Source organism: Nocardioides ungokensis, assembly GCF_013466985.1.
Lineage (GTDB): Bacteria > Actinomycetota > Actinomycetes > Propionibacteriales > Nocardioidaceae > Nocardioides > Nocardioides ungokensis.
The window spans coordinates 2,832,898-2,889,115 of the sequence record NZ_CP059164.1 but is presented as its reverse complement, the minus strand read 5'-3'; the positions used below and the strand labels follow the sequence as shown (position 1 = coordinate 2,889,115).

The 56,218-nt window shown below is 72.0% G+C and carries 48 protein-coding genes and 9 pseudogenes (2 of these 57 running past the window's edge); 31 read left to right on the top strand and 26 right to left on the bottom strand.

The window, feature by feature from the left end:
• Nucleotides 1-32, top strand: a pseudogene (locus H0S67_RS25425) (helix-turn-helix domain-containing protein); its annotated part reaches 154 nt to the left of the window's first position; the annotation flags it as partial.
• 16 nt (nt 33-48) lie between these two features.
• Complete coding sequence (locus H0S67_RS14260) at nt 49-1,089, top strand: SGNH/GDSL hydrolase family protein (RefSeq protein ID WP_180933585.1); 1,041 nt, start codon at nt 49-51, stop codon at nt 1,087-1,089.
• Here H0S67_RS14260 and H0S67_RS27450 read toward each other — a convergent pair.
• Together H0S67_RS27450 and H0S67_RS27445 are read right to left on the bottom strand one after the other, a co-directional pair.
• On the bottom strand, nt 1,061-1,522 hold the full coding sequence (locus tag H0S67_RS27450; RefSeq protein ID WP_343050097.1) for a class I adenylate-forming enzyme family protein: 462 nt from the start codon (nt 1,520-1,522) through the stop codon (nt 1,061-1,063). The genes H0S67_RS14260 and H0S67_RS27450 overlap by 29 nt on opposite strands.
• Nucleotides 1,449-2,351: an AMP-binding protein gene (locus H0S67_RS27445; protein ID WP_343050096.1), complete on the bottom strand. Its 903-nt coding sequence runs from the start codon at nt 2,349-2,351 to the stop codon at nt 1,449-1,451. Before H0S67_RS27445 ends, H0S67_RS27450 begins: the two co-directional genes overlap by 74 nt.
• A 62-nt stretch (nt 2,352-2,413) precedes the next feature.
• Here H0S67_RS27445 and coaE point away from each other — a divergent pair, with 62 nt between their 5' ends.
• Nucleotides 2,414-3,007 carry a dephospho-CoA kinase gene (coaE, locus tag H0S67_RS14250; RefSeq protein WP_180933584.1) on the top strand — a complete coding sequence of 198 codons (594 nt, stop codon included), beginning with the start codon at nt 2,414-2,416 and terminating at the stop codon, nt 3,005-3,007.
• A 75-nt stretch (nt 3,008-3,082) separates the two neighbouring features.
• On the opposite strand, the gene H0S67_RS14245 is transcribed toward coaE, so the two are convergent.
• From H0S67_RS14245 to H0S67_RS14240, 3 genes and pseudogenes are all read right to left on the bottom strand, one after another.
• Nucleotides 3,083-4,051 (bottom strand): sigma-70 family RNA polymerase sigma factor, encoded by a 969-nt coding sequence (locus tag H0S67_RS14245; protein WP_180933583.1) that lies wholly within the window; start codon nt 4,049-4,051, stop codon nt 3,083-3,085.
• 176 nt (nt 4,052-4,227) lie between these two features.
• The gene (locus H0S67_RS26770; protein WP_281368859.1) at nt 4,228-4,758 is read right to left on the bottom strand and encodes a prolyl oligopeptidase family serine peptidase; all 531 of its coding nucleotides are present in this window, start codon (nt 4,756-4,758) and stop codon (nt 4,228-4,230) included.
• 112 nt (nt 4,759-4,870) lie between these two features.
• Nucleotides 4,871-6,472: pseudogene (locus H0S67_RS14240) on the bottom strand (S9 family peptidase); the annotation flags it as partial.
• Nucleotides 6,473-6,523: 51 nt separating this feature from the next.
• On the opposite strand from H0S67_RS14240, the gene pxpA reads away from it, so the two are divergent.
• Nucleotides 6,524-7,222, top strand: a complete 699-nt coding sequence (pxpA, locus tag H0S67_RS14235; protein WP_180936935.1) for a 5-oxoprolinase subunit PxpA — start codon at nt 6,524-6,526, stop codon at nt 7,220-7,222.
• 28 nt (nt 7,223-7,250) lie between these two features.
• Here pxpA and H0S67_RS14230 read toward each other — a convergent pair whose 3' ends face one another.
• Together H0S67_RS14230 and H0S67_RS14225 are read right to left on the bottom strand one after the other, a co-directional pair.
• Nucleotides 7,251-7,832, bottom strand: coding sequence for a hypothetical protein (locus tag H0S67_RS14230; protein ID WP_180933582.1), 582 nt, complete (start codon nt 7,830-7,832; stop codon nt 7,251-7,253).
• Nucleotides 7,833-7,924: 92 nt separating this feature from the next.
• Entirely contained in the window at nt 7,925-8,674 is a 750-nt protein-coding gene (locus H0S67_RS14225; protein ID WP_180933581.1) for a hypothetical protein, read from the bottom strand.
• Between the two features lie 543 nt (nt 8,675-9,217).
• Between H0S67_RS14225 and H0S67_RS14220 the strand changes: the two genes are divergently transcribed.
• Nucleotides 9,218-9,817 (top strand): 5-oxoprolinase subunit B family protein, encoded by a 600-nt coding sequence (locus H0S67_RS14220; RefSeq protein ID WP_180933580.1) that lies wholly within the window; start codon nt 9,218-9,220, stop codon nt 9,815-9,817.
• Nucleotides 9,814-10,693: pseudogene (locus tag H0S67_RS28245) on the top strand (5-oxoprolinase subunit C family protein). Before H0S67_RS14220 ends, H0S67_RS28245 begins: the two are co-directional and overlap by 4 nt.
• On the opposite strand, the gene H0S67_RS14210 reads toward H0S67_RS28245, so the two are convergent.
• The gene (locus H0S67_RS14210; RefSeq protein ID WP_180933579.1) at nt 10,647-11,972 is read right to left on the bottom strand and encodes a DNA polymerase IV; all 1,326 of its coding nucleotides are present in this window, start codon (nt 11,970-11,972) and stop codon (nt 10,647-10,649) included. The pseudogene H0S67_RS28245 and the gene H0S67_RS14210 overlap by 47 nt on opposite strands.
• A 208-nt stretch (nt 11,973-12,180) precedes the next feature.
• Between H0S67_RS14210 and H0S67_RS14205 the strand changes: the two genes are divergently transcribed.
• The 4 genes from H0S67_RS14205 to H0S67_RS14190 all read left to right on the top strand — a co-directional run bounded on the left by H0S67_RS14205 (nt 12,181) and on the right by H0S67_RS14190 (nt 15,856).
• Nucleotides 12,181-13,155, top strand: a complete 975-nt coding sequence (locus tag H0S67_RS14205; RefSeq protein WP_180933578.1) for a DUF4192 domain-containing protein — start codon at nt 12,181-12,183, stop codon at nt 13,153-13,155.
• 72 nt (nt 13,156-13,227) lie between these two features.
• Entirely contained in the window at nt 13,228-14,235 is a 1,008-nt protein-coding gene (locus H0S67_RS14200) for a carboxylate-amine ligase (protein ID WP_180933577.1), read from the top strand.
• Nucleotides 14,219-14,383: a hypothetical protein gene (locus tag H0S67_RS14195; protein ID WP_180933576.1), complete on the top strand. Its 165-nt coding sequence runs from the start codon at nt 14,219-14,221 to the stop codon at nt 14,381-14,383. The genes H0S67_RS14200 and H0S67_RS14195 overlap by 17 nt, the downstream gene beginning before the upstream one ends.
• 9 nt (nt 14,384-14,392) lie before the next feature.
• Complete coding sequence (locus H0S67_RS14190) at nt 14,393-15,856, top strand: glutamate-cysteine ligase family protein (RefSeq protein ID WP_180933575.1); 1,464 nt, start codon at nt 14,393-14,395, stop codon at nt 15,854-15,856.
• 12 nt (nt 15,857-15,868) lie between these two features.
• Here the strand turns inward: H0S67_RS14190 and H0S67_RS14185 are convergent, their stop codons facing one another.
• Nucleotides 15,869-16,324, bottom strand: coding sequence for a hypothetical protein (locus tag H0S67_RS14185; protein WP_180933574.1), 456 nt, complete (start codon nt 16,322-16,324; stop codon nt 15,869-15,871).
• Nucleotides 16,325-16,471: 147 nt separating this feature from the next.
• Between H0S67_RS14185 and H0S67_RS14180 the strand changes: the two genes are divergently transcribed.
• Nucleotides 16,472-16,876: a universal stress protein gene (locus H0S67_RS14180; RefSeq protein WP_180933573.1), complete on the top strand. Its 405-nt coding sequence runs from the start codon at nt 16,472-16,474 to the stop codon at nt 16,874-16,876.
• Here the strand turns inward: H0S67_RS14180 and H0S67_RS14175 are convergent.
• On the bottom strand, nt 16,860-18,134 hold the full coding sequence (locus tag H0S67_RS14175) for a patatin-like phospholipase family protein (RefSeq protein ID WP_180933572.1): 1,275 nt from the start codon (nt 18,132-18,134) through the stop codon (nt 16,860-16,862). The two genes, H0S67_RS14180 and H0S67_RS14175, sit on opposite strands and share 17 nt — an antisense overlap.
• Nucleotides 18,135-18,195: 61 nt before the next feature.
• On the opposite strand from H0S67_RS14175, the pseudogene H0S67_RS14170 reads away from it, so the two are divergent.
• The 3 genes and pseudogenes from H0S67_RS14170 (at nt 18,196) to H0S67_RS14160 (ending at nt 21,417) form a co-directional block, all read left to right on the top strand.
• Nucleotides 18,196-18,760: pseudogene (locus tag H0S67_RS14170) on the top strand (HhH-GPD-type base excision DNA repair protein).
• A gap of 651 nt (nt 18,761-19,411) precedes the next feature.
• Nucleotides 19,412-20,380: pseudogene (locus H0S67_RS14165) on the top strand (RNA polymerase sigma factor); the annotation flags it as partial.
• Between the two features lie 182 nt (nt 20,381-20,562).
• A complete protein-coding gene (locus tag H0S67_RS14160) occupies nt 20,563-21,417 on the top strand; it encodes a tyrosine-type recombinase/integrase (RefSeq protein WP_246354742.1) in 855 nt (284 codons plus the stop codon).
• Between the two features lie 545 nt (nt 21,418-21,962).
• On the opposite strand, the gene H0S67_RS14155 is transcribed toward H0S67_RS14160, so the two are convergent.
• Nucleotides 21,963-22,454, bottom strand: coding sequence for a hypothetical protein (locus H0S67_RS14155; protein WP_180933569.1), 492 nt, complete (start codon nt 22,452-22,454; stop codon nt 21,963-21,965).
• A gap of 477 nt (nt 22,455-22,931) precedes the next feature.
• Between H0S67_RS14155 and H0S67_RS14150 the strand changes: the two genes are divergently transcribed.
• Together H0S67_RS14150 and H0S67_RS14145 are read left to right on the top strand one after the other, a co-directional pair.
• Nucleotides 22,932-23,480: a hypothetical protein gene (locus tag H0S67_RS14150; protein WP_180933568.1), complete on the top strand. Its 549-nt coding sequence runs from the start codon at nt 22,932-22,934 to the stop codon at nt 23,478-23,480.
• On the top strand, nt 23,468-24,118 hold the full coding sequence (locus H0S67_RS14145) for a phage major capsid protein (protein ID WP_180933567.1): 651 nt from the start codon (nt 23,468-23,470) through the stop codon (nt 24,116-24,118). The genes H0S67_RS14150 and H0S67_RS14145 overlap by 13 nt, the downstream gene beginning before the upstream one ends.
• Before the next feature lie 334 nt (nt 24,119-24,452).
• Here H0S67_RS14145 and H0S67_RS14140 read toward each other — a convergent pair whose 3' ends face one another.
• Complete coding sequence (locus H0S67_RS14140) at nt 24,453-25,103, bottom strand: potassium channel family protein (RefSeq protein ID WP_180933566.1); 651 nt, start codon at nt 25,101-25,103, stop codon at nt 24,453-24,455.
• A 155-nt stretch (nt 25,104-25,258) separates the two neighbouring features.
• Here H0S67_RS14140 and H0S67_RS14135 point away from each other — a divergent pair, with 155 nt between their 5' ends.
• The 7 genes from H0S67_RS14135 to egtD all read left to right on the top strand — a co-directional run bounded on the left by H0S67_RS14135 (nt 25,259) and on the right by egtD (nt 31,404).
• Complete coding sequence (locus H0S67_RS14135) at nt 25,259-25,624, top strand: DUF2511 domain-containing protein (protein WP_281368858.1); 366 nt, start codon at nt 25,259-25,261, stop codon at nt 25,622-25,624.
• Nucleotides 25,625-25,751: 127 nt separating this feature from the next.
• Nucleotides 25,752-26,288 (top strand): hypothetical protein, encoded by a 537-nt coding sequence (locus tag H0S67_RS14130; protein ID WP_180933564.1) that lies wholly within the window; start codon nt 25,752-25,754, stop codon nt 26,286-26,288.
• A gap of 377 nt (nt 26,289-26,665) precedes the next feature.
• Nucleotides 26,666-26,980, top strand: coding sequence for a hypothetical protein (locus H0S67_RS14125; RefSeq protein WP_180933563.1), 315 nt, complete (start codon nt 26,666-26,668; stop codon nt 26,978-26,980).
• 247 nt (nt 26,981-27,227) lie between these two features.
• Nucleotides 27,228-28,490 carry an ergothioneine biosynthesis glutamate--cysteine ligase EgtA gene (gene egtA, locus H0S67_RS14120; protein WP_180933562.1) on the top strand — a complete coding sequence of 421 codons (1,263 nt, stop codon included), beginning with the start codon at nt 27,228-27,230 and terminating at the stop codon, nt 28,488-28,490.
• A complete protein-coding gene (gene egtB / locus H0S67_RS14115; RefSeq protein ID WP_180933561.1) occupies nt 28,483-29,748 on the top strand; it encodes an ergothioneine biosynthesis protein EgtB in 1,266 nt (421 codons plus the stop codon). The genes egtA and egtB overlap by 8 nt, the downstream gene beginning before the upstream one ends.
• 279 nt (nt 29,749-30,027) lie before the next feature.
• Nucleotides 30,028-30,432, top strand: a complete 405-nt coding sequence (locus H0S67_RS23700; RefSeq protein WP_219635277.1) for a class II glutamine amidotransferase domain-containing protein — start codon at nt 30,028-30,030, stop codon at nt 30,430-30,432.
• Nucleotides 30,433-31,404 (top strand): L-histidine N(alpha)-methyltransferase, encoded by a 972-nt coding sequence (gene egtD / locus H0S67_RS14105; RefSeq protein ID WP_180933560.1) that lies wholly within the window; start codon nt 30,433-30,435, stop codon nt 31,402-31,404.
• 45 nt (nt 31,405-31,449) lie between these two features.
• On the opposite strand, the gene H0S67_RS14100 is transcribed toward egtD, so the two are convergent.
• The 3 genes from H0S67_RS14100 to H0S67_RS14085 all read right to left on the bottom strand — a co-directional run bounded on the left by H0S67_RS14100 (nt 31,450) and on the right by H0S67_RS14085 (nt 33,640).
• Complete coding sequence (locus H0S67_RS14100; RefSeq protein WP_180933559.1) at nt 31,450-31,839, bottom strand: LapA family protein; 390 nt, start codon at nt 31,837-31,839, stop codon at nt 31,450-31,452.
• Between the two features lie 66 nt (nt 31,840-31,905).
• The gene (locus H0S67_RS25395) at nt 31,906-33,255 is read right to left on the bottom strand and encodes a DUF456 domain-containing protein (protein WP_246354741.1); all 1,350 of its coding nucleotides are present in this window, start codon (nt 33,253-33,255) and stop codon (nt 31,906-31,908) included.
• Nucleotides 33,256-33,385: 130 nt separating this feature from the next.
• A complete protein-coding gene (locus H0S67_RS14085) occupies nt 33,386-33,640 on the bottom strand; it encodes a DUF7455 domain-containing protein (protein WP_219635276.1) in 255 nt (84 codons plus the stop codon).
• 353 nt (nt 33,641-33,993) lie between these two features.
• Between H0S67_RS14085 and H0S67_RS14080 the strand changes: the two are divergent.
• A pseudogene (locus H0S67_RS14080) lies at nt 33,994-36,077 on the top strand (DNA gyrase/topoisomerase IV subunit B).
• Nucleotides 36,078-36,529: 452 nt separating this feature from the next.
• Here the strand turns inward: H0S67_RS14080 and H0S67_RS14075 are convergent.
• Nucleotides 36,530-37,357: a COG4705 family protein gene (locus tag H0S67_RS14075; RefSeq protein ID WP_219635275.1), complete on the bottom strand. Its 828-nt coding sequence runs from the start codon at nt 37,355-37,357 to the stop codon at nt 36,530-36,532.
• Nucleotides 37,358-37,462: 105 nt separating this feature from the next.
• Here H0S67_RS14075 and H0S67_RS14070 point away from each other — a divergent pair, with 105 nt between their 5' ends.
• Complete coding sequence (locus tag H0S67_RS14070; RefSeq protein WP_180933558.1) at nt 37,463-37,894, top strand: VOC family protein; 432 nt, start codon at nt 37,463-37,465, stop codon at nt 37,892-37,894.
• Nucleotides 37,895-37,906: 12 nt separating this feature from the next.
• Here H0S67_RS14070 and H0S67_RS14065 read toward each other — a convergent pair whose 3' ends face one another.
• The 4 genes and pseudogenes from H0S67_RS14065 to H0S67_RS14050 form a co-directional block, all read right to left on the bottom strand.
• Nucleotides 37,907-38,401 carry a beta-class carbonic anhydrase gene (locus H0S67_RS14065; protein WP_180933557.1) on the bottom strand — a complete coding sequence of 165 codons (495 nt, stop codon included), beginning with the start codon at nt 38,399-38,401 and terminating at the stop codon, nt 37,907-37,909.
• 21 nt (nt 38,402-38,422) lie between these two features.
• Nucleotides 38,423-40,249, bottom strand: a complete 1,827-nt coding sequence (locus tag H0S67_RS14060; RefSeq protein WP_180933556.1) for an MFS transporter — start codon at nt 40,247-40,249, stop codon at nt 38,423-38,425.
• Nucleotides 40,250-40,256: 7 nt separating this feature from the next.
• The gene (locus H0S67_RS14055; RefSeq protein ID WP_180933555.1) at nt 40,257-40,961 is read right to left on the bottom strand and encodes an LppX_LprAFG lipoprotein; all 705 of its coding nucleotides are present in this window, start codon (nt 40,959-40,961) and stop codon (nt 40,257-40,259) included.
• Nucleotides 40,962-40,965: 4 nt separating this feature from the next.
• Nucleotides 40,966-43,437, bottom strand: a pseudogene (locus H0S67_RS14050) (DNA gyrase/topoisomerase IV subunit A).
• Between the two features lie 124 nt (nt 43,438-43,561).
• Between H0S67_RS14050 and H0S67_RS14045 the strand changes: the two are divergent.
• The 4 genes and pseudogenes from H0S67_RS14045 (at nt 43,562) to H0S67_RS28240 (ending at nt 48,063) form a co-directional block, all read left to right on the top strand.
• On the top strand, nt 43,562-46,276 hold the full coding sequence (locus H0S67_RS14045; protein ID WP_246354740.1) for a bifunctional acetate--CoA ligase family protein/GNAT family N-acetyltransferase: 2,715 nt from the start codon (nt 43,562-43,564) through the stop codon (nt 46,274-46,276).
• An 81-nt stretch (nt 46,277-46,357) separates the two neighbouring features.
• The gene (locus H0S67_RS27435) at nt 46,358-46,735 is read left to right on the top strand and encodes a DUF5998 family protein (RefSeq protein ID WP_343050091.1); all 378 of its coding nucleotides are present in this window, start codon (nt 46,358-46,360) and stop codon (nt 46,733-46,735) included.
• On the top strand, nt 46,735-46,989 hold the full coding sequence (locus tag H0S67_RS27430) for a DUF5998 family protein (RefSeq protein WP_343050090.1): 255 nt from the start codon (nt 46,735-46,737) through the stop codon (nt 46,987-46,989). The genes H0S67_RS27435 and H0S67_RS27430 overlap by 1 nt, the downstream gene beginning before the upstream one ends.
• A pseudogene (locus tag H0S67_RS28240) lies at nt 46,986-48,063 on the top strand (alkaline phosphatase family protein). The gene H0S67_RS27430 and the pseudogene H0S67_RS28240 overlap by 4 nt, the downstream one beginning before the upstream one ends.
• A gap of 126 nt (nt 48,064-48,189) precedes the next feature.
• On the opposite strand, the pseudogene H0S67_RS14030 reads toward H0S67_RS28240, so the two are convergent.
• A pseudogene (locus H0S67_RS14030) lies at nt 48,190-48,852 on the bottom strand (thymidine kinase); the annotation flags it as partial.
• Nucleotides 48,853-48,896: 44 nt separating this feature from the next.
• Between H0S67_RS14030 and H0S67_RS14025 the strand changes: the two are divergent.
• Nucleotides 48,897-49,739, top strand: coding sequence for a sulfurtransferase (locus tag H0S67_RS14025; RefSeq protein ID WP_180933553.1), 843 nt, complete (start codon nt 48,897-48,899; stop codon nt 49,737-49,739).
• A gap of 482 nt (nt 49,740-50,221) precedes the next feature.
• On the opposite strand, the gene H0S67_RS14020 is transcribed toward H0S67_RS14025, so the two are convergent.
• Together H0S67_RS14020 and sepH are read right to left on the bottom strand one after the other, a co-directional pair.
• Nucleotides 50,222-52,228: an SDR family oxidoreductase gene (locus H0S67_RS14020; RefSeq protein ID WP_180933552.1), complete on the bottom strand. Its 2,007-nt coding sequence runs from the start codon at nt 52,226-52,228 to the stop codon at nt 50,222-50,224.
• A gap of 70 nt (nt 52,229-52,298) precedes the next feature.
• Nucleotides 52,299-53,303, bottom strand: a complete 1,005-nt coding sequence (gene sepH, locus H0S67_RS14015; protein ID WP_180933551.1) for a septation protein SepH — start codon at nt 53,301-53,303, stop codon at nt 52,299-52,301.
• Between the two features lie 117 nt (nt 53,304-53,420).
• Here sepH and H0S67_RS14010 point away from each other — a divergent pair, with 117 nt between their 5' ends.
• A complete protein-coding gene (locus H0S67_RS14010; RefSeq protein ID WP_180933550.1) occupies nt 53,421-54,068 on the top strand; it encodes a trimeric intracellular cation channel family protein in 648 nt (215 codons plus the stop codon).
• A gap of 21 nt (nt 54,069-54,089) precedes the next feature.
• Here H0S67_RS14010 and H0S67_RS14005 read toward each other — a convergent pair whose 3' ends face one another.
• The 3 genes from H0S67_RS14005 to H0S67_RS13995 form a co-directional block, all read right to left on the bottom strand.
• Nucleotides 54,090-55,205, bottom strand: coding sequence for a hypothetical protein (locus H0S67_RS14005; RefSeq protein WP_180937065.1), 1,116 nt, complete (start codon nt 55,203-55,205; stop codon nt 54,090-54,092).
• Nucleotides 55,206-55,209: 4 nt separating this feature from the next.
• Nucleotides 55,210-55,773 (bottom strand): SigE family RNA polymerase sigma factor, encoded by a 564-nt coding sequence (locus H0S67_RS14000; RefSeq protein WP_180933549.1) that lies wholly within the window; start codon nt 55,771-55,773, stop codon nt 55,210-55,212.
• Nucleotides 55,774-55,868: 95 nt separating this feature from the next.
• Nucleotides 55,869-56,218: the 3' end of a D-arabinono-1,4-lactone oxidase gene (locus tag H0S67_RS13995; RefSeq protein ID WP_219635274.1), read on the bottom strand. It continues 955 nt past the right edge of the window; the window shows 350 of its 1,305 coding nt (coding positions 956-1,305); its start codon lies off the right edge, out of view — the gene reads right to left on this strand; it ends in the stop codon at nt 55,869-55,871.

Below are 56,218 nucleotides of genomic sequence, written 5' to 3'. Positions count from 1 at the left end.
CGTTCTCCGGGGCCGCGGCACGCAGCGCCTGACCAGCCCCGTGATGACGTGGGGACGTCGCGCAGGACTCGGCTTCGTCTCGCTCGCGCTGCTGGGCGCCACCCTGGCCTCCTCCGACCCGGAGGCGGCGAAGCCGGCCGTCCGCATCCTGCTGGTCGGCGACTCGGTGACCCGGGGTCGTCGGGCGACTGGACCTGGCGCTACCGGCTCTGGCAGCACCTGGTCTCCTCCGGCGTCCGCGTCGACCTGGTCGGTCCGTACGAGGACCTGTTCGACAACGTCACGTCGACCCAGGGGTCGGACGCCTACCTCGACCCCGTCTTCGACCGGGACCACGCGGCCCGGTGGGGGATGGCCTTCGGTGACGAGTCGCCGCCGGTCGGTGACCTCGTCCGGCGCTACCACCCCGACGTCGTGGTCGAGATGCTCGGCGTGAACGACCTGGGCTGGCGGCACGCGCCGCCTGCGGCCGTCGACGAGCTGGCCCGGCGGTTCGTCGCGGACGCGCGGGCGGGGGATCCCGGCGTCGACGTGGTCCTCGGCGAGGTGGCGCAGACCTGGGTCCCCGGCGCCCCCGAGTACGACGCGAGCCTGCCCGCCCTGGCGGCGGACCTGACCACCGGCGCCTCACGCGTCGTGGCCGCAGCCCCGGCAGCCCCGCTCGTGCAGGGCGTCGACACCTACGACGCCGCCCACCCGACCGCCACCGGTGAGGTCAAGCTCGCGGCCGGGGTGGGCGACGCGCTGTCGGTGCTCGGCATCGGCCCGCACTCGCCGTGGCCGCTGCCGGTCGTGCCCAACGGCCCCCGGGTGCCCGCCACGCTGACCGCCAGCCCCGGTGACGGAGAGGTCATGCTGTCCTGGCAGTCGCCACCGGGCGCCACCGCGGAGTACGTCTGGATCCGCGACGCCACGACGGGCGAGGCGTGGACTCGGCTTCCGGACCCGGTGACCGGGACCTCGTGGACCTCGGGCGGGCTCACGAACGGCGACAGCTACGAGTTCCGGCTGCAGGCGGAGAAGGGGTCCGTCGCGGCCGAGGACCTCTACTCCGACGTCGTCACGGCGACGCCGACCCCGGCTCCCTGACCTCGACGAGCAGGTCGCGGCGAACCTTGCCGGTCAGGGTGCGCGGCAGCTCGTCGAGGAAGGTCCAGGTCTTCGGGCGCTTGGGCGGCGCGAGCCGCTCCCGGGCGTGCGCGACGAGCTCCTCCTCGGTCGCGCTCCCGACGACGGCTGCGCAGACCCGTTGCCCCCACTGCTCGTCCGGCACCCCGTGGACGGCGACGTCCTCGACGCCGGGGTGCTCCAGCAGCGCCTGCTCGACCTCGAGCGGGTAGACGTTCACGCCGCCGGAGATGATCAGGTCCTCGCGACGGCCGTCGAGGTGGAGGTAGCCCTCGTCGTCGAGCCGGCCGAGGTCGCCGACGGTGAAGGCCTGGCGCCCGTCAGCGGCGTCCCGCCAGGCCGCGGCCGTCTTCTCGGGGTCGCCGAGGTAGCTGAAGCGGGCGTGCTCGGGCACGCTGCACCAGATGGTCCCGTCCTCGTCCAGCTCCAGCGCCCGCCCCGGGCGGGCGCGGCCCACGGTGCCCGGGCGCTCGAGCCACTCCTCGCTGCGGCACGCAGTGAACTGGCCCTCGGTCGAGCCGTAGAACTCCCAGGTCGACCCCGCCGGGAACTCCGCGATGAGCCGGCGCTTGACGTCGACCGGGCAGGGCGCGCCCGCGTGGGGCGACCAGCCGGAACGACGACAGGTCCGGCACGCCGACCGCGTCCCAGTGCGCAAACAGTCGCTGCAGGTGGGTCGGCACGCAGAACATCGAGGTCGGGCGCTCGCGCTCGATGGCGTCGGTCACCGTGGCCGGGTCGAACGGGCCGGGCACCACGATCCGGCCGCCGGCGAGGATCGTGCCGGTCGCGAAGCGCAGTGGGGCCGAGTGGTGGAGCGGGCTGAGCACGAGGTTCACGTCGGTGTCCGTGAAGCCCCACAGCTCGCGCTCCTCGGCGACGAGCGCGGCCGCCTGCTCGGGGTCCAGGAGGCCGCTGAAGACCCCCTTGGGAGTCCCCGTCGTGCCGCTGGTGCAGTGGATCGGGCGCCCGCGCGGCACCCCGCGCCGGTACCTCTCCGGAGTGTGCTCGACCATCGACGCCAGCAGGTCCTCGGTCTCGACGACCAGGTCCGGGCGCAGCGGCGCCAGGATCCGCTCGCGCTCGTACGACGTCAGCCGCGGGTCGAGGGGGATCGGGAACATCCCGGCCGCGAGCAGCGACATCACGAGGTCGACGTACGCCGCCGATCCGGGCACGAGCAGGGCGACACGCGATCCCTCGCGCAGCTCCACGTGGTTCACGTCCGCAACCCTAGGGCGTGTCCTGGGACCCGGCCCTGCCGGCGGGATGGGAGCATCTGGGGATGCGCGTGGGACTGACGGGTGGCGTGGCGTCCGGGAAGAGCACGGTCTCGGCCATGCTCGCCGAGCTCGGGGCGGTGGTCATCGACGCCGACCTGCTGGCCCGGGAGGCGGTGGCGCCCGGCAGCGACGGGCTCGCCGAGGTGGTGGCCGCCTTCGGCCCGGAGGTGCTGACGCCCGAGGGAGAGCTCGACCGGCCGGCCGTGGGTGCCGTCATCTTCGCCGACCCCGAGCGCCGACGGGTGCTGGAGTCGATCCTGCATCCCCGGGTGCGGGCACGCGCGGCCCAGATCGAGTCGGCGGTCCCGCCGGAGGCCGTGGTGGTCCACGACATCCCGCTGCTCGCGGAGACCGGCCAGGCGGCCGGCTTCGACGCGGTGGTCGTCGTCGACGTCCCCGCCGAGGTCCAGGTCGAGCGGATGACGAGCCTGCGGGGGATGGCACGCGAGGACGCCGAGGCGCGGATCGCGGCCCAGGCGAGCCGGGAGCAGCGGCGCGCGATCGCGACGCACGTCATCGACAACACCGGGTCGATCGAGGACCTGCGGGCCGAGGTCGCGCGGGTCTTCGGCGAGCTGCAGTCCGCCGGCGCCTGACCCTTCGCGGACAGGACGAGGGCCTCGTCACCGGGGGAAGTGACGAGGCCCTCGCGTCTGTGGTGACCGCCCGGGTCAGGCGGCCAGGTCGGGGTCGCCGAGGCGGCGCAGCTTCTGCAGAGCCTCGCGCTCGAGCTGACGCACCCGCTCGGCCGAGATGCCGTGCTTGGCACCGATGTCGGCGAGCTTGTGCTGCCGGCCGTCCACGAGGCCGTAGCGCGAGCGGATGATGTCGGCGGCCCGGTCGTCGAGCCGGCCGACGAGGCGGTTGAGGCGCTCGCGGGACTCCACGTCGAGGACCGTCAGGTCCGGGCTGGGAGAGGTCTCCTGGGCCATCAGGTCGCCCAGCGAGGTGTCGCCGTCCTCGTCGACGGGGGAGTCGAGGCTGACGTGCTCGCGTCCCCACGCGATCAGGTCGAGGACCCGGTCGACGTCCATGCCGAGCTCGGTGGCGATCTCCTGGGGCTCCGGCTCACGGCCGAGCTGGCGCTCGAGCGTGCGGCGGGCGCCGCCGACCTGGTTGAGCTCCTCGACCACGTGCACCGGGAGGCGTACGACGCGGGCCTGCTGCGCGATGCCGCGGGTGATGGCCTGGCGGACCCACCAGGTGGCGTAGGTCGAGAACTTGTAGCCCTTGGTGTAGTCGAACTTCTCGACCGCCCGGATCAGGCCGGTGTTGCCCTCCTGGATGAGGTCCAGCATCGGCATCTGCGCCCGGCCGTACTTGCGGGCGATCGAGACGACCAGCCGCAGGTTGGCGGTGATGAAGGTGTCGACGGCCTTGCGGCCCTCCTCGGCGAGCCACTCGAGCTCCTCCTGGGTGGCCGACATCGGGGCGCCGCCCTTCTTGCGCCCGACGCGGCCCTCGGCAAGCAGGGCCTCGGCCATCAGGCCGGCCTCGATCGTCTTGGAGAGCTCGACTTCGCTGGCGGCATCGAGCAGGGGGTTGCGCGCGATCTCGTCGAGGTACAGCCCGACACTGTCGCGCCCCTCGATCTCGCGTGCTCCGACCCGCGCGCCGATCGTTGCGGTGCGTGTAGCCATGGACGCCCTCCTCTGCTCATGGACCCAGCTCGCCGGCCGGGTCACACGTCCTGTCCAACGTCCCGACGTACCCGGAGATTCCCGGATGTATCCCGTCGAGGCGTATGAACTCTTCGTACCCAAGGACGGTTGGAGATGGGTTGGAGTTGCGTCTCCGCGAAACTCTCAGCCAGTTCTCAGACCCGCGGCTCCTCCGGGTCGTCCCCGGTGGGGGCGACGACGACCGCCGGCGGGGCCTCGGCCAGTCCCATGCGGTCGAGGATCCAGGCCAGCGTGAAGGCCCGGTCGTGCCACGACTTGTAGCGCCCGGACACCCCGCCGTGGCCGGCCGCCATCTCGGTGCGCAGCAGGAAGTCACGGCGGCCGGTGGCCGTGGCCCGCAGCTTCGCTATCCACTTGGCGGGCTCCACGTAGAGCACCCGGGTGTCGTTGAGCGAGGTCTCGGCCAGGATCGGCGGGTAGTCGACGGCCGCCACGTTGTCGTACGGCGCGTAGGAGGCCAGGTAGGCGAACACCTCCGGGTCCGCCTCCGGGTTGCCCCACTCGTCGTACTCGGTGACCGTCAGGGGCAGCGTGGAGTCGAGCATGCTGGTCAGCGCGTCGACGAACGGCACCCCCGCGACCACGCCGCCGAAGAGCTCGGGCGCCTGGTTGGCGACCGCCCCCATGAGCAGCCCACCGGCCGAGGCCCCCTCGGCGACCAGCACCTCCGGTCTGGTCCACCCGGTCTCGACCAGGTGGCGGGCGCAGGCGATGAAAGTCGGAGAAGGAGTTCTGCTTGCGGAAGAGCTTGCCGTCGTCGTACCAGCGCCGGCCCATCTCACCGCCGCCGCGGACGTGCGCGATGGCGAAGCCGGCGCCGCGGTCGAGCAGCGAGAGCCGGGGCTTGGAGAAGTACGGGTCCATCGACATCTCGTAGGCGCCGTAGCCGTAGAGCAGGACCGGGATCGGCGCGGTGCCGCCACCACTGTCCTCACGGGCGCCGCGCCGGCACACGATCGAGATCGGGACCCGCTCACCGTCCGGCGCGGTGGCCCACAGCCGGTGCTCCTCGTAGTCGGCCGGGTCGTAGCCGCCCAGCACCGGCGTGCGCTTGAGCAGCGTCAGCTCGCGGCTGCGGACGTCGTAGTCGTAGACCGACGAGGGGACCGCCATGGTCGTGTATCCGAGGCGGACGATCGGCTGGTGGAAGTTCGGGTTGCCGCCCGAGCCCACCGTGTAGACCTCCTCGTCGAACCGGACGAGGTAGTCGTCGCTGATCGGCTCCGCCCGTGAGCTGCCGAGCTCGAGGATCCGCAGCTGGGTGAGCCCCTCGCTGCGCTGGTGGACGACCACGTGGCCCGCGAACGCGTCGACGTCCTCCAGGCGGACCGCCGGGTCGTGGGGGACCAGCGGCACCCACTCCTCGGTGGGGGTCGGCACCACCGGCGCGGTCGCGATCTCGAAGTCGGGGCCGGTCGCGTTGTGGAGGACGAGGAAGACGTCCTCGTCGCCGAGCACGCAGTGGTCGAGGCTGTACTCCAGCCCCTCGCGCCGCTCGGCGAACAGCTGCCAGCCCGACTCGGGGGCGTCCGCGTCGAGGTAGTGGTACTCGCTGGTGGTCTTGGACCCGGACGCGATGACGAGGAACCGGTCGGTGCGGGTGCGGCCGACCCCCACCCAGAACCGGCCGTCGGCCTCGTGGAAGACCAGCTCGTCGTCGGCCTGGGCGGTCCCGAGCCGGTGCCGCCAGATCTTGTCGGCACGCCAGGAGTCGTCGAGGGTCGTGTAGTAGAGGTCGCTGCCCTCACGGTTCCAGGTGGCCCCACCGATGACGCCGGTGATGACGTCGGGCAGCAGCTCGCCGCTCGCCAGGTCCTTGACCCGCACCGTGTACCGCTCGTCGCCGGTGACGTCGGTGGAGTAGGCCAGCATGGCGGCGTCCGGGCTCACCGACGAGCCGCCGAGGGAGAAGAAGTCGTGGCCCTCGGCGAGCGCGTTGAGGTCGAGCAGCACCTCTTCGCCCGGGAGCGCCGGCTCCTCGGGGGAGCAGTGCTCCGCGGGCTGGGGCGGCGTCCAGTCGTCCTCGCCGCGGGCGGGCACGCGGCAGCTGGCGCCGTACTCGCGACCCTCGTAGGAGCGCGAGTAGTACCAGTGGTCCCGGATCCGGGTGGGCACCGACAGGTCGGTCTCCAGGGTGCGGGCCTTGATCTCCTCGAAGATCGTCTGGCGCAGGTCGGCCAGGTGCGCCGTGCGGGCCTGGGTCCAGGCGTTCTCCGCCTCGAGGTAGGCCGTCACCTCGGGTGAGTGCTTCTGCCGAAGCCACTCGTAGTCGTCGACACGGGGGGCCCCGTGGACCTCGGTGGTGCTGGGGCGGGCCTCAGCGCTGGGCGGGGCGGTCGGCGGGGCAGCGGGCGGCTCGACGGGGGACTGGTGCTCCATGTGGTCGAACCTAGCGGTGGAGGCGAGGGCGCTAGCGTCGGACTCGTGGAGATCCGGCTCGTCGACCTCAACGCGGACCTCGGTGAGGAGGTCACCGACGACGCGGCCCTGCTCGCGGTCGTCACCAGCGCCAACGTCGCGTGCGGCTACCACGCCGGCACCCCCGCCATCATGCGCGCCGTGTGCGAGGAGGCGGCCGGGCTCGGGGTCTCGATCGGCGCCCAGGTGTCCTACGCCGACCGGGAGAACTTCGGCCGGGTCGAGCTCGACGTGGCGGCCGCCGTGCTCCGCGAGCAGGTGGCCGACCAGGTCGGGACGCTGTCGGACATCGCGGTGTCGTGCGGGGTGACCGTGCGCTACGTCAAGCCGCACGGCGCGCTCTACCACCGGGTGGTCCACGACGAGGAGCAGGCGGCCGCCGTGCTGGAGGGGTCGGGGGAGCTGCCCGTCCTGGGGCTGCCGGGGGGACTGCTGCTGGCGCTGGCGGCCGGAGCGGGGCGAGCGGTGCTGCACGAGGGCTTCCCGGACCGGGCCTACCTCGAGGACGGGCGCCTGGTGCCGCGGACCGAGCCCGGGGCTGTCCTCACCGACGCCGCGACGATCGCGGCCCGCGCCGTCGAGCTGGCCTCGCAGGAGACACCGGAGCTGCACTCCCTGTGCGTCCACGGCGACACCCCGGGTGCGGTCGCCCACGCCCACGCCGTACGACGGTCGCTGGAGGCGGCGGGCTTCGGGCTGCGCGGTCTCTGACCGGCGGACGGGGCGGAGCAGCCGGCCCTCACCGGTAGCGGGGCTGCTCCTCGCGTGGATCGGCCCGCACCACGTCGATCCGTGGGTCGGACAGGAGGTCGTCGATGGCTGCGGTGCCGGCGCCGATCCCGATCCAGTGCGGATCGACGTCGTGGGCGACGCACCAGGCGTGGTCGGCCGGCCAGACGAGCGCCGGGCCGGGCAGGTCGGACCCCGGCCGGCTCGGCCACGTCCCCGCTGAGCCCCGGTCGCGCACGTCCGACACCGTTCCCCGGAAGAGGAAGTAGGCACGGTTGGGCACCACGACCTTCGGCCCGTCGAGCACGGTTCCCCAGCCGTCCCACAGGCAGGAGTAGCAGTCCTCCGGCGTGCGGGTGTGGTGCTCGAGCACCTGCAGGGCCACCGTCAGCCGCGCGTGGTCGGACGGGGCGTCCTCCGCAACGGTGACGTCGTTCTCGGACTGCCCCGGGTGGTCGGGATCGGGCAGCAGGCGCAGCCGTGCGTAGGCCGGGAAACCCGCCGGCCCGAAGGTGACCAGCCGGTCCCACGGCAGGTCGCTGCTGGTGATCCAGTCCGCCGGAGACAGGTCGGAGCAGAGCCTGAGGGTCACCCTCCGGTTCTACCCCACGCCGGGGTCGCGGTCGGCAGGAACGAAGCCGAGTGCGACCGGAGCCCCCCGCCCCGTTCGCACCCGGCCCCGGATCAGGGTGCGACCGGAGTCGCGAGGGCGGCCAGGGCGTCCTGGGCCGCCTGGACGCCGGCGTCCGAGGCGGCGAGGGCCTGGGCCGCGGACGCCGTCGCGTCGAGCGCGGCGTGCTGGTCGGCGTGGGTGCTCAAGGCCGTGAGGGCGCGGGCGAGGTCGGTGGCCGTGGTGGCCGCGGTCGACACGTCGTGGAGGACCTGGGTGGCCGCGTCGATGGCCGCACGCAGGAGGGTGACGTCGACGCCCTGGGCCTCGAGCGCGTCCGCCGCGGCCGAGAGGTCGGCGAGCAGGGTGGTGACGTCGGCCAGGGTGGACTGGACGCGGGCGGCGCGGCGCAGGTCGTTGATGTTCAGGTGGTAGGCCGGCGGGCGGACCGCGTGCACCTGCCGGGCGACGGCCCGGACCTCGTCCACGGAGGTCGTCGCGGCGACCTGGTCGCCGAGTGCCGCGAGGGCAGCCTGGTCGGCGGCGACGTTCGCGCCGACGGCGGCCGCGTCGTCCGCACCGAGGACGGTGTAGCCGTGGAAGCCCAGCACGCGCGAGAGCTGGGAGTCCTTGCGGGCGACCTCGCGCTGCACCTGGCGCTGCGCGTTCGAGAGGCGGTGGCTGCCGTGCGTGGCCGGGCCGTGCTGGTGGGTGGTGCTGCCGTGCTGGTGGCCGGGCTTCGCGAGCGCGGCGGGAGCGGCGAGGCCGACGCTGCCGGCGGTGATGGCCACCAGGGCGGCGGTGGCCAGGATGGATCGCTTCACAGAGAGCTCCTAGGGGTGGTTCGGCCCGGGGGGACCGTCCGAGAGGTGTGACGGATCGGGTATCGGCGGCGGCGCCCCCGAACTTGAGGTCTTCTTGAGTTCGACCCCGGGGTTTCGACGATCCGTCTCACGGGAGACGGCCGTGGGGCGTGCACAGGTCGCTCCACAGGTCTGGACCTGGCGCTGTGGAGAAGGGTCCATTCCTGTGGACTCGGACGTGCCTGCTGTGGACGGAGCTGTGGGACCCGGGGAATGTCGAGGCGACGTCGATGAACCTCTTGCGCGACGTTCGCCACGCCACGTAGAACTCTCCCTACCAGCTCACCGCAGGCCGCGAGGCGGCGGAGGGCTGGAGATCGGATCAGCACGAGGATCCTCCACGGCGAGCACGCTCGCCGCGTCGGCCCGGTGACGGGGGCGGCGGGGTCGGAGCGCTGGTGCGGTGGGCCGGGCGTCACCGTTTCCGGTCAGTCGAGGGGCTCCTGGTGCTCATACCGCCGGGAGCCCCTCACCCATTTCCGGCGGGTGGACCAGACTGGACCCGTGCGCACCCGACCCGTCGGCCCCCGAGCCCTGCTCGCGGAGGTGGCCGACGCCGGCACCGCACTGGCGCTGGCCGAGTGGGCGCGGGGCGTCGGTGTGGCGGCCGGCGAGATCGTCCCCGGTGCCGCGACCGTGCTGTTCGACGAGGTCGCCGAGCCCGAGTCCCTGCGCGAGGCCCTCGCCGGGTGGGCGCCGACGGTGGTGCCGGCGCAGCGGGGGGTTGCCGAGATCGCGGTGCGCTACGACGGGCCCGACCTGGCCTTCGTGGCCGAGGCCTGGGGGACCGACGTCGCAGGCGTGGTCGAGCGGCACAGCGCTGTGGAGTACGTCGCGGCGTTCTGCGGGTTCGCCCCGGGCTTCGCCTACCTCCAGGGGCTGGCCGGGGAGCTGGGGCTGGCCGTGCCACGGCTGGACTCGCCCCGCCCGCGGGTGCCGGCCGGGGCGGTGGCCCTGGCCGGGGCGTGGTGCGGGATCTACCCGACGGCCTCCCCGGGCGGCTGGCGGATCCTGGGGTCCACCGACGCGGTTCTCTGGGACCAGGCGCGCGACGAGCCGGCGCTGCTCCCGCCCGGGACCCGGGTCAGGTTCGTCCCGGCATGAGTGCCGAGCTGACCGTCCTGGAGGCCGGGACGCTGACCACGGTGCAGGACGAGGGGCGCGTCGGGTTCGCCCACCTCGGCGTACCCCGTGCCGGAGCGCTGGACGCTCCCGCGGCGGCGCTCGCGAACCGGCTGGTGGGGAACGGCCCGAGTGCCGCGCTGCTGGAGGTGACGCTGGGAGGTCTGGAGGCGCGTCTCTCGGCCGGACGCTGGGTCGCGGTGACCGGGGCGCCGGTCCCGGTCCTGGTCGACGACCGGGCCGTCGGTCACGACCGTGCCGAATGGGTGCCCGCCGGCGCCACGGTGAGGCTGGGCACGCCGCGGGCGGGCGTCCGGTCCTACGTCGCGTCTCGGGCGGCATCGCCGTGGACCCGGTGCTCGGGTCCCGGTCCACCGACACCCTGGCGGGCGTCGGACCGCCGGTGGTGGCCTCAGGCCAGGTGCTGCCGGTCGGGAGCCCGGGGGACGCGCCGCGGCCGCACGACACGCCCCGGCCACGACGGACGGGGCCGCTGCGGGTCACGCCCGGTCCTCGTGCGGACTGGTTCGACGGCGACGTCGTCACCGCCCTGTGCCGCACGACCTACACCGTGTCTGCGGACTCCAACCGGATCGGGCTGCGGCTCGACGGGTCACCGTTGACGCGGGTGCGCACCGACGAGCTGCCGAGCGAGGGCATGGTGCTCGGAGCGGTGCAGGTGCCGCCCAGCGGACGCCGGTGGTATTCCTGGCCGACCACCCGCCCACCGGTGGCTACCCCGTCGTCGCCGTCGTGGACGCCGACGACCTGTGGCAGTGCGCGCAGCTGCGTCCCGGCGACGCCGTGACCTTCACGCGGGGGCGTCCTCCGGGGGCTCCTCAGGCACCCAGGCGCTGAGGGCCGGTTCGTCCTCCGGGAACGAGCGGACCGGCCCCTCCGGGCTCTCGGCGGTCTCGAAGCGGACGGTCACCACGCCCCGTCCGGAGCCCCACACCCACCCCCGGCCGAGCTCCGTGTGCTCGACGTCCATGCCGGGTGCCCAGGTACGGCGTTGGCGGCTGGTGGGCACCACCACGTCGACCGGCGCCTCGTCGTCCTCGGGCGTGTCACCGAAGAGGTCCTCCTGGATCCAGTCGGCCAGTCCCGAGACACCGACGCCGAGCAGCCGGACCCCGCCCGAAGTGTCGAGGTCGGTCAGCAGGGTCCTGGCCAGCCGGGCGATCGTCGAGGTGCGGTCGGTCGGGGAGGGCAACGTCGTGGAGCGGTTCAGCGTCGTGAAGTCGTGCAGGCGCACCTTGATCGTCACCGTGCGGCCGGACAGCCCGTGCTTGCGCAGGCGCTCGGCGACCTCGCCGGCCTGCCGGGTCAGGAGTGCCTCCATCAGCCGCCGGTCGGTCAGGTCGGTGTCGTAGGTGCCCTCGACGCTCACCGACTTGGCCTCGCGCTCGGGGACGACGGCACGGTCGTCGTCGGCCCGGGCGAGCCGGTAGAGCCCGCCGCCGTGCGCCTTGCCGAGGATCCGCACCAGCTCCTCCAGGGTCACCGACTCGAGGTCGGCGACGGTGTGGATGCCCGCACGGCGCAGCCGCTCGGCGGTGGCGGGTCCGACCCCCGGGATGACTGAGACGTGCATGGGGCGCAGCAGCGCCACCTCGGTGCCGGGCGCGACCACCACCAGGCCGTCGGGCTTGTCGAGGTCGCTGGCGACCTTCGCGATGAACTTCGAGGTCCCCAGCCCGACCGAGGCGGTCAGGCCCCCGGTGACCTCGCTCACCCGGGCCCGCAGCTCCTCGGCGAAGGCGGAGACCGTCTCGAGCTCGAGGTCCGGCAGGTCGGCGTGCTCGAGGTCGACGAACGCCTCGTCCAGCGAGAGCGGCTCGACCAGCGGCGAGACGGAGCGCAGCAGCGTCATGACCCGGCGGCTGGTGTCCCGGTAGGCGTGGAAGCGGCCGGAGAGGAACGCCGCATGCGGGCACCGGGACCTGGCCTCGCGGGTCGACATGGCCGAGCGGACGCCGTACCGGCGGGCTTCGTACGACGCGGTCGCGACCACCCCGCGGCCCCCGACCCCGCCGACGACGACCGGCTTGCCGCGCAGCGAGGGCTTGTCGCGCTGCTCGACTGCCGCGAAGAACGCGTCGAGGTCGAGGTGCAGGACGGACGCATGGCTGCGCACTCAGCACGCTCCGGACGAGGCGGAGCCGTCTCCGGAGCGACCTCCGGACCTAGGGCACATGGCGGCAACGTACCGCGGCCCACCGACGGTCTCGTGCGGTCCCCGGACGGCCCACCAGTCGTCCACAAGCGGGGTCGCGGGCGAGGTCGTCCACAGCCAGCCCTCAGCGGCCGCCTCGCTGTCGGGCGCTGCGGGGAGCGTCACGGGCATGACCACACCCACCACCCCGACCAGCCTGGTCGCCAGGAGCCCCGAGGACCTGCTCGCGGTCGTCCCGATCGTGCTCGGCTTCGTCCCGCGGGACTCCGTCGTCATGCTCACCTTCGGTGCCCGCCACACCTTCCACGCCCGCATCGACCTGCCGGATCCCGCGGAGGTCGCCGACGCCGTCGGGGCCCTCCTCGATCCGGCACGGCGCCACCGGGTCAGGCGGGTCGTCTTCGTGCTCTACAGCGACGACGCCCGAACGGCCGCGAGGATCGCGCGGGCGCTGTCGCGGGCCTTCGCCGCGGCGGGCATCGACGTCCTGGAGTCGCTGCGCGCCGACGGCCGTCGCTGGTGGCCGCTCCCGGCCGGACACGGTGAGGTGCCCGGGCGGGGGGTGCCCTACGACCTGTCGGCGCACCCGTTCGCGGCCCAGGCCGTCTTCGAGGGCCATGTGACCCACGGCAGCCGTGACCAGCTCGCGGCGTCGCTGGTGCCGGCGCCCGAGCGCGTGGCCGCAGTCTCCGCGGCGGTGGGCGAGGTGCCGAGCGTGTCAATCCACCTGGCCGCGGACGCGGCCTGGGTGCGGTCCACCGTGAGGCGCCACGTCACGGCGGGGAGCGCGCCTCCCGACCGCGACGTGGCGCGCCTGCTGGTCCTGCTGCGCGACCTGCGGCTCCGAGACGTCGTGTGGTCCGCGATCACCCGGGACGACGCACGCGACCACGTCTGCTTCTGGACCGACGTGCTCCGGCGCAGCCCGACCGAGCTGGTGCCCGCCCCCGCCGCGCTCCTCGGCTTCGGGGCCTGGCTGGCCGGACACGGTGCGCTCGCCTGGTGCGCGGTCGACGCCTGCCTCGAGGCCGACCCCGACTACGGCCTGGCCGACATCCTGTCCCAGCTGCTGGGCAGGGCCGTGCCGCCCTCGGAGTGGGACCGCGAGACCGGTTGGGCCGACGTGTTCGACGACCCGGCGTGACCGGGCACGGCAACGCACACCTCACCCGCTGCGGGCGACGGGCCGGCGCGTGTTCCGTGCTTACGATGCGCCATGGCCCCGAGGACGGTCGGCGTCGAGGAGGAGCTGCTCCTCGTCGATCCGGCCAACCCGTCAGGCGAGCCCGAGCTCGGGCGCGCTGCTGGCAGCACACCACCGTACGCACGGGTTGCGGCCGTGCGGGCGACCAGCCTCGACAAGGATCTGTTCCAGCACCAGCTCGAGACCCGGACCGAGCCCACGGCTGACCTCGCCTCGCTGCGGGAGCAGCTCGTCGCCGCCCGGGACACCGGGGGCCGGGCCGGCCCGCGCCCTGGGCTGGCGGCCGTGGCTGTGGCCACGGTGCCACTCGCCACGACGTGCGACTCACGCCCGACGACCGCTACGAGGACATGGTCGTGCGCTACGCCGAGATCGCGCGTCACTCCGGCACCTGCGGCATGCACGTCCACGTGGCGATCGAGAGCGAACGAGGAGGGCGTCGCGGTCATCGACCGGATCGGCCCGTGGCTGCCGGCGCTGCGCGCGGTCAGTGCGAACTCGCCCTACGCCGACGGCCGCGACACCGGTTACGCCTCCTGGCGGTCCCAGCTCTGGTCCCACTGGCCGAGCGCCGGGCCGACCGAGGCCTTCTGGTCGCTGGCCGCCTACCGGCAGCTGTGTCGGGAGTTGATGGAGTTCGGCGCGGCCCGCGACCCGGGAATGCTGTACTTCGACGCCCGGCTCTCGGCGCGCCAGCCCACCGTCGAGGTGCGGATCTTCGACGTCTGCACGGACCCCGCAGACGCGGTCCTCCTGGCCGCGCTGGTCCGCGGCCTGGTGGAGCACACGGCCCGGTGCTGGCGGTCGGGCGACGCCCCCGCCCGTCTGGCGCACCGAGAGCCTGCGCGCGGCCCACTGGCGTGCCTCGCGGCTCGGGTGGCCGACACCCTCGTGCACCCCGTCCTGCGTCGGCTCGCTCCGGCCGCGAGGTGCTGCAGGCGGTCGTGGGCCACGTCCGGGAGGAGCTCGAGGAGGCGGCGACGCCGGTCTGGTCGCCGAGGGCATGGCGCGAGCACTTGACGGTGGTGGGGGAGCGGTCCGGCAGCGAGCGGCGTACGCCCGCGTCGGCTCCATCGAGGGCGTCGTGGACGACCTGGTCGAGCGCAGCGAGGCAGTCTGGGCAACCGGCGGCGCGCGGGAGGCCCCACGGGGCCGGAGGAACGCCTAATCTTCCCGCATGGGCGAAGAGGTGGAGCTGCAGGAGTTCTCCAGGGCCGACCGCACGAGACACCGGGAGAAGGTGCGTCGCTGCCTGGACGTGTTCGCCCGGATGCTGCGCGAGGCGCGGTTCGACACCGACGACCCGATGACCGGGCTCGAGGTCGAGCTCAACCTCGTCGACGACCGTGGCGACCCGGCGCTGAAGAACGCCGAGGCCCTGGCCGCGATCGCGAACCCCGAGTTCCAGACCGAGCTCGGCCAGTTCAACATCGAGATCAACGTGCCACCCGCCAAGCTGCGCGAGGGCGGCCTGACGACCTTCGAGGACTCGCTGCGCGGGAGCCTCAACGAGGCGGAGTCGAAGTCCTCCGACGTGGGCGCCCACATGGTGATGATCGGGATCCTGCCCACCCTGGCCGAGGGCCACATGGGCGTGGCCAGCCTGAGCGCCAACCCGCGCTACAAGCTGCTCAGCGAGCAGATCCTCAACGCACGCGGCGAGGACATCACCATCTCCATCTCGGGCCCCGAGCGGCTCGAGACCACGGCTGACTCGATCGTGCCCGAGGCGGCCTGCACCAGCACCCAGTTCCACGTGCAGACCTCGCCCGACCAGTTCGCGGCGTACTGGAACGCCTCCCAGGCGATCGCGGCGGTCCAGCTCGCGGTCGGCGCCAACTCGCCGTACCTCCTGGGCAAGCAGCTGTGGCGGGAGACCCGGATCCCGCTCTTCGAGCAGGCCACCGACACCCGCAGCGAGGAGCTCAAGGCGCAGGGCGTGCGGCCGCGGGTGTGGTTCGGTGAGCGCTGGGTGACCTCGGTCTTCGACCTCTTCGAGGAGAACGTCCGGTTCTTCCCAGCGCTGCTGCCGGTGACGGAGGACGAGGACCCGCTGGAGGTGCTCGAGTCCGGTGGCACCCCGACGCTCCACGAGCTGCGGCTGCACAACGGCACCATCTACCGCTGGAACCGCCCCGTCTACGACATCGCCGCCGGGGTGCCGCACCTGCGCGTGGAGAACAGGCTGCTGGCCGCCGGGCCCACCGTGGCCGACACGATCGCCAACGCCGCCTTCTACTTCGGTCTGGTCCGGGCGCTGGCGGAGGGCGAGCGGCCTTTGTGGTCGCAGATGTCCTTCAGCGCGGCGGAGGAGAACTTCCACGTCGCCGCCCAGCAGGGCGTGGACGCGCAGATCTACTGGCCGGGGGTCGGCCAGGTCCGCGCCACCGAGCTGATCCTGCGGCGGCTGCTGCCGATGGCCCGCGAGGGGCTGGACTCGTGGGGCGTGTCCGCGGAGGAGGGCGACCGGCTGCTGGGGATCATCGAGCAGCGCTGCCTGACCGGGGTGAACGGCGCGGAGTGGTTCGTGCGCAGGATGGCGGACCGCTCGGACATGGACAGGTACGACGCCCTGCGCGCCACGCTGCTGGAGTACCGCCAGGGCATGCACACCAACGAGCCGGTGCACACCTGGGACTGATCACCGGACTGATCACCCGGACGGCGCACCCGGACCCGACGAGCGGGCCCGCAGGCGTCGCCAGGTGCGGCTGGTGCCGCTGCGCGGGTCCCACCAGCCGCGCCGGGTGACCACCACCATGGGCAGCGGCAGACCCGCCTCGGCACCGGCGGCCCGCGTCGCCGCCAGCCAGGCGGCGTCCACGTCCTGCAGGCAGAGCTCGCCGGGACGGGTCAGCCAGACCAGGGGAGCGGGGTCGGCCCCGACCCGCGCCAGCAGGGCCGCGACCACGTCGGTGCGCAGCGACTGGTCGATCGGCCCGTCCTCGGCCGGCGGCTGCGCGGCGTACAACGCCTGGGCCCCGCCCGGGGTGCCCACGTGGAGCACGGCGGGGAAGACCTGGCGCCGCTCGGTGGTGGCGTGCTCGAGGACGGCACGGCGCAGCACCAGGTGCAGCTGCCTGCTGACCGGCTCCTCGATCCCTTCCACCTGGCTCCCCCGTCGCCGACGCCGCCAGCCTGCCCGATCGGCGCGCCACGGCGCGCTGCTCGTCCACAGGCTCCCGCGGGGCGGTCCGAACCGGTAGCGTGAAATTCACGGGCCGGTGATGCGGCCGACGCGAGACGAGGAGGGCCGATGGGGACCGTCGTGGTGGGCTATGTGCCGAAGCCTGAGGGCGAAGCCGCTTTGAGCAAGGCGATCGACGAGGCGAAGCTGCGCGGCACCAAGCTCGTGGTGGTCAACTCCCACCGGGGCGGCCAGGAGTTCGACGGCGACGCCGCCCGGAAGGCCGAGCAGGACATGGACGCCGTCCGCTCCCGCCTCGACGAGGCCGGCGTCAGCTATGACCTGCGCCAGCTGGTCCGCGGGTTCGAGCCGGCCGAGGACCTGATCAGCATCGCCGAGGCCAACTCGGCCGAGCTGATCGTGATCGGCCTGCGCCGCCGCTCGCCGGTGGGCAAGCTCATCCTCGGCAGCAACGCCCAGCGCATCCTGCTCGACGCGCATTGCCCGGTCCTGGCGGTCAAGGCCGGGGACTGACCCCGTCGGGTCGGTCCAGCGGCCCGGTGCGCCACAGCCCCTCGTCGGAGCCCAGCCAGCGGCGCGCGTCGCGCCGGCCGAGGTCGGCGGCCTCGGCGAAGAAGTCGGGGTCGAACATCAGGTAGGAGAGCAGCTCGCCCTGGAGCGGGCTGTCGCTGCCGAGGATGCGGTGGACCACCTGCAGGTCCGGGTCGCCGAGGGTGCGCAGCAGGCTCCCGTGGTTCTCGCGGAACACCTCCATCGCCACCCGGCTCAGCTCGTCGCCACGGTGCGGCGCCACCGCGGCGTACGGCAGGCTGCGGTACGCCGGGCGACCCCGCTCCTTCCGGTGCCGGTCGAGGTGGGGCGCCATGTCGGGGTCGGCGGCCTGTGAGTTGACCGTGGCGAACCGGCGCAGGTCGTGGCGCAGCGGGTCGTCCATCACCGCGCCCAGCAGCGTGGCGGCCCCGTCGCCGAGGTCGACCGGCGCCAGGTCGAGGTCGGGGTCGTCCTCCGGCGGGTGCAGGCTGCCGGTGCCGACCACCACGATCCGGTCCGCGCCCAGCTCGACGGCGGGCGCGAGTGGGAACCGGCGGCGGGTCGCGCCGTCGACGTACCAGCCGGCCGCCTCGGCGGGCTCCTCGACCTGCACCGACGGGAACAGGGCCGGGATGGCGGAGGAGGCCATCAGGTGCTCGACGCCGAGCCGGCTGCGCACGTAGCAGCGGTGGTGCTCGCTCGGCGGCTCCGGCAGCGCGACGTCGGCCCCCGTCACCTCGGCGAACATCGTGACCCGGCCGCTGCGGACGCTGGTCGCGCAGACCACGCTCGCGGTGACGACTCCCTGCTCGACGTTGTCGTGCAGGGCCGACCAGTCGATGACCTCCGTCAGGGTCCTCGCCAGGGGGGCCGTCCCGAACAGCCCGCGGAGCCGGAACCGTGAGATGCCCAGGGTCTCCGAGGCGTACCGGACCGCCACGACCGGCACCTGCCGCCACAGCGGCTGCATGACGTTGCGCTTGGTGGCGTGGCCCAGGGTGTCGAGCAGCCGGGACGCCTGTTCCTCGGCATCGAGGTGGGCGGTGGCGGTCAGGGCGGCACTCAGGAGCGCGCCCGCGCTGGTGCCGACCAGCACGGTCGGTCGCTGGCCGCGCTCGGCGAGGACCGGGAGCAGCACCTCGAGCGCCCCGACCTGGTAGGCGGAGCGCGCGCCCCCGGCGTCCAGCACCAGGGCGACCCGCTCGGCACCCTCGTTCGTTCGCTCTCGCGTCGACGTCATCGACCGATGCTAGAGGCTCCGAGGGGCGCCGTCCGGTCCAGCTGTCGGGCAAGATGGCCCCATGGCGATCCACATCACCGGTGACGACCACGCCGACCAGGTGCTGACCGACGACCCGTTCGCGCTGCTGGTCGGCATGATGCTCGACCAGCAGTACCCCATGGAGCACGCGTTCCGCGGGCCGGCCAAGGTGCTGGACCGCTTCGGGAGCCTCGAGCCGGCCCGCATCGCCGGCGCCGACCCCGAGGAGTTCGCGGCCCTGTGCGCCACGCCCGCCGGCCATCCACCGGTTCCCGGGGTCGATGGCGGCCCGTCTCCAGGCGCTCGCGGCGCTGGTGGAGGAGAAGTACGACGGTCGCACCGAGCGGCTGTGGAACGAGGCGGCCACCGGCAAGGAGCTGCTCGCCCGGGTGATGGAGCTGCCCGGCTTCGGCAAGCAGAAGGCCCAGATCTTCGTCGCCCTGCTCGCCAAGCAGCTCGACGTCCGCCCGGAGGGCTGGGAGCAGGCCGTCGGGGCCTACGCCGAGGACGGCCATCGGTCGGTCGCCGACGTGACGGACGGGGAGTCGCTGCAGAAGGTCCGCGACTACAAGAAGCAGAAGAAGGCCGCGGCCAAGGCGGGCTGACGGGGCGTACGCCGCGGGCCGCGTCCGGCGGGCGGGGGGAATTCCGGTGCGTGACCGCCCCCGTGGCAGAATGACCCTGCGGCTCTTGACGTATCCGGGCCTCGCCGCGCCCATGTGGTCTGAACTGCCAGTTGACGAGAGGTGTTCGTGTCCTCGAACGCACGCAAGATCCTTCCTGCCGAGGTGCTGTCGCACCCTGCCGTCGTGGCCCTGGTCGAACGGGGGACCCCCACGGGCAGCCTGACGCCGGAGGAGGTGCGCCAGGCCAGTGAGGACGCCGCGGTCGAGCCTCGACACCTCAAGGCCCTGCTCATGCACCTGAGTGCGTTGGGCATCTCCGTCCACGTCAACGCGAGCTCCAGCCGTGCGGTGGCCGCGACCTCCACGCGCAAGACGACGACGGCCAAGACCGCCAAGAAGGCGCCGGCCAAGAAGGCCGAGCCTGCGCCCTCCGCCCCGGCTGCCAAGACGGCCGCGGCGAAGAAGACCGCGGCCAAGAAGGCCGCCGCAGCCGAGCCCGTGGCCGACGAGGCCGCTGCGCCGGTCGTCGGTCCCGACGGCAAGAAGATCCTTCCCGACCTGCCCGACGAGCAGTTCGAGAAGGACGTGAAGGCCGACCCGTCGATCGAGGAGGACGAGAAGTCCGCCACGTTCGTCGTCTCCGACGCCGACGACACCGGCGAGCCGGAGCAGCAGGTCATGGTGGCCGGTGCCACCGCCGACCCGGTCAAGGACTACCTCAAGCAGATCGGCAAGGTCCCGCTGCTCAACGCCGAGATGGAGGTCGAGCTCGCCAAGCGGATCGAGGCCGGCCTGTTCTCGGAGGAGAAGCTCGCCAAGGGCGGCAAGATCACCCCGAAGCTCCTCGAGGAGCTCGAGTGGATCGCCGAGGACGGCCGCCGCGCCAAGAACCACCTGCTCGAGGCCAACCTGCGCCTCGTCGTCTCGCTGGCCAAGCGCTACACCGGCCGCGGCATGCTCTTCCTGGACCTGATCCAGGAGGGCAACCTCGGTCTGATCCGTGCGGTCGAGAAGTTCGACTACACCAAGGGCTACAAGTTCTCGACCTACGCGACGTGGTGGATCCGCCAGGCGATCACCCGTGCGATGGCCGACCAGGCTCGCACCATCCGGATCCCGGTGCACATGGTCGAGGTCATCAACAAGCTCGCCCGCGTGCAGCGCCAGATGCTCCAGGACCTGGGCCGCGAGCCCACCCCGGAGGAGCTGGCCAAGGAGCTCGACATGACCCCCGAGAAGGTCATCGAGGTCCAGAAGTACGGCCGCGAGCCGATCTCGCTGCACACCCCCCTCGGCGAGGACGGCGACTCCGAGTTCGGCGACCTGATCGAGGACTCCGAGGCGATCGTCCCGGCCGACGCCGTGTCGTTCACGCTCCTCCAGGAGCAGCTGCACGCGGTCCTCGACACGCTCTCCGAGCGCGAGGCGGGCGTGGTCAGCATGCGCTTCGGCCTCACCGACGGCCAGCCCAAGACCCTCGACGAGATCGGCAAGGTCTACGGCGTGACCCGCGAGCGGATCCGCCAGATCGAGTCCAAGACCATGTCGAAGCTGCGGCACCCGTCGCGCTCGCAGGTGCTGCGCGACTACCTGGACTGAGCTCTAACCGCCTCCCCGCCTGTTTTCGCAGGTGGGAGGCGGTTTTTGCTGTCCTCGGCCAGGAATCCTGGGTCGCACACCGCTCCCAGTCCAGATATTGGCGGTGACTTGGGGGCATGGCGACCCGACCTCTTCCTCCCGGCCCGCAGCTCGATCTCCCGGCCCTGCTGGACTCCTGGGAGGTGGCCCTGCGCGCCGAGCGGAAGAGCCCGGCCACCATCAAGAGCTACCTCACTGGGGTGGCCCAGTACCTGCGGTACTGCGCCGCGCAGGGCTTGCCGCCGGTGCTGGACCGGCGCACCCTGGCGGGCTTCGTAGACGGCCTGCTTAGCGAAGCTGCGCAGCCCGCAACGGCGGTGGCTCGTCAGCTCGGCGTGCGCCGGTTCTCGGCATGGCTCACCGAGGAGGGGGAGCTGGCCGCCGACCCGCTGCTGGGGGTCAAGTCGCCGAAGCTGGACGCCCCTGTGGTGGAGCCGTTGACCGAGGAACAGGTCAAGGCGCTCATCAAGGCCTGCGCGGGCAAGGAGCTGCGGGACCGCCGCGACGAGGCGATCGTCCGGTTGATGCTGGAGACCGGGGTGCGTGCCGGGGAGGTGGCGTCGCTCTCGCTGGCTGACATCGACATCCGAGAGGGTCAGGCAATCGTGCGACGAGGCAAGGGTGGCAACGGGCGCGCCGTGCCGTTCGGGGCCAAGACCGCTCTGGCCCTCGACCGCTACCTGCGCGCCCGCCGTGTGCACTCGTTGGCACTGCGGTCGGAGGCCCTGTGGCTTGGGGACCGGGGCAAGGCGTTCAGTTACTACGGCCTGCACAAGTCGCTGCGCTACCGCGCCGAGCTGGCTGGGATTCGCGGCTTCCACCCTCACCGGCTCCGCCACACTGCCGCGCACCGGTGGCTGGCCGCCGGGGGCTCGGAGATGGGCCTCATGGCCGTGGCGGGGTGGACCCGGCCTGACATGCTGCTGCGCTACACGAAGCCGCAGGCCTCGGCGCGGGCCGCAGATGAGGCCCGCAAGCTCAACCGTGGCGACATCTGAGCCCGGGCTCGGGGGTCTAGACGGCTGGGGGATGTTTTCCGGCCCAGGAGTCCCTAGGGCTCCTGGCGGTACCCCGGGTCCAGCCACCGCGAAATACGGTGTTCCCTCCGGCACTCGACACCGCATAACCTTCCGAATCACGCAGTAGCGCCAGCCCTGCTAAGCGAACCCGACCAACGGCTGGTGAGCACCGACACTCAGGCGGTGCGGCTGACAGACAGCTGGCTAGTCGGTGACGGCGTTGGCAGGGCCAGCGGTGTACGTGAGCGCGCTGGCCGTCAGGGCAACGGCGATCAGGGCAGTCTTGGTGGCACGGAACATTGGGCCCCCCCGGTAGGTTGACCTGCAGCGAAGCGCAGGCGTCATTGGACACCGGGGAATGTACGTGCGACGGGGCCGGTGTGCAACGAACAGCGCGTCTGCGGTGCCCGTGCGCCCCCAAGGACTGATTGGGCTCGGTCACGCGGACGCATGCCAGTCCTCGGCCCCTCTGGGGTGGGCCCGGCCCCCGACACGTGGCGTGCCGGGGGCCGGGCCTTGCCGATTCAGGAGCGGTTGGCCACAGCCTTGCGGAGCAGAGCCAAGTCGGCGGCCGGGATGGGCTCGGACTGCACCGAGGTGGTGGTGCGGTAGGAGCCGCCCAGATGAGAGCCGTCCTTGGAGTAGCAGACGATGGATCCGTACACGTTGGCCGGATTCTCCGTCACCGTCTCGTCCACGCCTACCGCAAACATCCACTTCTCGTACCGGTCCGGGCTGTTCATCAGCAGGTAGCCGGTCGAGGTGAAGTCGCCGCCACCACCGCCGGTCATCTGAGTACCGCGGGGGCACTTAACGAGCGCGGCGATGACGTCGGTGTAACCATTGTTATCAGTGTCCAGCGATACGCCGGTGGCGTCGTAGGATCCGGTCTTCGGCGTCGTGCCTGCGCGAGCCGCGGTGGTGCTGTCGCCAGCGAACGCGGCGACGCCGCCCCCGGCGGCGGCGATGGCGAAGATCGCGCCCGCGGCAAACGCGGGCAGAGACTTCTTGATCATGGCTTCCCCTTGCAGTTGTGTGTGTGCCGAGGAGGACCCTAGGTGAGCGGGCGAATGCCAGGAGGCCGTTTCGGAAGGTTTCTCAGTGAGGGAGTCACCTTCTACGCGCAAGCTACGTTCCGCCCGATCTCTTCGGCATGAGCGGACGACACGAGAGGCAGCGCCTGGAGCGTTAGCTGCAGCAAGAGTTAAAGATTAGTTGAGGATTACCGGCGTCTCGTGAAACGATGAGCTCGTCGCCGAGACGTGAGGACGGCCAAGGACGAGGGCCCCGTGCGGGGGGTCAAGTCCGGGGAGTTGGACAGGGCGTAAGGCGACCGACGTTCCACCCGAAGGCCATGCGCCACGGGCACCCGCCCTGTGGTGAGCCGCCCTAGGCCACGCCCCCAGCCGTCACGGTTGGCGGGAACCGCCCCGGTGGATGTTGCTCCCCTTCGAGCACGCTGCGCTCTGCGCCGTGCACCCACGGAGCACACCATGAACGACACCACGACGTACGACCCCGACAAGCTGGAGCGGCTCAAGGCCGACCGTAAGACGCGGGTGGATGCCGCCCGGCAGATCGTTGATCGGGCCAGGGGCGGCAGCCGGGACCTGGACCCGGCCGAGGCCACGACGGTCGAGACGGCCATGAACTCCGTCAAGCAGATGGACGTCGAGATCAAGGACCAGCAGGCTGCCATGATGCGGGCCGTCTTCGGCAGCCCCGACAGCCGTGGCGACGACGACGCCACCAAGTTCCTCTCCCTGCGCTCGTCCGGCATCAAGAGCGACCTGGCCGCCCGGTTCGGCAACGCGCTGGGCACCCCGGGCACGAAGGCCCTGGTGGACACGGCCGACCCGTACACCTCCATCCCGATGGACCCGGAGCCTTACCGCCTCGGCGACGCCCCCACCTCGCTCATCGAGGTGCTCCCCTCTGTGGTCCGGCCGGTGACCTACCGGTACATGCGGCAGACCACGCGGACCAACAATGCCGCCCCGGTGGCCCCGGCAACCTCAAGCCCATCAGCGTGTACGGGCTGACCCCGTACGACGGCCACCTGCACGTCATCGCGCACCTGTCCGAGCCCATCGACAAGTACGTCCTCCAGGACGGCCCGAGCCTGACCAGCTTCGTCCAGCTGGAGATGGTCAACGGGCTGCACCAGGCCGTGGAGATCCAGGTCATCAACGGGGACGGCACCGGGGAGAACCTGACCGGCCTCGCCCACACCAGCGGCATCCAGACCCTGGCGTTCACCACCAACGCGGTCCGCACGGCCCGTGCCGCGGTCACCAAGGTCGAGACCCTCGGCTTCCAGGGCTACTACTACGTGCTGAACCCCACGGACTGGGAGACGGTGGAGACCACCCAGCTCGATGCCGGCCAGTACGTCCTTAACGCCGAGGGTTCCCGCAACGGGGTCCCCGTGGACTCCGCCGCCCGCAGGCTGTGGGGCATCCCGGTTACCGTCTCCACGGCTGTCCCGGCCGGGACCGGCTACCTGCTGTCAAACGGGGTCGCCCAACTCGTCACCGACGGTGGTATCCAGACCGAGCAGTCCAGCGCCATCGGAGACTCGTTCGCCAGGAACCAGGTGCATCTCCGGGTTGAGGGCCGTTTCGACCTGGCCGTCCAGCGGCCCATGGGCGTGGTGAAGATGGCGCTCACCGGGGCATAGCCCCCAACAGAACGTGGACCGGCGCTAGCCCTCGCCTCCGCACCTTCCAGGCGGACGAGGGTGACGGGGTTGTGAGGTTCCCCGCGCCGGGCCGCCCCGGCCCCCGGCCCTTTGTGCGGGCGCGGGGAGTGCCCCCGTCGATCAGCGTCCTCGACCGAATCGGTAGCCGGCCCGCACCGCTCCGACGGCAGCAATCGCCCAGCCAACGACAAAAGTGGCCCACCCCACTAACGACCACGGCTGGCCCGCCCCGGCGGACCCGATGATCCCCATCACGCAGCCGACAACCGCAAGCGCGACACCCGCAGCGGCAGGACGATCGCGGGGCTGCTGCTCACTCACGAGTCTCATCCTTCTGTTGGACGTTCTCGACAAGCCAAGCGGCGATGATCGCCGTGAGGGACCCCAGAACGGCGATGCCCACCAGCATCAGGACGACCGCGATTATTCGTCCCTGGGTTGTGACCGGATAGCGGTCGCCGTAACCGACGGTCGTGACGGTGGTGCAAGCCCACCAGAGCGCGTCCCCGGCCGTCTTGATGTTCGCGTCCGGCGAGCTCCGTTCCGCGTCCAGCACGGCTAGAGCGCCGAGGCCCACGGACATCATCGCGACGCCGGAGACGTAGATCGCGACCCGGCCAGCGAGACCGCCTACAGCCGAGCGGTTCAGGATGCGGGCGAACGCCAGCAGGCGCAGCAACCGGAGAGGGCGCAGCATCGGGGCGGCGATCAGCACCACGTCGTACCAGTGGCGAACGACGTAGTGGCCACGCGGCTCGGCCAGCCAGATCCGGATGCAGAAGTCGAGTGCGAACGCGGTCCACACTGCCCAAGAAGCAGCCGTCAGGACGTCGTCCAGGGTGTGGTCCATGCGTGGATCCAGCACCGGCCACGCATACGCGACGAGGAACGCAGCAGCCAGTAGGAGCAAGGGGACCTCGCTGGTGTCTTCCCAACGTTCGACTCGGCTCTGCTCGCTCGGCACGGCCGAAGGGTATGTCACCTGCGGTGTCGGCGTCCGGTTAACACTTTCAGCCCCTAGGCCTGCCACGACGATGCACAGCCTCGACATGTCCGTGCCACCCCGGTAATCCGTCAATATCCCCACGCCTTGAGGCTCCGCCGGTAGCGTCAGCGCCCGTGAGACGGGGACTTCTTCTTGTACTGCCATTCCTCCTAGCCGCCGCAACCACCGCGTGCAGCTCCAGCGACGGCTCGGAGGGGGGCTCCGGGGACGACGCTGGACAGGTCAGCCGAGCCGACATGGGCAAGAAGTGGCCGCTTACCGTGGACAGCGGCACCCTGTCCTGCGACGGGTCCAACGGCGTCGGCGCAGTCGTGTTCACCGCCAGCGATGGCACCAAGTACGCGTTGAACGGAACAGCCAAGAGCTCCGGCAACTACGCAGACATCCGGCCAATCTGGGCCGACGACAAGGCGCTTGGCTACGGCCTCAAGAAGGACATCAGCCCCCTCATCGACAAGGGGTTGACCCTATGCGAGTAGCCCGCCGGCTGGCGTCGCGCACTCGCTGCCAGTGCTCGTAGCGCGCTTATAGGTCTTGGAGACTGCCCGGGGCGCAACACTGGCCGCACTCGATGCGCACTTTCGGGTCCCCGCGTTCAGTCCATATGTGATCGCCGCGCCGACACCGGCGGGCGCGGTCGAAGCGATCTGGCATGGGAAGCGACCAAGCGGTCTGCTCACACGAGCACTCAGCGTGCAACACCACGGGGCGCTGCGCACCGCGCACGATGCGCTGGCCAGACCTCGGGAGGGCTCTATCCGTGAACCGCCGCGCTCGGTTCTGCCCCCGTGGCAAACTGCTTGCATGTTTCAGACCCTCTCCACGCTGTTCAACGTGATGGGACTCGCTGGCAACGTCGCAGGCGGCGTTGCTGACCATGTCATCCTCGAGAGGAAGATCAAGCGCGAGATTGAGCAGCTCGAGAACGGACGCAGATCGTGGCTCTTGTGGACGCTGGTCGTGTCGGCTGTTTCGATCCTGATCTTCGTTGTGCCGGCCCTGTTGTCTGACTATCCCTCGGGTAACGGCGGCATGGTTCTCTTCGCTCTGCTCATCCCCGGTCTGCTTTCCCTCAAGACGATCAGCGTGTGGATGACGAACGGCGAGAGGATTCGAGCTCTGCAGAAAATGCTGAGGAACTGATGGGGCCTGGGGCCTGCTCCCACGTCTCGGAGTCTGTTCGGCGGCAGTAGACAACTACTTTGCTTCCGCTCGCGACGTCACGATGGCTAGTCAAGAATATTCCACCGTACATCGCACCTCGGATGTTGACGGTTCCCTCGGGAAGGCGCAATGCATAGTCGGCCCTAATGCGCGACTACCTGGACTGAGCACCGGACCCGCTGACCGCCCCCGACCCGCATCCACGCGGGTCGGGGGCGGTTCTGCACGTGTGCGACGGTCCCGTCGCGCGAGCGCGTCCGAGCCGGGCCCAACAGTCCCCGGCGCGAGGCTTACGGCCCTGTCGGCGTGGGTCGGTCGCACGGCACCCTCGAGCCATTCTCGGAAGGGGAAGACCGATGTCGAACACGGACCCGAGCCCGCTGGGCGCAGTACCTGATCCGCCGAGCCCCGACCTCACGCTGCTGGCCGTGAGGAAGCTGGAGACCGACGGCGAGCAGCATCGACTGCTCCTCGAGACGTGGATCCGCGGGATCACGCTCCTGATGGTGGTCTTCGCCATCGTCGCGTACCCGTTCTACGCCCTGTTCGCCGGCACCACGCCGGCCGACCTCGCGCAGTACATCGCGCCGATCACCGGGATCGCCGGAGCTGTGGTCGGCTACTGGTTCGGGCAGGCCAGCCGAAAGCTCCAGCCCAAGGAGCACGGCTAGGCGCAGCTGGTTCCATCTCCTTCCACGCAGGTGGCGGGCGGTTCGTCATGCCCGGCCCCTTGGTGGGCGGAGCGTACGCCGGCTTACGGATTGCTGAACACCCGACTTTGGGCCTTGGGATCGTCGGTGTCGTGCGATAGGGATGGAGGAGCACGACAACGAGGACGGTCGCAGTAGGGCCGCCCCCGCACCGACCCGCGGTCGTCCGGAACAGGCTGGACGACCGGTCCGGACCTGGAGGGGGCGGATGACCGCTCAGTCAGCAGCCCACGACTCCCTGCGCGCCGTGGCCTTCGACCGGCTCGACCCGGTGGGCCACGCCCGGGAGCACGTCACGGCGTCCGCGCTGCATGACCACCCCGCGGGGCTCGTGGGACTGGAGCTCGAGCTGCACCTGGTCGACCTGCGCCGTCCCGCAAGCCGCCCGACGTGGCAGCGGGTCCTGGACCTGGTCGCGTCGCTGCCGCCGATGCCGTGCGGGAGCGCCGTCACCATGGAGCCCGGCGGCCAGGTCGAGCTGTCCACCCCGCCCGTGGCCGGTGCCCCGGCGGCCGTGGCGGCGCTCCGGACGGACCTCGCGGTCCTGCGCAGCGCCCTGGCCGGCCAGGGACACGGCGCAGCGGGTCTTGGCACCGACCCGGCCCGCGCGGCCCACCGGACCAACCCGCACCCGCGCTACGCCGCGATGGAGCGCCACTTCGACGCCCTCGGCTGCGCGGGCCCCGGGCGCTCCATGATGACCGCGACGGCTGCCCTGCAGGTCAACCTCGACGCGGGCCCGGCGGCCGGCTGGGCGGGCCGGCTCGACCTGGTGCGATCGCTCGTCCCGGTGCTCGTCGCCCTCTCCGCGGCCTCGCCGTACCTCTCCGGCCGCGCCTCGGGCTGGCACTCGATGCGGCAGCAGGTCTGGCAGGGGATCGACCCCCGGCGTTCCGGCGCGCTGCCCGAGGGAGGTCCGGCCGAGGCCTGGGCGAGGTATGCCCTCGACGCTCCCGTGATGCTCGTCCGCGACGCCGAGGAGGTCCGACCGGTCACGCAGCCGTGCAGCTTCGCCAGCTGGCTGGTCGAGCCCGACCGGCTCGGCCGCCCGGCGACCCCCGACGACCTCGACTACCACCTGACCACGCTGTTCCCGCCCGTCCGGCCACGTGGCTACCTGGAGATCCGGTGCCTCGACGCGCTGCCGGACCGGTGGTGGCCGGCGCTGGCCGCGCTCACCGTGACCCTGGTCGACGACAGTGTCGCGGCCGACCGCGCGAGCGAGCTGTGCCGGTCGGTGGCGGGGGCGGGGGAGTCCGCCGCCCGCCACGGACTGGCCGATCCGGCACTGCGCACCGCCGTCGTCGGCTGCGTCGAGGTCGCCACGTCCCGGTGCCCGGACACGCTCAGGCCCGACCTGGACGCCCTGGCCGAGCTGGTCGCCTCCGGCCGCACCCCGGGGGACGAGCTCCGCACCCGGGCCCGGACCCACGGACCGTTGCGCCTTCTCGAGGAGGAAGCACATGCATGACGACGTCGCCCGCGGCCTCGAGGCCGCCCGGCTGCGATCGAGGACCCTGACCGAGTTCGACGACCGCGAGCTCACCACCCAGCACAGCGCCCTGATGAGCCCGCTGGTGTGGGACCTGGCGCACATCGGCCAGCAGGAGGACCTGTGGCTGCTGCGCGGCGGCGACGCCTCCGCGCAGGGGCTGCTGTCCGCCCAGGTCGAGAAGCTGTACGACGCGTTCGAGCACCCCCGTGCCGCCCGGGTGAGCCTGCCGCTGCTGACCCCGGCCGAGGCCCGGCGGTTCATCGCCGACGTCCGGGGGCGGGTCCTCGACGGGCTCGAGCGCGCCGACGAGGAGACGCTCTTCCCCTACGTGATGGTCGAGCAGCACGAGCAGCAGCACGTCGAGACGATGCTCGCGACCCACCAGCTCCGCGAGGGGCCGGCCATCCTGGGCGCGGGCGCGCCCCTGCCACCCGGCCGGCCCGTGCCCTCCGACTCGGTGCTCGTTCCGGCCGGGGCGTTCACGCTGGGCGTCGACGGCGACCGGGAGCCGTGGTCGCTGGACAACGAACGGCCGGCGCACACCGTCGACCTGCCCGCGTTCCGGATCGGGCGGGTCCCGGTGACCAACGCGCAGTGGCAGCAGTTCGTCGCGGCCGGAGGCTACGACGAGGAGCGGTGGTGGTCGCCCCGCGGCTGGTCGCACCGCCTGCAGGCGGGTCTGGAGCGGCCGCTCTTCTGGGAGGCCGACGGGTCGCGCCGCCGGTTCGGGATCGTCGAGGAGATCCCGCCCGACGAACCCGTCCAGCACGTGTGCTTCTTCGAGGCCGAGGCCTACGCGGCCTGGGCCGGCGCCCGCCTGCCGACCGAGCAGGAGTGGGAGAAGGCCTGCGCCTGGGACCCGGCCACGGGACGACGTCGGAGGTGGCCGTGGGGCGACTCCGACTGGACGCCCGCCGTGGCCAACCTCGGCGGCGAGGCACTGCGCCCGGCCCCGGTCGGGGCCTACGCGGCCGGCGCCTCGGCGTACGGCGTGGAGCAGACGATCGGTGACGTCTGGGAGTGGACCTCCTCGGGCTTCGAGCCCTGGCCGGGCTTCGCGCCGATGCTGTACGCCGACTACAGCGAGCCGTTCTTCGGCGGGGACTACCGGGTGCTCCGGGGCGGGTCCTGGGCGGTGGGCGGCGCCTCGATCCGGCCCTCGTTCCGCAACTGGGACCTCCCGATCCGCCGGCAGATCTTCTCCGGGCTGCGATTGGCGTGGGACGTTGTGTAGGCACCTGGCGTGGCTGGGAGAGCCACGCACGCTCGCGTCGCTGGTCCTCGAGCCCTCCCACGGCCTGCTGCGCCAGTCCTACGCGCCGCGTCGGCAGAGCCGCGGGCTGCTCAACGCTGACGGCTGGGGAGTCGGGTTCTTCGCCGACGGGCGGCCCGAGCCGGTCCGCTGGCGCTCCGCTCGCCCGCTGTGGGGGGACGCCTCGTTCGTCTCGGTCGCCCCCGTGCTCGCCTCCGGCGCGGTGCTGGCCGCGGTGCGCTCTGCCACCGAGGGATGCCGATGGACGAGAGCGCCGCGGCGCCGTTCACCGACGGGCAGTGGCTGCTCTCGCACAACGGCCGGGTGGACCGCTCGGTGCTTCCCGCCCGCGGCGACGCCGAGTCGGTCTGCGACTCGGCGGTGCTGGCCGCGCACGTCTTCGCCGCCGGGGTGGGCGCGCTCGCCCCGACGGTGTGCGAGGTGGCCCGGCTCGATCCCGCCGCCTCCCTCAACCTGCTCCTGACCGACGGGAGCCGGATCCTCGCCGTCACCTGGGGGGATCCGCTCAGCTACCTCGAGGACGCCGACGGCGTCGTCGTGGCCAGCGAGCCCTGGGACGACGACCCCCGCTGGGTCGACGTCCCCGACCGTCACCTGCTGGAGGTGACCCCGGACGGGGTCACCCGGACCGCCCTGGAGGGCTGAATGCCACTATCGGACCTGGCCGTGCACCTCGCTCCGGAGAGCCTCGCCGAACAGATGGCCGAGGACGTCCGCGCGGGCCTGGGCAGCAGGCCGCGCACGCTGCCACCCAAGTACTTCTACGACGCCCGCGGCAGTGAGCTCTTCGACGAGATCACCCGGCTCCCCGAGTACTACCCGACCCGGGCCGAGCGCGAGATCCTCGACGCCCGGGTCGGGGAGATCGCGTCGGTGACCGCCGCGGAGACGCTGATCGAGCTCGGGAGCGGGACGTCGGAGAAGACCCGCCTGCTGCTGAGGGCGCTGCGCGACCACGGCACGCTGAACCGCTTCGTCCCCTTCGACGTCGACCCGGCGGTGCTCCAGGAGGCCAGCAGGGCGGTGGCCGGGGAGTTCCCGGGCCTGGCGGTGGCGCCGGTCGTGGGCGACTTCGAACGCCACCTCGGCGAGCTGCCCGCCGGACCGCGCCGCCTGCTGGCGTTCCTCGGCTCGACGATCGGCAACTTCGAGCCGGCCCAGCGCACGGCCTTCCTGGCCGCGGTGCGCGGCACGCTGTCCGCCGGGGACCACTTCCTGCTCGGCACGGACCTGGTGAAGTCCCCGGCCCGGCTGGTCGCGGCGTACGCCGACTCCCGAGGCGTGACCGCGGCCTTCAACCGCAACGTGCTGGCGGTGCTCGACCGCGAGCTGGACGCCGACTTCGACCCGGACGCGTTCGAGCACGTGGCGGTGTGGGACGCGGAGCACGAGTGGATCGAGATGCGGCTGCGCTCGCGGACCCGCCAGCGGGTGCACGTCCGGGCGATCTCGCTCGTGGTCGATCTCGAGGAGGGCGAGGAGATCCGCACCGAGATCTCGGCCAAGTTCCGGCCGGAATCGATCACCCGTGAGCTGGCCCGGGCCGGGCTACGGGTCACCGACCTGTGGACCGACGCCGCCGGAGACTTCGCGCTGTCGCTCTCGACGCCGGTGTGAGGCCCGGGCCCCAGAGTGGGCTCCAGCGTGGGTCCAGCGTGGGCCTCAGTGCCTGGCCTCCCGGCGGACCCGCCGCCGCAGCTGCAGGATCCGCAGGCTGCCGGCGACCGCGGCCAGGAAGAGCCCGGCGGCGGTGGCGATCAGCAGGGCGACTGCCAGGGGCGTCTGGCCGCTCCAGCCGAGGAACGAGACGCTGACGCTCTGGGTGTTCTGCGCGATGAAGACGACCAGCAGCAGGAGCACCAGGCCGAGGCCGACCACCGCCACCCAGATGCCGCTGGTGCGCGAGCCGCGCAGCGGGTCCTTGGTGTCCCTGCTCGCCGAGGCCGGGGCCGGCTCGGTCGGGGCCTCCCGGTTGTCCGGGCGGGTGTCCGGGCGCGTGTCCTCAGCGGCCCGGTCGGGCGGCGTGACGGGAGTGGGGGAGTCGTTGCTCATGCCTCATGTGTACCCGAGCGAGCGTGATCGCAACCTCGGCCGAGACTGTTGCCACCTCACGCCCGGTCACCCGGCGGCGACGAGCGTGACGGCCACCGCGCACAGGCCGAGCCCGATCGCCTGCGCGCGATGCACGTGCTCGCGCAGGACGAAGGCCGCGAGCATCACTGTGAAGGCCGGGTAGAGCGAGGCGATCACTGCGGTCACCGTCAGGTAGCCGCCGTGGGTCGCGACCAGGAACGCACCCGTGGCCAGGGCTCCGAGGGCGCCGCTGACCACCCCGCCCAGGGCGCGCGGCTCGCGCGGCAGCCACGGCGACCGGAGCGCGGTCGCCACGGCGACGATGGCGACGCCCGCCACCACCTGGTTCAGCGCCAGGGGCAGGAAGCCGGCCTCCTTGGGGATCTGGGCGAGCGCGGCGAAGAGCGTCCCGAAGCCCAGCCCGGCGAGCACGCCGTCGAGGAGCCCCGCACCCAGCCGCGTCGGGCCGGTGGCGGGCTCCCGTGCGACCAGCCAGATCGCCGGGAGGGCGATCAGGATGCCGAGCCAGACCAGGGTGTCGGGGCGCTCGCCCGTGAGCACGCCGACCGCCACCGGCACCACGGCGGCCCCCACGCCGGAGACCGGCGCCACCACGCCCATCCGGCCCGAGGAGAGGCCGCGGTAGAGGAACGCCGTGCCGAAGCCGTTGCCCAGCCCGGCCACGAGGCTCCACGCGAGGTCGGCACGCGTGGGGGACCCGGGCACCACGAGCGTGAGCAGGAAGACGAGGGTGGCGCCGCCGACCTGTGCGACCAGCGCGACCGACCACGGACTGACCCGCCGGGAGGTGACGCCGCCCACGAAGTCGGCCAGGCCGTACGACGCCGCGGCCAGGAGGGAGAGGAGCACGGCCATCAGGTGGGATCTCCCGCTCGCGACCGCCGTGCAGCGGGCACGATCACGTGATCGCCACCCCCCCACCCAGGTGGTGGCCGCCAGGATCGCCGCGACGAGCTCGATCAGGATGCTGAGGCCGGCGGCGCGCAGGGCCGCGAGCGTGGACGGCCAGGCGGAGTCGTGGCCGACACGTTGGCGCTCGGCGGCGTACACGCCCGCGACGAAGCCGAGGAACAGTCCCACGACCGGCACCACGAAGAAGCCCGCGAAGGCCCCCAGGGCGCCCCACCACTGGGTCGAGGTCGGGACCCCGGCCTGCTGGAGCCGACGGCCGGGGACGACGTACTTCACCACCGTCCCGGCGGCGATGAAGAGAGTGGCGACGACCAGGACGGTCCACGCGGTGGCCCCGCCCTCGGCGAGCGTCCACACGAAGACGGACCCGAGGACCAGCACCGAGCCCGGCAGGACGGGCACCAGCACGCCGACGAGACCCACCACCACGACCAGTGCGAGGCAGAGCTCGAGCGGACTCACGCGGCACACCCTCCCACAGCACCCGCCCGGCCAGTCAGCCCGGCCAGTCAGCCCGGACAGTCAGCAAATGCCGACGGCCCCGGACCTTGCGGTCCGGGGCCGTCGGGACGACTGGTGGGTTGCGGGTCGGTCAGAGCTCGGGCTCAGGCGCGGTGCTCGGCGTGTTGGCGAGCTTGTGGGTCTCGTCCTGCACGTTCGCAGCGATCTGACGAAGCTTGTCGCCGTGCTCGCGGGCGTGGTGTGCGCAGAAGAGAAGCTCGCCGCCGGTCTGGAGCTCCACGCGAAGGTAGGCCTGGGCTCCGCAACGGTCGCAGCGATCCGCGGCCGTGAGGGCGGCGGAACTAGGGGCAACTGCAGTGGTCACATCGGCCTCATTTCTGGTCATCGTGTCTTGCTCAACGTAGTGGCGGGTATCAAAGATTCCCGTCCCCCGTGTGACCGGACACGCAATCCAATCATGGTGGGTCTTCCCCGCCCCTACGGTTCCCACACATCGGGATCCCAATATTGGGGAGGAAGTTGTCTAGCCCTTTCGAGTGTGACGCCCGTACGGGGTGTCCGGTTGCAGAACGCCGATCGATATACCCGATCGTGTCCACATCGTGACGTCCCCCACGGTGGTGCTGTGAAGCTGTCGTGGAGCCCACGGTAGCCCCCGACCCCAGTTGCCGGTCGGCAGGCGAGCCTTGTGCGGCGTCCGGCGTGTCGCAGGTAGATTCGGCCCCGCACGGACACCGGATTTGCGCACGCTGGGAGCCGACGATCGACAACACGTACAACGCCGCCCACCTCCTGGTCCTCGAGGGCCTCGAGGCGGTCCGGAAGCGACCCGGCATGTACATCGGGTCCACGGACACCCGCGGCCTGATGCACTGCCTGTGGGAGATCATCGACAACGGTGTGGACGAGGCCCTCGCGGGGGCCGCCCACCGGGTCGAGGTGACCCTCCACGCCGACGGCTCCGCCGAGGTGCACGACGACGGCCGCGGCATCCCGACCGACAAGGAGCCCAAGACCGGGCTGCCGGGCGTCGAGGTGGTCGCGACCAAGCTGCACGCCGGGGGCAAGTTCGGCGGCGGCTCGTACGTCGCCACCGGCGGCCTGCACGGCGTCGGCCTGTCGGTCGTCAACGCGCTGTCGGCGCGCATGGACATCGACGTGGACCGCTCGCCTGCGCAGCAGGGCCTGTCCTTCCGCCGCGGCGTGCCGGGCGTCTTCGCCGACGACGCCCCCGACGCGGCGTTCGAGCCCAGATCGGGGCTCACCCGCAAGGGCAGCCGGGTGGCCAAGGGTCGCAGCGGCACCCGGATCCGGTTCTGGCCGGACCGCCAGATCTTCACCAAGGACGCGACCTTCGAGTTCGAGGGCCTGCTCGGGCGCGCCCGGCAGACCTCGTTCATCGTGCCCGGCCTCGAGCTGGTCATCCGCGACCTGCGGGGCGACCAGCTGGTGGAGGAGAAGTTCCGCCACGACGGCGGGATCGCGGAGTTCGCGGAGTTCCTCGCCCACGACGAGGCCGTCACCGACATCCTGCGGCTCCAGGGTTCCGACACCTTCACCGAGACCGTCCCGCTGCTCGACGACAAGGGGCACATGACCCCGCAGGAGGTCGAGCGCGAGCTCGGCGTCGACGTCGCCGTGCGGTGGGGGACCGGCTACGACACCGAGCTGCGCTCGTTCGTCAACGTCATCGCGACCCCGAAGGGCGGCACCCACGTCAGCGGCTTCGAGCAGGCGGTGACCAAGACCTTCAACGACGTGATGCGCTCGACCAAGGCGCTCAAGGTCAACGACGCCGACGTGCTCAAGGACGACGTCCTCGAGGGCATGACCGCGGTCGTGACGGTGCGCCTGGCCGAGCCGCAGTTCGAGGGCAGACCAAGGAGATCCTCGGCACGCCGGCGGTGCGCACCGCCGTACGCAAGGTCGTCTCCGCGGAGCTGAAGAAGTTCCTGACCTCGACCAAGCGCCTGGAGAAGGCCCAGGCCAAGCTCGTCATGGAAAAGGTCGTCGGGGCCTCGAAGACCCGGATCGCGGCGCGGCAGCACAAGGAGACCCAGCGCCGCAAGAACGCGCTGGAGTCCTCGGCGCTGCCCTCCAAGCTGGCCGACTGCCGGGCCACCGACAACGAGCGCACCGAGCTCTTCATCGTCGAGGGCGACTCGGCGCTCGGCACCGCCAAGCTGGCACGCAACTCCGAGTTCCAGGCGCTGCTGCCCATCCGCGGCAAGATCCTCAACGTCCAGAAGGCCTCGGTCGGCGACATGCTCAAGAACGCCGAGTGCGCCTCGATCATCCAGGTGGTCGGTGCGGGCTCGGGCCGGACCTTCGACCTCGACGCCGCCCGCTACGGCCGGATCATCTTCATGGCCGACGCGGACTCCGACGGTGCCCACATCCGCTGCCTGCTCGCGACCCTCTTCTTCAAGTACATGCCCGACCTGATCCGCGAGGGCCGGGTCTTCTCCGCGGTGCCGCCCCTGCACCGCATCGAGCTCTCCAACCCCAAGAAGGGGATGGACAAGTACGTCTATACCTACTCCGACGACGAGCTGCAGCGGAAGCTCGCCGAGCTGAAGAAGCGGAACGTCCGGTGGAAGGACCCGGTCCAGCGCTACAAGGGCCTCGGTGAGATGGACGCCAACCAGCTGGCCGAGACCACCATGGACCCGCGGCACCGGACCCTGCGGCGGATCACCGTCGACGACGCCGACCAGGCCGCGACCGTCTTCGAGCTGCTGATGGGCTCGGAGGTCGCTCCGCGCAAGGAGTTCATCGTGCAGGGGGCCTACGAGGTGGACGTCGAGGCGCTCGACGCCTGAGCTGCCGGTCTGTCCGGGCGTGCGGATTGGTCACCAACCGCACGTCTCGGGCTGTCTGCCGTGCAGTTGGTGACCATTCGGCGGATGCGCGGGGCAGGGGTCGTCGGCCGGCTCGCGAGCCGGGCGGTTGAGGCCGTTCGCAGCTGTGCAGGCGAGGTCGTCGTGGGCCGGCTGCCGGGTGCGGGAGGTGCGGATTGGTCACCAACCGCACGTTTCAGGCCGTCTGGCGTGCGGTTCCTGACCAATCGGCGGATGGGGTGTGCTGCGGCCAGGGCCGTCGGCCGGCTGACGGGTGGGGGAGGTGCGGATTGGTCACCAACCGCACGTTTCGTCCGCTGGAGATGCGGTTGGTGACCAATCGGTGCGCGGCCCCGACCCCAGATCGAGGTCGCGGTGAGCTTGCCACCGTTTCGGGCGTGGTTTCGGTGGCTGGGCCACCGCCACCCTGGCGGTCAGGCGTCGACCGGGATCGGCTTCTGGATGTCGTGACCCGAGCGGTGGGCCCACGTCACCAGCGCGGCGATCGCCACGATCAGGAGGCCGGTCAGGCGCAGGTCGCCGAACCCGAGTCCGCCGCCGATCGCGTGGTCCTTGCCGATCCAGTCGGCGAACGACGCGCCCAGCGGACGGGTGAGGACGTAGGCCGCCCAGAAGCACAGGGTCCCGTTGACGCCGAGCCGCCACGCCACCAGCGGCACCAGGATGGCCGCGAGGAACAGGAAGCCGGACGGCAGGAAGCCGAGGTTCATCGTCAGGCCGGTCAGGTCGCCGACGGCGGTGCCGAGCGCGAAGGTGGCCAGCACGGTCGCCCAGTAGAAGCGCTCGCGGCGGCGGGTGTCGATGTGGTGGATCGACAGGGTGCCCTCCGAGCGGTGCCAGCGGGTGAAGAGCACGCCGACGACGACGGCGTAGAACGCCGAGGTGATGTAGTACGACAGCCCGGTCGCGACGTGGAGGATGTCGGCCATGATCGTGCCGAACACAGCGACCATCGAGACGCAGAACCAGTACGTCGGGGCGTGGTAGCGGTCGCTGCGCAGCTGCAGCCACAGCGCCAGGAAGAAGCCCCCGACGCCGATCACCCCGCCGAGCACCAGGCTGGCCTCTCCCAGGCCGTCGGAGGCCGCCTCACCCATGCCGGTGGTGAGGATCTTGATCACCCAGAACAGGGCGGTGATCTCGGGGACCTTCGCCGCGATCGGCTGGCGCCGGCCGGAGTCGACCGACGCGGTCGGGGACTGAGCGGTCGGGGACAGGGAGTCGGTGGAGGAGGAAGTCACCCGATGGACGTTAGGTGGCCAGTTCTGACAGAGACCTGACGAGCGGGCCCACGCCGGCATGACGTCCGTCACGCCCTCGGCCCGGCCGCTGCTAGCGTCGCGGGCATGGGCATCGTCAACGACGTCCCGCGACTGCTGCAGCCCGTGCTGGACTGCCCCTACCCCCGCGCGCTCGCGGAGTTCTACCGCAAGCTGCTGGGCTTCACCTATCGCGCCGGCGACGAGCCGCGCGAGGACGACCCGGCCGCGCAGGACGAGGACTGGCTGGTGCTGCTCCGGCCCTCGGGGGAGCGGGGGCTGGCGTTCCAGCAGGCCGAGGACCACGTGGAGACGACCTGGCCGGAGCCCGGCGTACCCCAGCAGATGCACCTGGACCTCACCGTGACCAGCCGCGCCGAGCTGGACGCGCAGCACCAGCGGGCCCTGGCGCTCGGAGCCCGGCTGGTCCTGGACCGCAGCGACGACCCGCACGAGCCGCTGCGCGTGTACGCCGACCCGGCCGGCCACCGCTTCTGCATCTTCGTCGCGCCCGGCTGAGGCGGTCCGGGCCTAGAAGTGCTGCTCCAGCAGCCCGCTGTCGACGTCGTAGAGGAAGCCGCCGACGAGCACCGACTCCGGGATGAGCGGGTGCGAGCGGACCCGGCGGACGTCCTCCTCGAGGGCGGCGACCTGGTCCTCGACGACGTGGAAGGCCTGCCAGGAGGCGTCCTGCCCGGCTGACTGCCCGACCCGCTCGTGGAGCTCGGCCTCGGTGTTGGAGGCCATCGCGCAGCGGGTGTGGGGGACCACCATGATCCGGGACACGTTGAGCAGGTGCGCCCCGAGGACCAGCGCCTCCAGCGCGGCGTCGGTGACGCGACCACCGGGGTTGCGGAAGATCTTGGCGTCGCCGGCGCTCAGGCCCACCATCCGCAGTGGGTCGATGCGGGAGTCCATGCAGGTCACGATGGCGACGCCCGCGTGGGCCACGCCGTCGAAGCCGCCGAGCGTGAAGTTCGCGGCGAAGTCCTTGTTGGCAGAGAGAAGGTCGTCGAAGTCGTCCACGAGTCCGACGCTATCGGACTCTCATCCGGCCGCGCGCAGCATCTCGCGGGCGCCCACGGCCCGGGTGGCTGCGCCGCGGAAGAGCACCAGGGCCAGCACCGCGGCGACCACCGCGCAGACCGCGGCGCCGGCGAAGACGGTGTGCTCCTGCGAGATGCCTGCCACCCGCAGCAGGTTGGTGAACTCGTCGCACCGGGTGCTGCTGCCGCAGACCTCGCGCGCCGACGGCAGGTCGGCCTGCTCGGCGTAGTAGCGACGCAGGCCGATCGTGGTGAGCGCGGAGATCCCGACCAGCATGCCGACCATCCGCGCCACGACCACCAGCGCGCTCGCGAGCCCGTGGACGCGGTCGCCGGTGCTGGCGAGGACGGCAGCGTTCACCGGAGCGAGCGCCAGCCCGAAGCCGAGGCCACCGAGGAGCAGCGGGACGTTGGCCGACAGGTCGTCGAGGCTGGTCAGCCCCCACCGGCTCATCAGGACGAACCCGAGAGCTGCGAGCGCCATGCCCATGGCCGCGACCACGCCGGCGTCGACGCTGCGGGTGAGGTAGCCGCCGATGACCGCGCCGACCGGCAGCGCGACCAGGAAGCGGACCAGCACCAGTGCGGCCAGCAGCTGCGAGTCGGGGTAGACGGTGGTGCGCGCGAAGATCGGGATGTCGATCAGCGCCGCGATCAGGGCGGCGCCGACGAAGAAGCTCACCAGCATCGCCCCCCAGGCGGGGGTACGCCGCAGGGCGCCGGCCGGCACCAGCGGCGACTCGGAGCGGCGCAGGTGCAGGACGAACGCGACCGTCGCGAGCGCCGAGCCGAGGAGGTACCACGCGCCCTGGTCGGAGAAGACCTGGACCTTGGGGTCGGCGGTCGCGAACGCCAGGATCACCCCGGCCAGCGCGACCGCGAGGAACAGCGCACCCACCAGGTCCGCCTCGCGGGCGGTCCGCACCCAGGCGGGCAGGTCGACCAGCGGCCGTGCGGCGGTTGCGCACCGCACCAGGAACAGCAACGCCGCCGCCATCGCCACGACGCCGACCGGGGTCAGCCAGCGCCCGTCGCCGACGAACGGGATGAAGATCTGCCCCCACGTCAGGTCGCGCATGATCGGGGTCGGGCGCACGAATACGAGCACGCCGGTGGCCAGCGTGAGGAGGAGGAGCACGGCGCCGACGAGGTCTGCTCGCGGTCTGCGGGGTTTCGAGGCTCGCTTCGCACGCACCTCAACCGACGGGAGGTCCTCGGCTCGCACCTCAACAGCCGGGAGGTCCTCGACTCGCACCTCGACCGCTGAGGCTCCGGCGGCGGCGCGGATGGCTGCGGCGAGGACCAGTCCTACGGCGAGGTTGATCAGGAAGATCGCGCGCCAGTCGGCGAGCGCGAGCACGACGGCGCCGAAGAGCGGCCCCAGCACGCTGCCGAGCTCCTGGACGGCAGAGACCACGCCGAGCGGGACCCCGCGCCGGTCGGCGGGGTAGAGGTCGGCGACCAGGGCCAGGGTCGCCGGGACCAGGCCGCCGCCGCCGACCCCCTGGAGGAACCGGCCGCCGACCAGGGAGGGCATGTCGTAGGCGAGGGTGGTCACCAGGGAGCCGAACGCGAAGAGCACCAGGGCGGCCACGAGCACCGGCACCCGGCCGCGCAGGTCGGCGATCCGCCCGATCAGGGGCAGCATGGCGACGTACCCCAGCAGGAAGCCGGAGACGATCGGCGCGGCCCGTTGGAGCTGGTCGATCGGGATGCCGACGCTGTTCATCATGTCCGGCAGCGCGAGCACCACCACGTAGGTGTCGGCGGCCGCGAAGGCGACGGCGATCGCTGCCAGCCCCAGCAGCAGCCGCGGCCGGCCGGTCATGGGCGCGTCACGGCGCGGTGATCGTCTTCTGGGTGCCGTAGTCGTCGAAGGTGACGCTGTAGGTCATCGAGGGGGAGTTCTTGTAGAACACCCCGGTCAGGTCGGCCTTGCGCAGCTGGCCGCTGTCGCTGACGGTGTACGTCGCGTCGAAGTTGCCCGAGGCGGTGGGGATGACGTTCTTGACCACGTCACCGGCGACGGTGCCGGTGTACTCGGTGAGGACCTCGCTGTTGTTCGTGCCGCCCCGCACGCTGTCGCCCTTCTCGACCCCGGTCGTGGCGGTGAGCAGCGAGGAGAACCCCTGGTCGGGGCTCATCAGCTGGGCCGGGTCCGGGGCGCCGTAGTCCGCGGGGTCGATCTCCTGCCAGCCGGGCGTGAGGGGCAGCTGGACGTGCACCTTGCCGTCGACCGAGACCACGGGCACCTCGAACGGCTGGCCCGAGAGCACCACGGTGATCTTCCCGTCGAACGCCGGGTCGTGCGTGGCGACCCCCTCGGCCCGCTCCACGCCGGTGACCCCGGAGGGCAGGTTGTCGGTGGTGAGCGCGAGGGAGACCCCGCTGGTCCCGTCGAGGGTCTTCTTCGCCGCAGCCAGCACCTCGCGGGGCGATTTCTCGGTCGAGCCGGACGAGGAGCTGGCGTTGGTGCACGCGCTCAACGCAACCGTGGCCAGCAGGGCGGCCAGGAGCGCGGCGGGACGACGGAGCTGCATGCGCTCAGCCTTCCACACCGCCGGTGGCCAGCCGGACGGCGACCGGGCCGGCGCAGGCCCCGATCGGCTGGCTGCCCGGCACGCCCGAGCCGTCCCGCCGACCATTGGCCTCGGGCAGCTCCACGGGGGCCCCGCTGGTGGCCGCCGCACGGGCGGGCGCGGTGCCTGCCCAGGCGAAGACCAGCGCGTCCTCACCCTTGAGGAACCGGTGGCAGCGCACGCCACCGGTGGCCCGGCCCTTGGCGGGGTACTCGGTGAACGGGGTGACCTTGACCGAGCCCGGCTCGGTGCCCGGCAGCGCGGTGGAGGAGCCCGAGGCAGTGACGACCACGGCATCCGCGGGGTCGACCGCCCCGAACCAGGCGACCTGCTGGCCGGCCGTGAGGCGGACCCCGGCGATGCCCCCGCCCGAGCGGCCCTGCGGACGCACCCCGTCGGCGCCGAAGTGGAGGAGCTGGGCGTCGGAGGTGATGAAGCAGGGTCTCCCGGCCGGTGGCCAGGTCGAGGACGCCGACCACCTCGTCGCCGTCCTTGAGCGAGACGACCTCCCACTCGTCGCGGGAGAGCACCTCCGGGTTGACCCGCTTGACGATGCCCTGCCTCGTGCCGAGCGCGAGGCCCGGACCCTCGGTCGGCAGCGCGCTGAGCGCGAGCGCCCGCTCGCCGCTCTCCAGCGACAGCACCTCGCTGAGCGGGACGCCGCCCTGCAGGTTGGGGTCGTTGGCCGACGCCGGGATCGCCGGCAGGTCGAGGACGCTGAGCTTGACCAGCCGGCCTCGGGAGGTGACCACGCCGATCTCACCACGCGCAGTCGTGCGCACAGCGGAGACCACCACGTCGTGGTTGGTGCGCCCGTCGCCGGAGCCGACAGGCTCGTCGGTGGTCGAGCGCGCCAGCAGGCCGGTGGAGGACAGGAAGGCGAAGCACGGGTCGTCGGCGACCTCGAGCGGCACGGCCGACGAGGTGACGGTGGTGCCGGCGGACTCCAGCAGCACCGTGCGCCGCGGGGTGCCGTAGGTCTTGGCGACCTCGGCCAGCTCGTCGGAGACGACCTTCCGGAGCAGCTTCTCGTCGGCCAGGATCGCGTCGAGCTCCTCGATCTCCCGGCGCAGGACCTCCTGCTCCTTCTCCAGCTCGATGCGGGAGAAGCGGGTGAGCCGGCGCAGCTGCATCTCGAGGATGTAGTCGGACTGGGCCTGGGAGAGGTCGAAGACCGACATCAGCCGCTCGCGGGCGGTGCCTGCGTCGTCGCTGGTGCGGATGACCTGGATGACCTCGTCGATGTCGAGCAGGGCGATCAGCAGGCCGTCGACGAGGTGCAGGCGCTCGGCCTTCTTGTTGCGGCGGAACTGCGAGCGGCGCCGGACCACGTCGTACCGGTGGCCGAGGAAGACCTCCAGCAGCTCCTTGAGGCCGAGCGTGCGGGGCTGGCCGTCGACCAGCGCGACGGTGTTGATGCCGAAGGTGTCCTCCATCGGCGTCAGCTTGTAGAGCTGCTCGAGCAGGGCCTCGGGGTGGAAGCCGTTCTTGACCTCGATCACCAGGCGCAGGCCCTTGTCGCGGTCGGTGAGGTCCTTGATGTCGGAGATGCCCTGGAGCTTCTTGCCCTGGACCAGGACCTTGATCCGCTCGATGACCTTCTCGGTGCCGACGCCGTAGGGCAGCTCGGTGACGACGATGCCCTTGCGGCGGGGCGTCACCGACTCGACGCGGGCGGTGGCGCGCATCCGGAAGGTGCCGCGCCCGGTCTCGTAGGCGTCGCGGATCCCCTCGAGACCGACGATCTTGCCGCCGGTGGGCAGGTCGGGGCCGGGGATGAACTTCATCAGGCCGTCGAGGTCCGTGGCCGGGTGGTTGATCATGTGCCGCAGCGCCTGCACGACCTCGACCAGGTTGTGCGGTGCGATGTTGGTGGCCATGCCCACGGCGATGCCGGTGGTGCCGTTGACGATCAGGTTGGGGATCGCGGCCGGGAGCACCGTGGGCTCGAGCTCACGGCTGTCGTAGTTCGGCTTGAAGTCGACGGTGTCCTCGTCGATCGAGGCGGTCATCGCGACGGCGGCGGGTGCCATCCGGGCCTCGGTGTAACGCATGGCGGCGGGGAGTCGTCGGGCGAGCCGAAGTTGCCGTGCCCGTCGACGAAGGGGACCCGCATCGACCAGGGCTGGGCCATCCGGACCATGGCGTCGTAGATCGCGCTGTCGCCGTGGGGGTGCAGCCGACCCATCACCTCACCGACCACGCGGGCGCTCTTGACGTGCCCGCGGTCGGGGAAGAGCCGCATCTCGTTCATCGTGTGCAGGATGCGGCGCTGGACCGGCTTCAGCCCGTCGCGCGCGTCGGGCAGCGCCCGGGAGTAGATGACGGAGTAGGCGTACTCCAGGAACGACGAGCGCATCTCGTCGCCGACATCGATGTCGAGGATGTGCTCCTCGAAGTCGTCGGGAAGGTCCTGCTTCGTCTTCGGCCGTGCCATGCCGTGCATTCTCCCCGGTGGCCCCCGCCGATGCGCCGGGGGCACGCCGGTTCGGCCCCCGCGGCGCGTCCGATCCGGTCCTGGAGGCGCTCCGAGGGCCCGGAGGACTGTAGATTTGCGCCTCGTGACCGGCACCGAGGACCCAGTGGAGAACCAGGCACCGGCTGCCCCCCGCCACTGGGAGGCGGATGTCCTGCTGCGCGACGGCAGGACCGCCCACATCCGGCCCATCGAGGCACGGGACGCCGAGCTGCTCGTCGACTTCTACGCCCGGGTCTCCGACCAGTCGAAGTACTACCGGTTCTTCTCCCCGATGCCGCAGCTCAGCGATCGGGACGTCGCCCGCTTCACCCAGGTCGACCACGTCAACCGGGTGGCGTTCGTGCTCACCCTCTCGGGCAAGATGATCGCCGTCGGGCGGTACGACGTCGTACGCCCGGGGGAGGCGGAGGTCGCCTTCCTCGTGGAGGACCAGCACCAGGGGCGCGGCATCGCCCAGCTGCTGCTCGAGCACCTCGCCCAGGCCGGCCGCGAGCGTGGCGTCGAGCGCTTCGTGGCCGAGGTGCTGCCCGACAACAGCCGGATGATCCAGACGTTCCGGGACGCCGGCTACCGGGTGGCCAGCGAGTACGAGGACGGCGTGCTCGCCCTGGAGTTCTCGATCGAGCCGACCGACACCGCCATCGGGCTGATGGTCAACCGCGAGCACCGTGCCGAGGCCGCCTCCATCGAGAAGTTCTTCAACCCGCGCTCGGTCGCCGTGATCGGGGCCAGCCGCCGGCAGGACACCATCGGCCAGGCACTGGTCCGCAACCTCGTGATGGGCGACTTCACCGGACGGGTGTACGTCGTGAACCCCAGCTCGGCGGCCGTGTCCGGGATGCCGGCGTACTCCACGGTGGGGGAGATCCCCGACGACGTGGACGTCGCGATCGTGGCGGTGCCCGCCGAGGCGGTCCAGGACGTCGTGCTCGACTGCGCCGCCAAGGGCGTCCACGGCCTGGTCGTGATCTCCTCGGGCTTCGCCGAGACCGGCGAGGAGGGCCGCCAGCGCCAGCGCCGTCTCGTGGGGCTCTCGCGCTCCTACGGGCTGCGCCTGATCGGGCCGAACTGCCTGGGCATCATCAACACCGACCCGGCCGTCTCGCTCAACGCCTCGCTCTCGGGCCTGATGCCGCCCCGCGGCCGCGCCGGCTTCTTCTGCCAGTCCGGTGCCCTCGGCTCGGCCATCCTGGAGAAGGTCAACAACCGCGGCCTGGGCCTCTCGACGTTCGTCAGCGCGGGCAACCGCGCCGACGTGTCCGGCAACGACCTGCTCCAGTACTGGGAGGAGGACGACTCGACCGAGGTCGTGCTGCTCTACCTCGAGTCGATCGGCAACCCGCGCAAGTTCTCCCGGATCGCCCGGCGGGTCTCGCTGCGCAAGCCGATCATCGCGGTGCGCTCGGGCCGCACCACCCAGGGCGTCCCCATGGGCCACGCGGTGCGCAAGATCGCCGCGCCTCCGCAGGCGGTCGACGCGATGTTCCGCCAGGCCGGCGTGATCCAGGTGGACACGCTGGAGGAGATGTTCGACGTCGCCCAGCTGCTGGCCCACCAGCCGCTGCCCCGCGGGCGCCGGGTCGCGATCGTCGGGAACTCCGACGCCCTCGGGCTGCTGGCCGCCGACGCAGCCGCCGCGGTCGGCCTGGTCGTGAACAAGTCGGTCGCCCTGGGCGCCGAGGCCACGGCCGAGGACTTCGAGGACGCGCTCGACGCCGCGATCGACGACCCCGAGGTCGACTCGGTGGTCGCCGTCTACATCCCGCCGCTCAACGTGTCCGGCGAGGACGTCGCCAACGTGCTCGCCGCGGTCGGCGAGCAGTCCGACAAGCCGCTGGTGTCGTCGTTCCTCGGGGCCGAGGGCGTCCCCGAGCTGCTGCGGGTCCCCGACGTGGCCGGCTCGACGGCCGGCCGCGGCTCGGTGCCGTCGTACCCCGCTGTCGAGGCCGCGGTCCGCGCCCTCGCCCGGGTCGTGGAGTACGCCGTGTGGCTGCGCACCCCCGACGGCCCGCCGGTCGGCCCCGACGAGGTCGACCAGGCGGCGGCCAAGCGGCTGATCAACGACCTGCTGCGCCGGCACCCGCAGGGCACCGAGCTCGAGCAGCCGGACCTGACGACGCTCCTCGCGGCGTACGGCATCGAGCTGTGGGAGACCCGCGAGGTGACCTCCCACGAGGAGGCCCAGAAGGCGGGCGAGGACCTCGGCTGGGACGTCGTGCTCAAGGCCACCGCCGACCACCTGCGCGAGCGGCCCGACCAGGCACACGTGTGGCGCAACATCGACACCCCCGGCGAGATGCAGGACGCCTGGGAGTCGTTGACCGCCCGGATCACCGAGCCCGAGAAGGCCGGCTTCGTGGTGCAGAAGAACTCCACGCCGGGCGTGCCGGTCGCCATCCGCAGCATCGAGGACCCGCTGTTCGGGCCGGTGGTGTCCTTCGGCATCTCCGGGCCGCTGATCGAGCTGCTCGCCGACAAGGCCTACCGGATCCCGCCGCTGGGTGAGCGCGACGCCGCCGCGATGGTGCGCGAGATCAAGTCCTCGCCGATGCTCTTCGGCTACCGCGGCAGCGAGGTCGTCGACGTGGCCGAGGTGGAGCGGCTGATCCGGCGGGTGGCCCAGCTCCAGAACGACCTGCCCCAGGTCAGCTCCATGGAGCTGTCCCTGGTCCTGGCCGGCGCGGACGGCGCCACCGTGCTCACCGCCGCCGCGCGGGTCGACCCGGTCGCCGACGCGCGGTCGGACTGGTTCGTGCGGCGGCTGCCGGACCACCCCGGGGACACGATCCCGGGCTGAGCCCCACCCACCGTCTTGCCTGCTGCGCGCCTCGTGCCAGCCGTGCCGGTGTCCGGCGCGGTCGCGTGACAGACTGCACGCATGCGCAGCAGGACCACCGACGACCGGGACCGGACCCTCGAGCTGAGGGACGCCATCGACCACACCGGCTACTACCCCGAGGTCGTGGCCCACGGGGTGGAGGCGGCCGTGGCGGGGGAGCAGGTCGTCTCGTTCTTCGTGCACCACGAGCCGACCTTCGAGCGCGACGAGGTGCGCCGTCACCTCAGCGTGGTGGTGCTGACCCCGACGCGGCTGATCCTGGCCCACACCGACGAGCACACCGGTGACGACCTGCTGCCCGAGCCCTACACCTCCACCTCCACCGAGGCGGTGCGCCTCGAGGCCGTGAAGTCGGTGGTGGTGACCCGGATGATCGCCAACCCGACCTCCGGCCCGACCCCCCCGCCGAGGCCGTGATGACCATCGGCTGGGGCGGCGTGAGCCGCGTCGACCTCGAGCCGGCGGGCTGCAGCGACCCCGAGTGCGAGGCTGACCACGGCTACACGGGCGTGCTGGCCTCCGACGACTTCTCGATCCGGGTGTCGGCCGCCGCCGACGGCGCCGACGCCGTCGGGGGCTGCTGTCCTTCGCGGAGTCGCTCTCCGCCCGGACCCACGGGGCATGAGCGCCGGGTTCGTCGAGCCTGCCTACCACCAGCGTTCCCTCGGTGACGTCGTCCCGGCCGTCGCGGCCGCCCTGGGCACGCCGCTGGCGGAACGCCCGTCCGGGCTGCTGCTGCCCCGACGCCCGGGCGTACGTCGTGTTCCTCGTCGACGGCCTGGGAGCCCGGCTGCTGGAGCGCTACGCCCACGCCGCGCCGTACCTCTCGAGCCTGCTGGTCGACCAGGCCCCGGCCACCGCGGGCGTGCCGTCGACCACCGCGACCAGCCTGACCTCGCTAGGCACCGGTCTGACGCCGGGCGCCCACGGCCTGGTGGGGTTCACCTCGCGGGTGCCGGGCACCGGCCGGCTGCTCAACGCGCTGCTGTGGGACAAGGACGTCGACCCGATGGAGTGGCAGCCGCACCCGACCGCCTTCTCGAGGCTGAGGAGCTGCGGGACGAACGTGACGGTCGTCAACAAGCGGGAGTTCGTGGGCAGCGGGCTCACCATCGCCGCCCACCCGGGGTGCGGACTACGTGGGGGCCGACAAGGTGGGCGAGCGGATCGCCGCTGCCGTGGCCTCCTCGTCGGACGGCCCCTCGCTGACCTACCTCTACGACGGCGACCTCGACTGGACCGGGCACCGGTACGGCGTCGCGTCGAGCCAGTGGCTCCAGCAGCTCTCGATCATCGACTCCGAGGCCGAGCAGCTGCGCGACTCGCTGCCCCGCGCGACGCGGCTGCTCGTCGTGGCCGACCACGGCATGGTCGACTCAGCGCCGGAGAGCCGGATCGACGTGGACGAGCGGCACGAGCTGCGGGACGGGGTGGCGCTGATCGGGGGCGAGGCACGCTTCCGACACCTCTACTGCCACCGCGGGGCTGTCGACGACGTGGCCGCCACCTGGGCCGAGGTGCTGGGCGACCGGGCCGAGGTGATGACCCGTGACGTCGCGGTGGCCCGGGGCTGGTTCGGCCCGGTGTCCACGTCCGTCCTGCCGCGCCTCGGCGACGTGGTCGTCGCCGCCTGCGGGGACACGGCCGTGCTGTCGACCAGCGACTTCCCCTACGAGGCGAAGCTGGTGGGCCTGCACGGGTCGCTGACGCCCGAGGAGATGCTCATCCCCATGCTGGTCGACTGAGGCTCGCTCCACCACCGTCAGCGGATCCGCTGGCGCCCGGGTCTCGCCACGCCGGTCGCGACTTCGTTCCTCAGTCGCGCGGCTCGCTCGACCACCATCAGCGGATCCGCTGACGCGTCTCCGCTCACCGAAGGGCAGCGGCTCGGGGGCCAGGCTGACCGCCTTGGCGCGCGCGGCGGTGAGCCGGCGCCGGTGGTGCTGGCGGCAGAGCACCTCGTAGGCGATCTCACTTGGCTCGGCAGGCCCTGCGCCTTCGGGCTGGTCGACGTCGCCGACGACGATCTGGTCGCCCTCGACCACCATCACGCCGTTCTCCGTGCGGGCATTGTGGGTCGCGCGCTTGCCGCACCAGCACAGGGCTTCCACCTGGAGGACGTTCATCCGGTCGGCGAGCTCGACGAGGCGCGCGCTGCCCTCGAACAGCGCCGTGCGGAAGTCGGTGAGGATGCCGAAGGCGAAGACGTCGATCTGCAGCTCGTCGACCACCTTGGCCAGCTGGTCGATCTGGTCGCGGGTGTAGAACTGCGCCTCGTCGCAGATGAGGTAGTCGATCCGGCCGCCCTGGGTGAGCGTGCGCACGACGTAGGTCCAGAAGTCGAAGGTCTCATCGACCTCGATCGCCTCGTGGGTGAGTCCGAGGCGGCTGGACAGCATCGCCTCGCCCGCCCGGTCCCGGGTGGTGAAGATCCGGCCGACCCGTCCGCGCGCGGCGTGGTTGTGGTTCGTCTGGAGCGCGAGGGTGCTCTTGCCCGAGTCCATGGTCCCGGTGAAGAAGTGCAGTTCAGCCACGGGTCGCGATCCTTTCACAGGCCCTCTGCTGGAGGATGGGCGACATGACCGGTCCGCTGATCTCCGTCGACGAGCTGCGCGCCGCCCTGCACCCAGGGGCGAGCTCGTCGACCCCCACCGTCCTCGACGTCCGCCACCGGACGGGCGGCCCGCCCGGCCAGAAGGAGTACGCCGCCGGGCACGTGCCGGGGGCGGTCTACGTCGACCTGGACGCCGACCTGGCCGCGCCGCCCGGTGAGGGCGGGCGGCACCCGTTGCCCGACGTCGCCGTCTTCGAGGCCGCGATGCGGCGGGCCGGTGTCTCCGCGGACCGTCCCGTTGTCGTGTACGACGACTGGTCCGGGCTCGCGGCCAGCCGGGCCTGGTGGCTGCTGCGTTTCCACGGGCACCCCGACGTACGGGTCCTGGACGGCGCGTGGGCGGCGTGGACGGCCGCCGGCGGTCCGGTCGAGACCGGTGCCCCCGACGACGTCGCCGAGGGGGACTTCGTCGCCGATCCCGGCCACCTGCCCGTCGTCGAGGCCGACCGGGTCCCTGAGCTGGCGGTGCTGGTCGACGCCCGCGAACCGGAGCGCTACCGCGGCGAGACCGAGCCGATCGACCCGGTCGCCGGCCACATCCCCGGCGCGGTCAACGTGCCGACCGCGCGCAACCTCGACGGGGACGGGCGCTTCCGCTCACCCGAGGAGCTCCGGGAGCTCTACGCGGCGGTCGGGGCCACCCCGGAGGCGGGGGAGCGCGGCGAGGTCGCGGCCTACTGCGGCTCCGGCGTCACCGCTGTCCACGACATCATCGCCATGGAGCTGGCCGGCGTCCGCGCCGCGCTCTACCCGGGCTCGTGGAGCGGCTGGATCACCGATCCCGACCGGCCCGTCGAGACGTTTTGATGGCGAAGGGCGACGTCGGACCCTAGGGTGCGACAGGTGCGATTGCTCAGGAGCCCCGTCCTGCTGCGACGTGCCTCGTGGGTCGCGCTGCTCAGCGGGCTGCTGGGTCTGTGGGCCCACCACTGGCGGGGCAACATCGTGAACAACTACAGCTGGTCGCCCGGCAACTACGCTGCGGCAACCAATCTGATGCACATCTTCGGGGGAGTCTTCGTCGTGGCTCTCGCTTGTGTCGGCCTCTGCCTGGTCACTCGGCTGGTGTCACGTCCGCCCGAATGAGCGGCAGGCCGGCCTGCGACCTCAGCCCAGCCCTCAGGCCTGATCAGCCAGGGACCGGAACCATCGCCGACCGGGGGCGCCGATTGGTCAAGAACTGCATGCCGGGCGCCTGAAGATCTGTCGTTGGTGACCAATCGGCAAGCCCGCGGGGCGCAAGCCGGGAGGCAGGCCCAGCGCGACGAGGCGCAGGTCTCGAGCGACCCCTACCAGTGGATCCCCTTGAACAGCTTGGCCAGCATGATCTGCTCCGACTCGCGGGTCCCGCCGCCGGACTCACCCTTGGCGGCGGCCGAGTCGGGGAAGACGTGGTAGGCCATGTTCAGGACCCGGAAGGCGAGCTTGGGGGCGACCGTGTGCGCGATCGCGCCGGCGTTGCCGAGCATCGTGTTGATCTCGTGCGGGCGCTCGACCATCGCCCGGATGACCAGGTCGGCCGCCTGGGCCGGAGAGATGGTGGGGAACTTGTCGTAGATCTTGGTCGGCGCAATCATCGGCGTCCGCACCAGCGGCATGTGGATGCCGGTGAAGGTGATCCCGTCGCCGACGAGCTCGGAGGCCACCACGTTGCTCCACGAGTCCAGCGCGGCCTTGGAGGCGACGTAGGCCGAGAAGCGCGGCGGGTTGGTCTGAACGCCGATGGAGGAGACGTTCACGACGTGGCCGCGCTTCTGCTCCTGCATCTTCGGGACCAGGCCCATCACCAGCCGGATCGCGCCGAAGTAGTTGAGCTGCATGGTGCGCTCGAAGTCGTGGAAGCGGTCCTGGGACAGCCGCAGCGACCTGCGGATCGAGCGGCCGGCGTTGTTGACGACGAAGTCGATCGAGGGCAGCTCGGCCGACATCGCCTCGCACAGGCGGTCGATGGCGTCGAGGTCGGAGAGGTCGCAGGGATAGACGTACGCCGTGCCGCCGCGCAGCTCGATCGCGGCGCGGGTGTCCTCGAGCTTCTCCTTGCCGCGCGCGACGAGGACAGGGATGCCGCCGGCCTGGGCCACCTTCAGCGCCGTCACGTGGCCGATGCCGGAGGAGGCGCCGGTGATCACGACGTGCTTGCCGGTCAGTGCCTCGCGGACCGCCGGGTCCCGGCCGGTCGACTGGTCGAGGTTCTCCTCCCAGTAGGTCCACAGGGTGCGGGAGTAGGACTCCAGGTCGGGCACGCCGATCCCGGAGCCCGCCAGCGCCTTCTCGGTGCGCCGCGAGTCGAAGACCGCGGTGAACGACGTGTGCGCGAGCACCTCGGCGGGGACGCCGAGCCGGCCCACGGTCTGGTCGAGCACCAGCTGGGCGGGGGCCGAGCGGATCAGCCCGTTCACGATCGTGGACGGTCGCAGCGCCCGGGGCACCAGGGACAACGGCCCAGAGCGGGTGACACGTCGGTCGAGCGGGGTCGCGAACTGCGGCGCCCCGGCCGCCGCGCAGAAGGCGTTGACCATGTCGACGACCGGCTGCGGTTCGGGGTTGACGAGGTGAAAGGCCTCGCTGTCGCGGTCCGGCAGGTGCGCGATGTGGTCCATCGCGGCGGCGACGTAGTCGACCGGGACGACGTTGGTGTCCCCGAGGTCGACCCCGACCAGCGGCAACCAGGCCGGCAGGCTGTCGCGCATCAGCTTCATCAGGGGGAAGAAGTAGTACGGGCCGTCGACCTTGTCCATGGCGCCGGTCTGGGAGTCGCCGACCACGATCGCCGGGCGGTAGACCCGCCACGGGACCTTCGCCTCCTCGCGGACGATCTTCTCGGACTCGTACTTCGTCCGGTGGTAGGGCGAGGGGAGGCCCTGGCCCTCGTCGAACATCGTCTCGTCGAAGCGGCCGTGGTAGTCGCCGGCGGCGGCCACGGACGACACCTGGTGGAAGCAGCCCACCTCCAGGGCCTCGGCCAGGCCGAGGGCGTTGCGGGTGCCGCCGACGTTCATGGTCTCGTTGGTGGCGTCGTCGGCGGTCATGTCGTAGATCGCGGCGAGGTGGAAGAAGTGGTCGATGCCGCCCCGGTGCTCGGTGACCCACTTCTTCGCCACGCCCAGCTGGGGCTCGGAGAGGTCCCCGACGACGGGCACCACCCGGTCGGTGCCCCAGCGGCGGATCAGCGTCTCCATGCGGGCCAGCGAGCCCTGCCGGACCAGGACGAAGATCTCGCCCTCGCGATGATCGACCAGCTCCTGGACGAGATGTCGGCCGATGAAGCCCGTGGCGCCCGTGACGAAGTACGACATGCCGGGAGACTACCGATTGGTAGCCGTCATGGGCAGGGGTGTGGACGGTGTGACGCAGGACGTCACACGCTCACTCCGACTTGCCGCCGCCGAACATGATCTCGTCCCAGCTCGGCACCGACGCGCGACCGCGGCTCTTGCGGACCGGACGGCGGGACGGGGGCTCCTCCGCTGCGGGCGGGTCCGACGCCTCGGAGGCCTCGGACTCGGGCTGGTCGGTGGTGTCGCGGGCTGCTGCGTCGGCCGCCTCCTCGCGCAGCTCACGCTCGGCGGCCGGCGGCGGCGGCTCCTCGGTCAGGAACGCCTCGAGCGGCTGCTCGGCGCCCAGCTCGATGCCGGCGTCCGCCTCTGCGCCCGACCGGTCGGTCACCAGCTCGATCGCGTCGTCGCCGAGGGGCAGCTCCTCCGGAGCGTCCGGGTGTACGGCGGACAGCCGGCGCTGGCGGGCCTGCTCGAGGTCGTTGCGGGGCTCGGCCACGCGGTTCTTGACCACGATCTCGCCCAGCAGCCAGCGGGCGTCCTCGTTCTCGGCGGTGACGTAGTTGCCCGGGGCGTCGAAGGTGAACTGCGCGTGCCCGCTGCGCTTGGTCGAGTTGAACTCTCCGGTGAGCGACCAGCGCCCGTCCTCGCGTCGCCAGGCGTCCCACTCGACCGTGCCCGGGTCGACGTTGATCGAGCGCAGGTGGCCCGCGACGACGTCACCGAGCGTGCGCGCGCCTCCGGCGGCCTGGTCGGCGCCGTTGCGGCGGCGCACCGACGACCGCTGCGCGCGGTCGGCGACGTGCTGGCGCTCGGCGAGGACCGGTGCCGCGAAGGCCATGATCTTGTCGACGCTGGTCTGGGCCGCCTGGGCGACCGCCTCCGGCGTCTCACCCGCACGGATGCGGGCCTGGATGTCGCGGGGGCGGAGGGCGCTGTCCATCTTCATCTCCAACTGACCGAGGCGTGCGGTGTCGCCGCGCAGTGCGGCCCGGAGCCGGGCATCGATGTCGAGGGTGAACTCGACGCCCGCATCGCTGACCAGGAGCAGGCACTTCCCGTCGTCGCTCACTTCGGCGAGCGTCAGGTGCACCATGGGGGACTGCTCCTTGCCTTCTGTGCTGGTCAGCGTGGGTTCTACGGTGCGCCGAGCCTACGCCAGCGAGAGGGCCGCACGCGTCACCGCGACGGCGTGCCCCGGTAACCTCCCACCGTGTCTGCGACGCTTCCGGCCAGCGAGCCTGTCACCACCCTCGTGGTCCTGGACCTGGTGGGCATCTTCGTGTTCGCCGTCACCGGCGCCCTCGTGGGTGTTCGCAAGGACCTCGACGTCTTCGGTGTGCTGGTCCTGGCCGGGACCACCGGGCTCGGCGGCGGCTTCCTGCGCGACGTGCTCATCGGGGCGACCCCGCCTGCGGCCCTGGAGGACTGGCGCTACCTGATGGTGCCGGTGGCCGCCGGCCTGCTGACCTTCTGGTTCCATCCCGCCGTCGGTCGCCGCGAGCGCGCCGTCAGCGTGCTCGACGCCTTCGGCCTGGGGCTGTTCTGCGTCACCGGGACCCTCAAGGCGATGGAGTACGGGCTCGGGCCGATCCCGGCGGCGCTGATGGGCATGGTCACCGGCATCGGGGGCGGGATGGCCCGCGACGTGCTGGCCGGGCGCGTACCCGCGGTCTTCCGCGGGGACCTGTACGCCACCCCCGCCCTGGCCGGGGCGTTCATCACCGTCGCTGGAGAGCGCCTGGACCTGCCCGTCGTGGTCGTCGCCTTCACCGGCGCCGGGGTCTGCATCGTGTGGCGCCTGGTCGCGATGTGGCGCAACTGGCAGGCGCCGATGCCGACCGGGCCGGCCAGCGTCTGAGCGAGGCTCACCGCCGCTCGTTCACTGCCCCATGCGCGAGCCCACGGGGAGCGCGAAGCCCTCCTGGTCGAGCTGGTGGAAGGAGCCCAAGCCGGTCTGCGCCGGGCTGCAGTCACCCGCCGGGACGTGGCACTGGACGATCGCGAGCTTGTCCTGCCAGCCGTCCTGGCCGAGGACGAGCAGCGTGTGGTCGTCGAGCCAGCCGTAGCCGGAGGCGAAGTTGTACTCCATGTCCAGCTTGACCCGCTCGCCGGTCGTGTCGTCCCACACCTTCGGCTCGTCGGCGTCCTCGGTGAACCAGTGCCCGTCGGGGCTGAACGTCCCCGGGCCACCGAAGGAGCCCTTGAGGTGGACCGCGTCGTTGGGCGAGGTGCCGATGGAGGTGCCGTTCTCGCCGTTGAACGCGATCAGGCCGCCCTTGGCTGCCGTGATGTCGAGGTCGCTGCCGGCGGGGGAGTCGACGACGGTGGCCTGTCGCGTGTCGAGGTCGGTGGCGACCGCGCCCCGGGCGTCGCGCCAGTAGGCCGTGTGACCGTCGATGGCGTAGAAGTACGGCGAGCTGCCCGGCCCCGACGGGTCGCTGGCCCCAGCCGGCTGGTTGTCGTAGGTGGTGGTGTCGCCGGTCGCCTGGTCGAGCACGACGTACGCCGGCTTGTCGCCGCTGGCGTCGAGCCAGCCGGCCAGCGTGCCCTGGGTGTCGGACACCAGGTGCGGGGCCTTGGCGTCGGTGGTGCCGACCCGGGTCTCGGTGCCGTCGACCTGGGACCAGACCGTGCCGTCGGAGTCAGCGAGCACGAACCCGGCGCTGGTGCGGACATAGGCGCGCACGTCGTGCTGGAGGGCCACCTTGCCGCCCGGCAGGTCCGGCCCGTAGAGCGTCTGCCCGGACGCCCAGGTCAGCGCCGGGGTCGGGGCCGGGGCGCCGGCCGGCTCCGGGGAGCCGTCGCCGTCCAGCAGCTGAGGCAGCACGACGGCGCCGCCCACGGCCACCAGCACGGCCACCCCGCCCGCGACGACGGCCGCGCTGCGGCGACGACGACGGCGGTCGCCGGCCCGGGTGAGCGCGTCCACGTCCGGGACGGCGAAGTCCACGGCGGCGGCACGGTCGTGGAGCAGGTTCTTGAGCTTCTCGGTCATCGGGTCACCGTCCGGTCGTGAGCGTGTCGAGGGGGAGCAGGTCGGCGTCGTCGCCGAGCTGCCGGCGGAGCTTGTCGAGGCCTGCCGAGACCTGGCTCTTGACGGTCCCGACCGCGCAGCCCATGGTCTCGGCCGTCTGGGCCTCGGTGAGGTCCTCGTAGTAGCGGAGCACGATCGCCGCGCGCTGCCGGACCGGCAGGGCCATCAGGCACTCCCACAGCCAGGTGCTCTGGGCGACCTGGTCGTCGTGCCCGGCCGTCGTGCGGTCCGGGGGTTCGGCGGTGCTCCGCTCGTGCGACCAGCCCTTGCGGCGGAACCACGAGATCGCGGTCGTGGTGATCGCCTTGCGCGTGTAGGCCTCGGCGTTGCCCTTGTCGTGCAGCCGCGGCCAGGCGGCGTACGTCTTGGTCAGGGCCTCCTGCACCAGGTCCTGGGCCAGCGACCGGTCCCCGACGATCAGGTAGGCGGCCCGGTGGAGCGCTGCCGAGCGCGCGGTCACGAACTCCGCGAACTCCGCTTTCTCCTGGGCCCTCCCCTGGGCCTTCGTCTGGGTCTTGTCCCGAGCCACCACTGGTCCTCTCGTCGACGGGTTCTGAACCGTCTGCCCATCATGACGCGACGGGACCCGGGAAAGGTTCGGTGGGTGAGCGGGCCGACTGCGGGTCAGTCGCCGAGGATGCGGCGCAGGTGCGCGTTGCCGAAGACCCGGTCCGGGTCGAGCCGGTCACGCATTGCGAGGAAGTCACCGAACCGGGGGTAGGCGGGCGCCAGGTCGGCGGCGGTCCTGGTGTGGACCTTGCCCCAGTGCGGCCGGCCGTCGTGGGCACGCATGATCGCCTCGATGCCGGTGAAGTACGACGTGTGGTCGGCGTCGCGGTGGGTGTGGAAGGCCAGGTAGAACGAGTCCCGGCCGCCGGCCGTGGAGAGCGGGATGTCGTCGGCCGGGGCGACCCGGATCTCGACCGGGAAGCTGATCCGCCAGTCCGAGCCCTCGACCGCCCGGCGCGCCTCCC

Bases quoted from the DNA above. Each gene is read 5' to 3' on its own strand.
- H0S67_RS14150 (WP_180933568.1), top strand. From the start codon at position 22,932: ATGAACGACACCACGACGTACGACCCCGACAAGCTGGAGCGGCTCAAG.
- H0S67_RS14085 (WP_219635276.1), bottom strand. From the start codon at position 33,640: ATGACCAGAAATGAGGCCGATGTGACCACTGCAGTTGCCCCTAGTTCC.
- coaE (WP_180933584.1), top strand. From the start codon at position 2,414: ATGCGCGTGGGACTGACGGGTGGCGTGGCGTCCGGGAAGAGCACGGTC.
- sepH (WP_180933551.1), bottom strand. From the start codon at position 53,303: ATGGTGCACCTGACGCTCGCCGAAGTGAGCGACGACGGGAAGTGCCTG.
- H0S67_RS14190 (WP_180933575.1), top strand. From the start codon at position 14,393: ATGGGCGAAGAGGTGGAGCTGCAGGAGTTCTCCAGGGCCGACCGCACG.
- H0S67_RS14175 (WP_180933572.1), bottom strand. From the start codon at position 18,134: ATGACGTCGACGCGAGAGCGAACGAACGAGGGTGCCGAGCGGGTCGCC.
- H0S67_RS14180 (WP_180933573.1), top strand. From the start codon at position 16,472: ATGGGGACCGTCGTGGTGGGCTATGTGCCGAAGCCTGAGGGCGAAGCC.
- H0S67_RS27435 (WP_343050091.1), top strand. From the start codon at position 46,358: ATGCGCAGCAGGACCACCGACGACCGGGACCGGACCCTCGAGCTGAGG.
- H0S67_RS14100 (WP_180933559.1), bottom strand. From the start codon at position 31,839: ATGAGCAACGACTCCCCCACTCCCGTCACGCCGCCCGACCGGGCCGCT.
- H0S67_RS14195 (WP_180933576.1), top strand. From the start codon at position 14,219: ATGGCGCGAGCACTTGACGGTGGTGGGGGAGCGGTCCGGCAGCGAGCG.
- egtB (WP_180933561.1), top strand. From the start codon at position 28,483: ATGCATGACGACGTCGCCCGCGGCCTCGAGGCCGCCCGGCTGCGATCG.
- H0S67_RS14245 (WP_180933583.1), bottom strand. From the start codon at position 4,051: ATGGCTACACGCACCGCAACGATCGGCGCGCGGGTCGGAGCACGCGAG.
- H0S67_RS27430 (WP_343050090.1), top strand. From the start codon at position 46,735: ATGACCATCGGCTGGGGCGGCGTGAGCCGCGTCGACCTCGAGCCGGCG.
- egtA (WP_180933562.1), top strand. From the start codon at position 27,228: ATGACCGCTCAGTCAGCAGCCCACGACTCCCTGCGCGCCGTGGCCTTC.
- H0S67_RS14020 (WP_180933552.1), bottom strand. From the start codon at position 52,228: ATGTCGTACTTCGTCACGGGCGCCACGGGCTTCATCGGCCGACATCTC.
- H0S67_RS23700 (WP_219635277.1), top strand. From the start codon at position 30,028: ATGGACGAGAGCGCCGCGGCGCCGTTCACCGACGGGCAGTGGCTGCTC.
- H0S67_RS14055 (WP_180933555.1), bottom strand. From the start codon at position 40,961: ATGCAGCTCCGTCGTCCCGCCGCGCTCCTGGCCGCCCTGCTGGCCACG.
- H0S67_RS14005 (WP_180937065.1), bottom strand. From the start codon at position 55,205: ATGACCGAGAAGCTCAAGAACCTGCTCCACGACCGTGCCGCCGCCGTG.
- H0S67_RS14060 (WP_180933556.1), bottom strand. From the start codon at position 40,249: ATGACCGGCCGGCCGCGGCTGCTGCTGGGGCTGGCAGCGATCGCCGTC.
- H0S67_RS14025 (WP_180933553.1), top strand. From the start codon at position 48,897: ATGACCGGTCCGCTGATCTCCGTCGACGAGCTGCGCGCCGCCCTGCAC.
- H0S67_RS14205 (WP_180933578.1), top strand. From the start codon at position 12,181: ATGACCACACCCACCACCCCGACCAGCCTGGTCGCCAGGAGCCCCGAG.
- H0S67_RS14155 (WP_180933569.1), bottom strand. From the start codon at position 22,454: ATGATCAAGAAGTCTCTGCCCGCGTTTGCCGCGGGCGCGATCTTCGCC.
- H0S67_RS14125 (WP_180933563.1), top strand. From the start codon at position 26,666: ATGTCGAACACGGACCCGAGCCCGCTGGGCGCAGTACCTGATCCGCCG.
- egtD (WP_180933560.1), top strand. From the start codon at position 30,433: ATGCCACTATCGGACCTGGCCGTGCACCTCGCTCCGGAGAGCCTCGCC.
- H0S67_RS14070 (WP_180933558.1), top strand. From the start codon at position 37,463: ATGGGCATCGTCAACGACGTCCCGCGACTGCTGCAGCCCGTGCTGGAC.
- H0S67_RS14200 (WP_180933577.1), top strand. From the start codon at position 13,228: ATGGCCCCGAGGACGGTCGGCGTCGAGGAGGAGCTGCTCCTCGTCGAT.